Origin of the sequence: Branchiibius hedensis (assembly GCF_900108585.1) — a bacterium.
GTDB lineage: Bacteria > Actinomycetota > Actinomycetes > Actinomycetales > Dermatophilaceae > Branchiibius > Branchiibius hedensis.
The window spans coordinates 3,434,603-3,490,065 of record NZ_UESZ01000001.1 but is presented as its reverse complement, the minus strand read 5'-3'; the positions used below and the strand labels follow the sequence as shown (position 1 = coordinate 3,490,065).

At 67.1% G+C, this 55,463-nt stretch carries 60 protein-coding genes (2 of these 60 running past the window's edge); 27 read left to right on the top strand and 33 right to left on the bottom strand.

Features of this window, described 5'->3' with window-relative positions; genetic code table 11:
• The 4 genes from DR843_RS16970 to DR843_RS16955 all read left to right on the top strand — a co-directional run.
• Nucleotides 1-1,301: the 3' portion of an HNH endonuclease gene (locus tag DR843_RS16970; protein WP_109687722.1), read on the top strand. It extends 43 nt beyond the left edge of the window; the window shows 1,301 of its 1,344 coding nt (coding positions 44-1,344); the start codon falls outside the window, past its left edge; the stop codon is at nucleotides 1,299-1,301.
• 181 nt (nucleotides 1,302-1,482) lie between these two features.
• A complete protein-coding gene (locus DR843_RS16965; RefSeq protein ID WP_146202612.1) occupies nucleotides 1,483-2,022 on the top strand; it encodes a hypothetical protein in 540 nt (179 codons plus the stop codon).
• A gap of 38 nt (nucleotides 2,023-2,060) precedes the next feature.
• A complete protein-coding gene (locus DR843_RS16960) occupies nucleotides 2,061-2,735 on the top strand; it encodes a VIT1/CCC1 transporter family protein (RefSeq protein WP_170119912.1) in 675 nt (224 codons plus the stop codon).
• Between the two features lie 603 nt (nucleotides 2,736-3,338).
• On the top strand, nucleotides 3,339-4,328 hold the full coding sequence (locus DR843_RS16955) for an IS481 family transposase (RefSeq protein WP_109683633.1): 990 nt from the start codon (nucleotides 3,339-3,341) through the stop codon (nucleotides 4,326-4,328).
• Here the strand turns inward: DR843_RS16955 and DR843_RS16950 are convergent.
• On the bottom strand, nucleotides 4,273-4,956 hold the full coding sequence (locus DR843_RS16950; protein ID WP_109687716.1) for a thermonuclease family protein: 684 nt from the start codon (nucleotides 4,954-4,956) through the stop codon (nucleotides 4,273-4,275). The two genes, DR843_RS16955 and DR843_RS16950, sit on opposite strands and share 56 nt — an antisense overlap.
• 126 nt (nucleotides 4,957-5,082) lie before the next feature.
• On the opposite strand from DR843_RS16950, the gene DR843_RS16945 reads away from it, so the two are divergent.
• A complete protein-coding gene (locus DR843_RS16945) occupies nucleotides 5,083-6,381 on the top strand; it encodes a cryptochrome/photolyase family protein (protein ID WP_109687714.1) in 1,299 nt (432 codons plus the stop codon).
• Here the strand turns inward: DR843_RS16945 and DR843_RS16940 are convergent.
• The 4 genes from DR843_RS16940 to DR843_RS16925 are packed head-to-tail and all read right to left on the bottom strand — an operon-like array spanning nucleotide 6,360 to nucleotide 9,323.
• Nucleotides 6,360-6,752, bottom strand: a complete 393-nt coding sequence (locus tag DR843_RS16940) for a Fur family transcriptional regulator (RefSeq protein ID WP_109687713.1) — start codon at nucleotides 6,750-6,752, stop codon at nucleotides 6,360-6,362. The genes DR843_RS16945 and DR843_RS16940 overlap by 22 nt on opposite strands.
• The gene (locus DR843_RS16935; protein WP_109687711.1) at nucleotides 6,749-7,600 is read right to left on the bottom strand and encodes a metal ABC transporter permease; all 852 of its coding nucleotides are present in this window, start codon (nucleotides 7,598-7,600) and stop codon (nucleotides 6,749-6,751) included. Before DR843_RS16935 ends, DR843_RS16940 begins: the two co-directional genes overlap by 4 nt.
• Complete coding sequence (locus DR843_RS16930; RefSeq protein WP_109687709.1) at nucleotides 7,600-8,409, bottom strand: metal ABC transporter ATP-binding protein; 810 nt, start codon at nucleotides 8,407-8,409, stop codon at nucleotides 7,600-7,602. The genes DR843_RS16935 and DR843_RS16930 overlap by 1 nt, the downstream gene beginning before the upstream one ends.
• A complete protein-coding gene (locus DR843_RS16925) occupies nucleotides 8,406-9,323 on the bottom strand; it encodes a metal ABC transporter solute-binding protein, Zn/Mn family (RefSeq protein WP_109687707.1) in 918 nt (305 codons plus the stop codon). Before DR843_RS16925 ends, DR843_RS16930 begins: the two co-directional genes overlap by 4 nt.
• Nucleotides 9,324-9,452: 129 nt before the next feature.
• Between DR843_RS16925 and DR843_RS16920 the strand changes: the two genes are divergently transcribed.
• Nucleotides 9,453-10,064, top strand: coding sequence for an HdeD family acid-resistance protein (locus DR843_RS16920; RefSeq protein WP_109687705.1), 612 nt, complete (start codon nucleotides 9,453-9,455; stop codon nucleotides 10,062-10,064).
• Between the two features lie 26 nt (nucleotides 10,065-10,090).
• On the opposite strand, the gene DR843_RS16915 is transcribed toward DR843_RS16920, so the two are convergent.
• Nucleotides 10,091-10,867, bottom strand: a complete 777-nt coding sequence (locus DR843_RS16915) for an enoyl-CoA hydratase/isomerase family protein (protein WP_109687700.1) — start codon at nucleotides 10,865-10,867, stop codon at nucleotides 10,091-10,093.
• Nucleotides 10,868-10,943: 76 nt separating this feature from the next.
• Between DR843_RS16915 and DR843_RS16910 the strand changes: the two genes are divergently transcribed.
• From DR843_RS16910 to DR843_RS16900, 3 genes are read left to right on the top strand one after another with little or no spacing between them, the layout of a single operon-like run.
• Nucleotides 10,944-12,284: a M20/M25/M40 family metallo-hydrolase gene (locus tag DR843_RS16910; RefSeq protein ID WP_109687696.1), complete on the top strand. Its 1,341-nt coding sequence runs from the start codon at nucleotides 10,944-10,946 to the stop codon at nucleotides 12,282-12,284.
• A gap of 3 nt (nucleotides 12,285-12,287) precedes the next feature.
• A complete protein-coding gene (locus tag DR843_RS16905; protein ID WP_109687688.1) occupies nucleotides 12,288-13,634 on the top strand; it encodes an anaerobic C4-dicarboxylate transporter family protein in 1,347 nt (448 codons plus the stop codon).
• Nucleotides 13,635-13,659: 25 nt separating this feature from the next.
• Nucleotides 13,660-14,256 carry a TetR/AcrR family transcriptional regulator gene (locus DR843_RS16900; protein ID WP_109687686.1) on the top strand — a complete coding sequence of 199 codons (597 nt, stop codon included), beginning with the start codon at nucleotides 13,660-13,662 and terminating at the stop codon, nucleotides 14,254-14,256.
• On the opposite strand, the gene paaI is transcribed toward DR843_RS16900, so the two are convergent.
• Genes paaI through paaA form a run of 8 tightly spaced genes read right to left on the bottom strand, consistent with a single transcriptional unit; the run spans nucleotide 14,246 to nucleotide 19,882 of the window.
• A complete protein-coding gene (gene paaI / locus DR843_RS16895) occupies nucleotides 14,246-14,677 on the bottom strand; it encodes a hydroxyphenylacetyl-CoA thioesterase PaaI (RefSeq protein WP_245934173.1) in 432 nt (143 codons plus the stop codon). The genes DR843_RS16900 and paaI overlap by 11 nt on opposite strands.
• Nucleotides 14,674-15,510, bottom strand: a complete 837-nt coding sequence (locus tag DR843_RS16890; RefSeq protein ID WP_109687684.1) for a 3-hydroxyacyl-CoA dehydrogenase family protein — start codon at nucleotides 15,508-15,510, stop codon at nucleotides 14,674-14,676. Before DR843_RS16890 ends, paaI begins: the two co-directional genes overlap by 4 nt.
• Entirely contained in the window at nucleotides 15,507-16,244 is a 738-nt protein-coding gene (locus DR843_RS16885) for an enoyl-CoA hydratase/isomerase family protein (protein ID WP_109687683.1), read from the bottom strand. Before DR843_RS16885 ends, DR843_RS16890 begins: the two co-directional genes overlap by 4 nt.
• Nucleotides 16,237-17,292 (bottom strand): 1,2-phenylacetyl-CoA epoxidase subunit PaaE, encoded by a 1,056-nt coding sequence (gene paaE / locus DR843_RS16880; RefSeq protein WP_109687681.1) that lies wholly within the window; start codon nucleotides 17,290-17,292, stop codon nucleotides 16,237-16,239. Before paaE ends, DR843_RS16885 begins: the two co-directional genes overlap by 8 nt.
• Complete coding sequence (gene paaD, locus DR843_RS16875; protein WP_109687679.1) at nucleotides 17,292-17,783, bottom strand: 1,2-phenylacetyl-CoA epoxidase subunit PaaD; 492 nt, start codon at nucleotides 17,781-17,783, stop codon at nucleotides 17,292-17,294. Before paaD ends, paaE begins: the two co-directional genes overlap by 1 nt.
• Nucleotides 17,784-17,788: 5 nt before the next feature.
• Nucleotides 17,789-18,673: a 1,2-phenylacetyl-CoA epoxidase subunit PaaC gene (gene paaC / locus DR843_RS16870; RefSeq protein ID WP_109687677.1), complete on the bottom strand. Its 885-nt coding sequence runs from the start codon at nucleotides 18,671-18,673 to the stop codon at nucleotides 17,789-17,791.
• Between the two features lie 10 nt (nucleotides 18,674-18,683).
• Entirely contained in the window at nucleotides 18,684-18,968 is a 285-nt protein-coding gene (gene paaB / locus DR843_RS16865) for a 1,2-phenylacetyl-CoA epoxidase subunit PaaB (RefSeq protein WP_109687675.1), read from the bottom strand.
• A complete protein-coding gene (gene paaA / locus DR843_RS16860) occupies nucleotides 18,965-19,882 on the bottom strand; it encodes a 1,2-phenylacetyl-CoA epoxidase subunit PaaA (protein WP_109689121.1) in 918 nt (305 codons plus the stop codon). Before paaA ends, paaB begins: the two co-directional genes overlap by 4 nt.
• 121 nt (nucleotides 19,883-20,003) lie before the next feature.
• On the opposite strand from paaA, the gene paaZ reads away from it, so the two are divergent.
• From paaZ to DR843_RS20650, 3 genes are read left to right on the top strand one after another with little or no spacing between them, the layout of a single operon-like run.
• Nucleotides 20,004-22,034: a phenylacetic acid degradation bifunctional protein PaaZ gene (paaZ, locus tag DR843_RS16855; protein ID WP_109687673.1), complete on the top strand. Its 2,031-nt coding sequence runs from the start codon at nucleotides 20,004-20,006 to the stop codon at nucleotides 22,032-22,034.
• A gap of 39 nt (nucleotides 22,035-22,073) precedes the next feature.
• Nucleotides 22,074-22,586 carry an OsmC family protein gene (locus DR843_RS16850; RefSeq protein ID WP_109687671.1) on the top strand — a complete coding sequence of 171 codons (513 nt, stop codon included), beginning with the start codon at nucleotides 22,074-22,076 and terminating at the stop codon, nucleotides 22,584-22,586.
• 42 nt (nucleotides 22,587-22,628) lie between these two features.
• Nucleotides 22,629-23,828: a GNAT family N-acetyltransferase gene (locus DR843_RS20650; RefSeq protein WP_245934172.1), complete on the top strand. Its 1,200-nt coding sequence runs from the start codon at nucleotides 22,629-22,631 to the stop codon at nucleotides 23,826-23,828.
• Nucleotides 23,829-23,841: 13 nt separating this feature from the next.
• Here DR843_RS20650 and paaK read toward each other — a convergent pair whose 3' ends face one another.
• The gene (paaK, locus tag DR843_RS16840; protein WP_109687669.1) at nucleotides 23,842-25,149 is read right to left on the bottom strand and encodes a phenylacetate--CoA ligase PaaK; all 1,308 of its coding nucleotides are present in this window, start codon (nucleotides 25,147-25,149) and stop codon (nucleotides 23,842-23,844) included.
• 81 nt (nucleotides 25,150-25,230) lie between these two features.
• Here paaK and DR843_RS16835 point away from each other — a divergent pair, with 81 nt between their 5' ends.
• Entirely contained in the window at nucleotides 25,231-26,448 is a 1,218-nt protein-coding gene (locus DR843_RS16835) for an AGE family epimerase/isomerase (RefSeq protein ID WP_109689117.1), read from the top strand.
• An 11-nt stretch (nucleotides 26,449-26,459) separates the two neighbouring features.
• Entirely contained in the window at nucleotides 26,460-27,020 is a 561-nt protein-coding gene (locus DR843_RS16830; protein ID WP_109687667.1) for a suppressor of fused domain protein, read from the top strand.
• Here DR843_RS16830 and DR843_RS16825 read toward each other — a convergent pair.
• Entirely contained in the window at nucleotides 27,015-27,425 is a 411-nt protein-coding gene (locus tag DR843_RS16825) for a YccF domain-containing protein (RefSeq protein WP_109689114.1), read from the bottom strand. The two genes, DR843_RS16830 and DR843_RS16825, sit on opposite strands and share 6 nt — an antisense overlap.
• Before the next feature lie 59 nt (nucleotides 27,426-27,484).
• Here DR843_RS16825 and DR843_RS16820 point away from each other — a divergent pair, with 59 nt between their 5' ends.
• Nucleotides 27,485-27,937: a hypothetical protein gene (locus DR843_RS16820; RefSeq protein ID WP_109687665.1), complete on the top strand. Its 453-nt coding sequence runs from the start codon at nucleotides 27,485-27,487 to the stop codon at nucleotides 27,935-27,937.
• A gap of 10 nt (nucleotides 27,938-27,947) precedes the next feature.
• Here DR843_RS16820 and DR843_RS16815 read toward each other — a convergent pair whose 3' ends face one another.
• The 6 genes from DR843_RS16815 to DR843_RS16790 all read right to left on the bottom strand — a co-directional run bounded on the left by DR843_RS16815 (nucleotide 27,948) and on the right by DR843_RS16790 (nucleotide 35,100).
• On the bottom strand, nucleotides 27,948-28,586 hold the full coding sequence (locus tag DR843_RS16815) for an NAD(P)H-binding protein (protein ID WP_109687663.1): 639 nt from the start codon (nucleotides 28,584-28,586) through the stop codon (nucleotides 27,948-27,950).
• Entirely contained in the window at nucleotides 28,583-29,536 is a 954-nt protein-coding gene (locus DR843_RS16810; protein ID WP_109687661.1) for a GNAT family N-acetyltransferase, read from the bottom strand. The genes DR843_RS16815 and DR843_RS16810 overlap by 4 nt, the downstream gene beginning before the upstream one ends.
• Nucleotides 29,537-29,548: 12 nt before the next feature.
• Nucleotides 29,549-30,130 carry an ATP-binding cassette domain-containing protein gene (locus tag DR843_RS16805; RefSeq protein WP_109687659.1) on the bottom strand — a complete coding sequence of 194 codons (582 nt, stop codon included), beginning with the start codon at nucleotides 30,128-30,130 and terminating at the stop codon, nucleotides 29,549-29,551.
• On the bottom strand, nucleotides 30,127-30,984 hold the full coding sequence (locus DR843_RS16800; RefSeq protein WP_109687657.1) for an ABC transporter ATP-binding protein: 858 nt from the start codon (nucleotides 30,982-30,984) through the stop codon (nucleotides 30,127-30,129). Before DR843_RS16800 ends, DR843_RS16805 begins: the two co-directional genes overlap by 4 nt.
• Entirely contained in the window at nucleotides 30,981-33,560 is a 2,580-nt protein-coding gene (locus DR843_RS16795; protein ID WP_146202611.1) for an FtsX-like permease family protein, read from the bottom strand. The genes DR843_RS16800 and DR843_RS16795 overlap by 4 nt, the downstream gene beginning before the upstream one ends.
• A gap of 79 nt (nucleotides 33,561-33,639) precedes the next feature.
• Nucleotides 33,640-35,100 carry an MFS transporter gene (locus DR843_RS16790; protein WP_109687653.1) on the bottom strand — a complete coding sequence of 487 codons (1,461 nt, stop codon included), beginning with the start codon at nucleotides 35,098-35,100 and terminating at the stop codon, nucleotides 33,640-33,642.
• Between the two features lie 58 nt (nucleotides 35,101-35,158).
• Between DR843_RS16790 and DR843_RS16785 the strand changes: the two genes are divergently transcribed.
• From DR843_RS16785 to DR843_RS16775, 3 genes are read left to right on the top strand one after another with little or no spacing between them, the layout of a single operon-like run.
• The gene (locus DR843_RS16785; RefSeq protein ID WP_109687651.1) at nucleotides 35,159-35,632 is read left to right on the top strand and encodes a MarR family winged helix-turn-helix transcriptional regulator; all 474 of its coding nucleotides are present in this window, start codon (nucleotides 35,159-35,161) and stop codon (nucleotides 35,630-35,632) included.
• A 50-nt stretch (nucleotides 35,633-35,682) separates the two neighbouring features.
• A complete protein-coding gene (locus DR843_RS16780) occupies nucleotides 35,683-36,330 on the top strand; it encodes a TetR/AcrR family transcriptional regulator (protein WP_109687649.1) in 648 nt (215 codons plus the stop codon).
• Nucleotides 36,327-37,898: an MDR family MFS transporter gene (locus DR843_RS16775; RefSeq protein ID WP_109687647.1), complete on the top strand. Its 1,572-nt coding sequence runs from the start codon at nucleotides 36,327-36,329 to the stop codon at nucleotides 37,896-37,898. Before DR843_RS16780 ends, DR843_RS16775 begins: the two co-directional genes overlap by 4 nt.
• Before the next feature lie 3 nt (nucleotides 37,899-37,901).
• Here the strand turns inward: DR843_RS16775 and DR843_RS20875 are convergent, their stop codons facing one another.
• On the bottom strand, nucleotides 37,902-39,794 hold the full coding sequence (locus tag DR843_RS20875) for a DUF222 domain-containing protein (RefSeq protein ID WP_146202610.1): 1,893 nt from the start codon (nucleotides 39,792-39,794) through the stop codon (nucleotides 37,902-37,904).
• A gap of 156 nt (nucleotides 39,795-39,950) precedes the next feature.
• Here DR843_RS20875 and DR843_RS16765 point away from each other — a divergent pair, with 156 nt between their 5' ends.
• The 7 genes from DR843_RS16765 (at nucleotide 39,951) to DR843_RS16735 (ending at nucleotide 45,610) form a co-directional block, all read left to right on the top strand.
• Nucleotides 39,951-40,358, top strand: coding sequence for a hypothetical protein (locus DR843_RS16765; RefSeq protein ID WP_146202609.1), 408 nt, complete (start codon nucleotides 39,951-39,953; stop codon nucleotides 40,356-40,358).
• Nucleotides 40,359-40,398: 40 nt separating this feature from the next.
• Nucleotides 40,399-40,977, top strand: a complete 579-nt coding sequence (locus DR843_RS16760; protein WP_109687642.1) for a TetR/AcrR family transcriptional regulator — start codon at nucleotides 40,399-40,401, stop codon at nucleotides 40,975-40,977.
• Nucleotides 40,974-42,188: a Cmx/CmrA family chloramphenicol efflux MFS transporter gene (locus DR843_RS16755; protein WP_109687640.1), complete on the top strand. Its 1,215-nt coding sequence runs from the start codon at nucleotides 40,974-40,976 to the stop codon at nucleotides 42,186-42,188. The genes DR843_RS16760 and DR843_RS16755 overlap by 4 nt, the downstream gene beginning before the upstream one ends.
• 42 nt (nucleotides 42,189-42,230) lie before the next feature.
• Entirely contained in the window at nucleotides 42,231-43,160 is a 930-nt protein-coding gene (locus DR843_RS16750; RefSeq protein WP_109687639.1) for an NADP-dependent oxidoreductase, read from the top strand.
• 107 nt (nucleotides 43,161-43,267) lie between these two features.
• On the top strand, nucleotides 43,268-44,404 hold the full coding sequence (locus DR843_RS16745; RefSeq protein ID WP_109687637.1) for an FAD-binding protein: 1,137 nt from the start codon (nucleotides 43,268-43,270) through the stop codon (nucleotides 44,402-44,404).
• 1 nt (nucleotide 44,405) lies between these two features.
• A complete protein-coding gene (locus tag DR843_RS16740; protein ID WP_109687635.1) occupies nucleotides 44,406-45,212 on the top strand; it encodes an SRPBCC family protein in 807 nt (268 codons plus the stop codon).
• Complete coding sequence (locus DR843_RS16735) at nucleotides 45,209-45,610, top strand: ArsR/SmtB family transcription factor (protein WP_146202608.1); 402 nt, start codon at nucleotides 45,209-45,211, stop codon at nucleotides 45,608-45,610. The genes DR843_RS16740 and DR843_RS16735 overlap by 4 nt, the downstream gene beginning before the upstream one ends.
• A gap of 4 nt (nucleotides 45,611-45,614) precedes the next feature.
• Here DR843_RS16735 and DR843_RS16730 read toward each other — a convergent pair whose 3' ends face one another.
• From DR843_RS16730 to DR843_RS16720, 3 genes are all read right to left on the bottom strand, one after another.
• Complete coding sequence (locus DR843_RS16730; protein ID WP_109689112.1) at nucleotides 45,615-45,902, bottom strand: DUF1330 domain-containing protein; 288 nt, start codon at nucleotides 45,900-45,902, stop codon at nucleotides 45,615-45,617.
• Nucleotides 45,903-46,126: 224 nt separating this feature from the next.
• Nucleotides 46,127-46,483 carry a type II toxin-antitoxin system VapC family toxin gene (locus DR843_RS16725; protein WP_245934171.1) on the bottom strand — a complete coding sequence of 119 codons (357 nt, stop codon included), beginning with the start codon at nucleotides 46,481-46,483 and terminating at the stop codon, nucleotides 46,127-46,129.
• A gap of 35 nt (nucleotides 46,484-46,518) precedes the next feature.
• Nucleotides 46,519-46,773, bottom strand: a complete 255-nt coding sequence (locus tag DR843_RS16720) for a type II toxin-antitoxin system Phd/YefM family antitoxin (protein WP_109687629.1) — start codon at nucleotides 46,771-46,773, stop codon at nucleotides 46,519-46,521.
• Nucleotides 46,774-46,872: 99 nt separating this feature from the next.
• On the opposite strand from DR843_RS16720, the gene DR843_RS16715 reads away from it, so the two are divergent.
• Nucleotides 46,873-47,610 carry an AAA family ATPase gene (locus DR843_RS16715; protein WP_245934170.1) on the top strand — a complete coding sequence of 246 codons (738 nt, stop codon included), beginning with the start codon at nucleotides 46,873-46,875 and terminating at the stop codon, nucleotides 47,608-47,610.
• A gap of 67 nt (nucleotides 47,611-47,677) precedes the next feature.
• Here DR843_RS16715 and DR843_RS16710 read toward each other — a convergent pair whose 3' ends face one another.
• From DR843_RS16710 to DR843_RS16690, 5 genes are all read right to left on the bottom strand, one after another.
• Nucleotides 47,678-48,196: a TrmH family RNA methyltransferase gene (locus DR843_RS16710; protein WP_109687625.1), complete on the bottom strand. Its 519-nt coding sequence runs from the start codon at nucleotides 48,194-48,196 to the stop codon at nucleotides 47,678-47,680.
• Nucleotides 48,197-48,309: 113 nt separating this feature from the next.
• On the bottom strand, nucleotides 48,310-48,900 hold the full coding sequence (locus DR843_RS16705) for a class F sortase (RefSeq protein WP_170119910.1): 591 nt from the start codon (nucleotides 48,898-48,900) through the stop codon (nucleotides 48,310-48,312).
• 151 nt (nucleotides 48,901-49,051) lie between these two features.
• Nucleotides 49,052-50,989: a hypothetical protein gene (locus DR843_RS16700; protein ID WP_109687621.1), complete on the bottom strand. Its 1,938-nt coding sequence runs from the start codon at nucleotides 50,987-50,989 to the stop codon at nucleotides 49,052-49,054.
• 230 nt (nucleotides 50,990-51,219) lie between these two features.
• Nucleotides 51,220-51,621 carry a hypothetical protein gene (locus DR843_RS16695; RefSeq protein WP_109687619.1) on the bottom strand — a complete coding sequence of 134 codons (402 nt, stop codon included), beginning with the start codon at nucleotides 51,619-51,621 and terminating at the stop codon, nucleotides 51,220-51,222.
• A 5-nt stretch (nucleotides 51,622-51,626) separates the two neighbouring features.
• On the bottom strand, nucleotides 51,627-52,673 hold the full coding sequence (locus DR843_RS16690; RefSeq protein WP_170119909.1) for an RNA polymerase sigma factor: 1,047 nt from the start codon (nucleotides 52,671-52,673) through the stop codon (nucleotides 51,627-51,629).
• 254 nt (nucleotides 52,674-52,927) lie between these two features.
• Between DR843_RS16690 and DR843_RS16685 the strand changes: the two genes are divergently transcribed.
• Nucleotides 52,928-53,551, top strand: coding sequence for a cysteine hydrolase family protein (locus tag DR843_RS16685; protein ID WP_109687615.1), 624 nt, complete (start codon nucleotides 52,928-52,930; stop codon nucleotides 53,549-53,551).
• Between the two features lie 231 nt (nucleotides 53,552-53,782).
• On the opposite strand, the gene DR843_RS16675 is transcribed toward DR843_RS16685, so the two are convergent.
• Entirely contained in the window at nucleotides 53,783-54,967 is a 1,185-nt protein-coding gene (locus DR843_RS16675; RefSeq protein WP_109687613.1) for a hypothetical protein, read from the bottom strand.
• Between the two features lie 54 nt (nucleotides 54,968-55,021).
• A protein-coding gene (locus tag DR843_RS16670; protein ID WP_109687611.1) for an alpha/beta hydrolase family protein crosses the window boundary here: on the bottom strand, nucleotides 55,022-55,463 show its end. The gene runs 1,130 nt beyond the window's last position; only the last 442 of its 1,572 coding nucleotides appear in the window; its start codon lies beyond the right edge, outside the window; it ends in the stop codon at nucleotides 55,022-55,024.

The window sequence follows — 55,463 nt, the reverse complement described above, 5'->3', positions numbered from 1 at the left end:
TCGCCACTGTGCAACGGTGGCGTGCCGAGGTGAATGCCACTGCTGGACAATTTGATTCGCCCCGGATCCAGCAGGGGCTGGTCCAAGAGCTCGAATACCTCAAGGACGCCATCACCGCTCGACAGATCGAGCTGACCGCAGCATCCTCCGAAGACACCCGGGCTCGCCGACCCGGCATCCCCCACGACCGGTCCGATCGGCATACCGGGACCGGGATCGCGTTCGCCCGCAGACGCCACCCGTTGTCCGGTCAACGCCTGGTTCACCAGGCCCGAGTCCTCGTCAACGAGATGCCGTCGGTGCTTGCCGCGATGCGCGCGGGGCACCTCAACGAGGAGGCGGCTGCTCTCCTCGTTCGCGAGACCGAGGGCCTTGACCCGGCGGCGCGGGCTCAGACTGCGCAGGAGTTGCAGGACCGCTGGCAATTCCTCGGCGAGCGCGGTCTGCGGGAGGCTGCGCGAGGGATCGTCACCCGGCTTGATCCTGATCTGGCCCGGGTGCGCGCGATCGCCGCCGCCCACGACCGGCACGTCACCTGGCGCTCCGCCCCCGACGGGATGCTGCGCCTCAGCGCCCTGATCCCGGCGACGACGGGCCTGGCGTGCGTCCAAGCCCTGCAGGCGGCGGCCGACGCCCTCGTCGCCGAGAAGGCCAACAAGGCCACCCACCAGGACCGGCGGCGCGCCCAGGCCGACGCACTGGTCACCTTGATCACCGGGGCCACGGCCCGGCAACAACCACCGGTCGACGTGCGGGTCAACCTGATGATCCCCATCGACGCCCTCACCGGCGACGCCCCCGGCCACCTGGAGGGATACGGCACGATCAGCGGCCAGCTTGCCCGCGACCTCATCAACGCCTGCCCCGACGATCAGGGCCCAGCCGTCCGACGGATCTTCACCGCGCCGAACCATCAAGAGCTCATCGGCATGGAGAGCACCTCCCGCACCTACAACGGGCTGCTGCGCGAGTTCATCCGGCTACGCGACCAACGTTGCCGTACGCCGTTCTGCGAGTCGCCGGCACAACAGACCGACCACATCACGCCTGTCGCGAAGGGCGGACCGACCACCGCGGCCAATGGCCGAGCCACATGCACCCGGTGTAACCAGGACAAGGAACACCCCGACTACCGCGTGACCGGCACCGCGCAGCACGCCGTTTGCACTGTCGGCGGCCTGAAGATCCCCTCACAACCCCCGCAACCGCCCAGTAGCGCTCCAGCAGAGTCTGTTTCAGGGCTCGAACGCCGATTCATCGACATCATCTGGCACGGCTTCATCACGCCGAGGCGCGAGTGAGGCGGCGGACACCCCTCCGTGCGAATTCCCAGCGAACCCCCAGGGTTCGTGGATAGCAATCGTTCTCCGATCGACGTGGGGGGGCGTCGATGGACCGTTGCCGATACCGGCCGGCCTTGAGGGCCAAGTCAGACAAACGTGGCTGCGCGCCCGCAAGCGCTGGCTCACCACCATGGGCGTCGTGCTGCTCATCTCGCCGCTGGCGGGAGTGATCGGCGCGCACCTGATGGATCACCCTCATCGACATCGCGCCCACGGCCACCGTTCCGCAGTCGTGCTCGCCCTGTTGCTGATCGGGATGGTCGTGTTCTACGCGATCGTGATGACCTTCGTGATCCGCCGACTGCGGCGACGATTCGACGGGCAGTGGATCCCGCTGCCGGCCGGACTGCCTCGTCGGGACCGTCGGCATGTGCAGCGGGCGATCCGTCGCGGCGAACCGAGCGCCGACCGGTTCCTTCGGTACGTCGAGACCACGAGTGCTCGCAAGATCGCCCTGCAGAAGCGACGCGTGCTGTGGGTTCTCCCGGTAGGGCTGGTGGGCTGCGCGGTGATCGCTGTGACTAATTGGTCGCGCAGTCCTGTTCTGGCCTGGGTCTACCTCGGGCTGTTGGTCCTCCTCGTACTCTGCCTGCCAAGGACGATCCGGGTCTACCGGGGAGCAGACCGTTACTTGCGCACGGTCAACATCGATCCAGACGCGCTGCGGAGAGCCGGATAGTCAGGTGAATCCGCTTCTGCCGCACTACGATCTGCGCTGTGACGAAGGTGACCCCGCGGATTCGTGCGCAGATTTGGCGCGAGCGAGTGGTCGACGTCAACGACGGCATCCTCGGCGTCGCGGGCCTGCTGTCCGGTCTGGTCACAGCAGACCTGCGCAGCACGACCATCATCGTCACGGCCGTCGTCGCGATCTCCGCGGGTGCCACCTCCATGGCCGCGATGCGCTACACCGAGGCCTCCTTCAACCGCGACGCGATCATGACCGAGATCGCCGAAACGAAGCGGCGGCTGGCGTTGACCCCGCAGGAGGAGTACGACGAGTTGGTCGACATCTACCTCGATAAGGGCCTGAGCGACCGATTGGCCCACGAAGTCGCCCAGGAACTCAGTGCCCACAACGCTCTCGAGGCTCACATCGACGACGAACTCGACCTAGATGAGCGCGACTTCCAGTCACCGGTGACCGCCGGCCTGACCGCCGCGCTCGCCTTCCTCGTCGGCGCCCTCATGCCGGCCCTGATCGCGCTGCTCGTCCCGCCGTACAACCAACTGATCGTCACCCTCGGAGCCGTCACGCTGTCCCTGGGGATCACCTCGTTCGTCGGCGCAAAATTCGGGCACACCCACCCCGCGCGCACCATCATCCGCGCCGTCTCCTTCGGCCTGCTGACCCTGGCCATCGCCTCCGGCGTCGGTGAACTAGCCGACTAGCCAGACGGCTGCGTCAGCTACTTCTTTCGCGGGCACGGGATCGGCGTCCAGGTCTTTCCACCCGGCGCATACTTGCGACACCCCGTGTAGCCCGACCCTCCGCCGCCTTTGGGTTTCGGCGTCGGCGAGGCCTTCGCCGGCGGCGGGGTCTTGGGCTTGGTCGGCTTCGGGGCCGGCTTGACCGGTGGCGGGGGCGCCGACGGCCTGGTCGGTTTCGGCTTGGGCGTCACGTTCGGCTTAGGGGCAGGCTGACTCGTCTTCGGCGCGGAAGGAGTTGCTTTCGGCGCGGAGGGGCTGGCCTTGGGCGTCGTCTGCGCCGGTGTACTTGGTTTGGCGGCAGCGGCCTTCAGGTTGTTCAGCTGACCCTTCAAGATGCCGACCTTCTGCCGAGCATCCGCGAGCGCTGCCGTTGTGAGGGCCGAGGCCGGGAGGCGGTCGCCAGCGTTCAGCACCGACTCCAAAGCACTGGCGGCTAGCAGGGCGCTAGCTGTACTGCCCCGGGACGTTAGGAACGGTTCTCGGCCTGTCGGCGTGACTTGAGGAAGACCTCCGGGTGAGGTGTGAAGCGACGAAGCAAACACATCCCCAAACCCGGAGGTCCTCATGGTCCACGCTAATGCCCCGCTTTCTGCGACTGGTCGCCTGCGCCTGGCGCGGTGCGTGGTGGACGATGGGTGGCCGTTGCGGCGGGCCGCAGACCGGTTCGGGGTCTCGGTCACCACCGCGCACCGCTGGGCGGCCCGGTACCGCCAGCATGGTGCGGCGGGGATGTGCGATCGTCCCAGCCGGCCCCAGTCATGTCCGCACCGCACCAGTAGGCGCCGGGAACGGCGAGTCCTGGGGTTACGGGTTTCGCGGCGGTGGGGGCCGGCCCGGATCGCCTACCACCTGGGGATGAATCCGGCCACGGTGCACCGCATCCTGACCCGGTACCGGTGTCTTCGGTTGTCCTGGACGGACCCGGCCACTGGTGCCCCGGTACGGGCCGGTCGTCGAAAGGTGGTGCGCTACGAACGCGACGCCCCGGGTGATTTGGTCCACGTGGACATCAAGAAGCTGGGCCGCATCCCCGATGGGGGTGGACACCGGGTCCATGGCCGCGCTGCGGGGAAAGCTAACTCCCGTGCTACCTCCAGCAGTGGGCGGGGGTATGCCTACCTGCACCACGCGGTCGATGACCACTCCCGGTACGCCTACTCAGAGATCCTGGCCGATGAGAAGAAGGAGACCGCGACCGCGTTCATGCAACGGGCGGTGGCGCACTTCGCGCAGGTCGGGATCACCACGGACCGGGTGATGACCGACAACGGGTCCTGTTACCGCTCCCACCTATTCCGGAACATGCTGCAGGACCATGGGATCACCCATAAACGCACCCGCCCCTACACCCCGAAAACCAACGGGAAAGTCGAGCGGTTCAACCGGACCCTGACCGAGGAGTGGGCCTACGCCCGCCCCTACACCAGCGAGACCGAACGCGCCGCCGCGTACGAGGACTTCCTGCACATCTACAATCACCACCGCGCACACACCGCGCTCAAAGGTGGCTCACCCGCAGACCGCGTACCCAACCTGGCGGGGCACTACAGCTAGCCACCGAGGAGACCGTCGTGGTGCTCGTTGGGCTAGCCGCAGCCGCAGACGCCGCCTGCGTTGTCATGGTCTCCAAGGTGGCGACGGCACCCGGTACCGTGCACTGGGCGTCCGGATCGTAGAGCCCGACCTTCGCGTGAATCGCCCCCTGCTGGGCATCCTCGACGGCGGAGTAGAACTTCCCGTTCGGCGAGATCTTCATCGCCACCCCAAAACCGTTGCGGGCGATCTCGGCATTGATCAACCGTCCGTCAAGCCAGATGCCAGCGAGCAGTCGGCCATAGGAGTCGTGTTCCTCGACGTCGGTCTCCACCCGAACCGTCGACCCGATCGGGAGCGTCTCCCGCAAGTAGGCCGACGCCTCATTCGCCATACACTCCACCGGTTTATCCGGATCAACGCTCTCCGGTGTGTTCACGTTGAGCAATCGCACCCGTTGCTTCATACCGTCCAACATGACATCGACGGTGTCTCCATCGACGACATGCGTGACGGTGGCCGTTCGACCCGCCTGATCGATCGACGACATCTGCCGAACAGCTATGCCGGTGCCGGTGGTCGCCACGGCGAGGCCGGTCACCGCGACGCCCACCTTGGCTGCCACCGGCAGAGCCCCGAACCACGACATTGCTTCCCCTCCCCGGGACCACCGTCCTGTCGTCCCGCTCAGCACTTATACAGGATTCTCCCAGCTATACCGGCATTGCCCCCAGGTAGGTGGCCACCTCACCAACCGACCGGCGAAGCTGGGCGCATGAACCAACCGGCCATCCTCTGGCTCCGTCGCGACCTGCGCCGACACGACCATCCGGCGCTGTTGAAGGCGCACGAGGACGCCGGCAGCGCGGGCGTCCTGCCCCTCTTCGTGATCGACCCCGTGTTGTGGAAGTCCGCTGGCCCAGCCCGTCGCGGCTGGCTGGCCGCGACGCTCAAGGCGACCAACTCGGCGTACGCCGATCGGCTGGTTATCCGCCTGGGTGACCCGTCCGTCGTGGTCCCGAAGGTGGCCCGCGAGCTCGGGGCCGCACGGGTGCACGTCACGCGTGAGACCACTCCCTACGGCGCTCGACGGGACGCCAGGATCGCCGCCGCACTCAACGACGCAGAGGTCGAATTGGTCGAGACGGGAACGCCGTACGCCGTCGGTCCCGGTCTGATCAGCAACGGCAGCGGCAAGCCGTACAAAGTCTTCACGCCGTTCTCGAAGGCGTGGCGCGAGCACGGCTGGCCTGCCCCCGCGCAGGTCGACCGGGTGCGCTGGGCGACCGCGGACTCCGACGGTCGCGTGGACGCAATGCTCGACAAGGCCATCCGCGAAGCCCCCGAACTTCCGCCCGCGGGCGAAGACGCGGCCATGCAGCGATGGCACGAATTCCTCGAGGACATAGCCGATTACGGCGACGACCGGGACCGCCCCGACCGTGACGCCACCTCACGGCTGTCGCCCTATCTGAAGTACGGCGTCCTACATCCGCGCACGTTGCTAGCCGAGGCTCCCAAGAGCAAGCGCGCCGACCGCTACGTCACGGAGTTGGCGTGGCGGGAGTTCTACGCGGACGTGCTGCACCACAACCCGAAGTCCGCGTGGCACGATCTCAACCCGCTCGGCATCCCCTATGACGAGCCGGACGAGACCTTCGAAGCCTGGAAAGACGGCCGCACCGGCTTCCCGATCGTCGACGCCGGGATGCGACAGCTGAACGAGACCGGCTGGATGCACAACCGGGTCCGGATGATCACGGCCAGCTTCCTGACCAAGGACCTACATGTGTGGTGGCCGCACGGTGCCCGCTACTTCCTCGACCGCCTCATCGACGGCGACATCGCCTCGAACAACCACGGGTGGCAATGGGTTGCGGGCACCGGGACCGATGCCGCGCCGTACTTCCGGGTCTTCAATCCGACCACGCAGGGCGAGAAGTTCGACCCGCAGGGCGAGTACGTCAAGCGCTGGATCCCCGAGTTGGGCACGGATGAGTATCCCGATCCGATCGTGGACCACAAGGCCGAGCGCGAGGAGACGCTACGGCGTTACGAGCACCGCGGGCACTGACCGAAGATCTCGACGGTGTGGCTGACCTGCGTGTAACCGGCGTCCGCAGCGATCTGCGAGGCCCACTTCTCCACCGCTGAACTGGCCACCTCAACACTGGCGCCGCACTCCCGACAGACCAGATGGTGGTGGTGCGAATCAGCTTCCGACGGTCCGCACAACCGGTACCGGCTCTCCCCGTCCGGGCCCTGCACCACGTCGGCTCGGCCGTCCTCGACGAGCGCGCTCAACTGCCGGTAAACCGTGGCCAACCCGATGCTCTGACCGTCCACGCGCAACCCCGCGTGCAACTCCTGCGCACTGCGGAAGGTCGTGTCGGCGGCCAAGGCTGCCTCCACCGCAGCGCCTTGTTTCGTGGCCCGGCGGCTCATGCGGCGCTCCGAGCGGTCCAGCCCCGCGCACTGCGCCGACGACCAACGGCCCAACAGATCAGGTAGATCAAGAAGGACAGCGTCGTCACGTAGGGGCTGATCGGGATGCTCGCCCCGGTAGCCAGCAAGATTCCGCCGACCATGGCGATGAGCGCGAAAACCGTTGCCAGCACAGGCGCCCACACCGGCGAGGCCGTCACCCGGAAGGCCGCCGCAGCAGGCGTCACCAACAGCGACAACACCAACAGCGCACCCACCACCTGGATCGACAGTGCGACCGCAACGCCCAGCGCGAGCATGAAGGCCAGCGACAGCGCCCGCACCGGCACACCTCTGGCCTGCGCGACCTCGGGGTCGACACTGGCGAAGAGCAACGGTCGCCACATGATCAGCAACGCGACAATGGCAATGGCCGAGCCCACGAGCAGAGCGGCCAGTTGCGTGTCGTCCACAGCCACGATCTGGCCGAGCAACAATCCGAACTTGTTGGCCGAACGACCTTGGTAGAGAGACAAACACAGCACACCGAGGCCGAGACCGAACGGCATGAGTACGCCGATGATCGAGTTGCGATCCCGCGCTCGACTGCCGAGGAAGCCGAGGATGCCGGCCGCGATGAGCGATCCGATGACCGACCCGGCGACCACGTTGATGCCGAAGAGTAGGGCTGCTGACGCCCCCGCGAAGGACAACTCACTGATGCCGTGCACGGCGAAGGGCAGATCCCGCATCATCACGAACGTGCCGAAGAGTCCGCCCAGGAACCCGAGGGCGATGGCTGCGATGAGCGAGTTCTGCACCAGCGGAAGGAGTTCCGCGTAGTCGCTGAAGTTGAAGATCCGATCCATCAGTGCTCCTCCCCCGGGTGACAGTGCTGATGATGGGTGTCACCGGCCGCGACATCCGTGCCGAGCACGACGATGCGATCACCCCGCCGGATGACCTCGATCGGCGCACCGTAGAGGCGGCTCAACGTCTCGTCGTTCATCACCTCATCGACCGTGCCAAGCTGGAAGCTGCCCTCGACCAGATAGAGCACCCGATCGCAATACGGCAGAACCGGATTCAGCTCGTGGGTGATGAAAAGCGTCGCTGTCCCGTTGCGGCCCTGGTCCGAGATCAGTTGCACCACGGCCTGCTGGTGCGGAATGTCCAGGGAGACCAGCGGTTCGTCGCACAGCAAGAGCGCGGGCCGGTTGGCGATGGCCTGGGCGATCCGCAGCCGCTGCTGTTCCCCGCCGGACAGCAGCGACATCGGCACGTCGGCGTACGAGGATGCCCCGACCTGCTCCAACAATTCGTCCACCCGCGACTCGACCGCCGCATTGCGTCGGCCGGGTCCCCAATGGTTCCCGTCGATGCCGAGACGCACCAGGTCACGACCCCGGATCGCGAACGCCGATGCGGACGAACGGTGTTGCGGCACGTAGCCGACGTGCTCGTTGCCCTGATGCACCGGTTCGCCGGCCACCCGAACCGTGCCCGAGATGTGCTGCAACCCAAGGATCGCGCGCAACAGACTGGTCTTGCCCGACCCGTTCGGACCGAGCACCGCAATGAACTCACCCGGCTCGACGCTCAGGTTCAGTCCGCTCCACAGGACCCGATCGCCGTACGCCAGGGCGGCGTCGGTCAGCTCCAGGGCCGGCGCGGTCATGACCGGTCGAGGGCGGTGGATAAGGCGGTCAGCTGGCTCTTCATCCACGTAACGTACGTCGATCCGGCCGGGAGCGTCTCCGTCACCGGCACGACGGGCACGTTCGAGCTCTTCGCGGTGTCCAGCACCTTCTGGGTGACCGGCCCGGTGGTCTGCTCGTTGTAGACCAACGCCTTCACCTGGTGGCCGGTGAACAGCTTCAACGTGTCGTTGAGGATGCCGACCGACACGTCGTTGCCGTCCTCGATCGCCGCACTGAACGCCTCCGGTGTCTTGTTGACCAGGCCGCACGCTTCCAGCAGATAGCCCGGCACCGGCTCGGTGATCGCGACGGGTTGACCGCCATGGGCGGTCTTCACCGAAGCCGCCTGCGCCTCGAGCGCCTTGACCTGCTCGGTGAAGGTCGTGAGGTTCTTCGTGAACGTGTTGGCGTGCGACGGGTCCAAGGTCGCCAACTTGTCCTTGATGGCTCCGGCCACCTTGAGCACGGTCGGGAAGTCGTACCAGACGTGCTCGTTGAGGTCCTCGCCCGCGGCGGCCTTCTTCCCGGAGATGTCGACGGCGTTGAGCACGGTGTTGCTGTCACCGACCGAGGCGACCATCTTGGTCATGAAATCGTCGTAGCCACCGCCGTTTTCGATCACGACGCCGGCGTTCTTGATCGCGAGCTGGTTGCGGACACTTGCCTCGTATTCGTGCGGGTCCTGGCTGGGGTCGTTGATGAACGAGGTGACGTGCACCGCATCACCGCCGATGGTCTTGGCGACGTCACCCCACACGTTGGTCGAAGCAACCACCTGCACGACCCCGTTGCCGCTGGTGGCCGTCGCGTCGGAGCCGCCGCCGCTACATGCGGTCAATCCGCCTGCCAGCGTTGCCAGTCCGAGTGTCATCCCGAGGAGTCGTCGCGTCATACCTAAACGATAACGGTTCTCATTTGCATCAGCAAGCCGACCGGTGAGTAACCGAACAATTCCGCGCGACACGGTGTGGCGCGGCCAGCGAACCTGTGTGTTTCCGCGAAATACCGGAATACTGCTGGTATGAGCCAAACAATGACCTCCGATCCCGACGACTACGGTCTCCGGATCGATGCGAACACCCTGGAGCGCACTGTCGCCCAGCGGTTCAAGCAGTTCCTTCTCGTGACCGGTGCGGTGCTGCTGGTCATCGGTCTGCTGATCCTGATCTGGCCCGGTCACACCGCCAAGGCCATTACGGCACTGCTGGCGATCGGGGTGCTGTTCTCCGCCCTCGCCAACGCCGCCGTCGCCCTCACCCCCGGCCTGCCCGGTCGCGCCCGGATCGTCGCTGCCCTCGTCGCGGTGCTGTTCGCGTGGGCCGGCATCTGGGCGCTGGCGCACCTGGGTTCCGCAACCGTCGGACTCGCCTTCGTGGTGGGCCTGTTCATCGGTATCGCCTGGATCATCGACGGCATCGCCGCCCTGGTGACCCTCGGCGACGCGCCCTCGAAGATCTGGGCCGCCATCTTCGGTGTGATCAGCATCGTCGCCGGTGTCATCCTGCTCATCGGTCCCATCACCGGCGCAGCCATCATCTGGCTGATCGTCGGAATCACCTTCGTGATCATGGGTGTTCTGCAGATCCTGCGTGGTCTGCGGTTCGGCAACCAGACCATCAAAGCCACCCTCTAGTCACCCCGGGAAGCCCCGGTTCACGGTCACTGACCGGTGAACCGGGGTTTTTCCTTCGCCAGGAACGACGTCACCGCGCCCTGATGGTCCTGGGTGAGACCGAGTCGCTGCTGCGCGGGACCCTCCGCGTCCAGCGCCTGGTCCAGCGTCGAGGACGCGGCCTGGTCCAGCAGAGCCTTCGATTCGGCGTACGCCGCGGTCGGGCCGGCCGCCAACCCCACCGCGAGTTTGGTTGCCACAGAGAGCACTTGGCTGGGCTCGACCAACTCCGCCGCCAGTCCCCAGGTGACGGCGTCGGCCGCCGAGAACGGCATCGGCAGCATCACCAGCCGGCGCGCCCGGGACAGACCGACAGCCCGCTGCAGGGTCCACGACAGGCCGGAGTCGCACGTCAGCCCGATGCCGGTGAAGGCCGTGCCGAGCTTGGCCTCGTTGGACAACACGATCAGGTCACACGCGAGCGCGAAGCCGAATCCGGCTCCGACACAGGTGCCGTTGACCGCCGCGATCACCGGCTTGGGCATCGAGGTGATCGATCGGACGATCGGGTTGTAGTGCTCGTCAACGGTGTTCAGGCTCAGCTCCGGCGCGGACGCCAGATTCGCGGCATGCTCCGCGAGGTCCTGCCCGACACAGAAGGTGGACCCGGTCCCGGTGAGGATCACCGCGCGCACGGACTGGTCGGTGGCGACTGCCGCGAGCGCGTCCCGCAACGCCTCCTTCACCGCGATGCTCAGAGCCGGCTGGCCCAGGGTGATGGTCGCCACGGACCCGTCGATCGTCGTACTCACTGGATCGCTCATGCCGTCAGGCTACCCAGGCGACCAACTACATCCTCAGGGGTGGGACAACGTCTACGGGCAGCGGAACCATCCTGTCATGGCCACCGATCAGGAATACCGTGACAAGGTCTCGGCGCTGATGCCGGAGATCATCGACGAACTCAAAGCGATGGTGGCGATCCCTTCGGTCGCCTTCCCCGCCTTCCCGGCTGAGCCGGTCCATCAGATGGCCGACCGGGCGGTCGCCGCCTTCCAGCGCTACGGGGTCCCCGCCCGGTTGCAGGAGATCCCTGACGGCTACCCCGCGGTGTGGGCGGAAATCCCTGGGCCAGAAGGCAGCCCGACGGTGCTGCTCTACGGGCACTACGACGTGCAACCTGCCCCCAAGGAGCAGGGCTGGGACACCGAGCCGTTCACCGCCACGGAGAAGGACGGCCGGATCTACGGCCGGGGCGCCGCCGACGACAAGAGCGGGATCGCGATCCACCTGGCCACCCTGGCCGCCTTCGAGGGCAAACCGCCGGTCGGCGTCAAACTGGTCCTGGAGGGTGAGGAGGAGACGGTCAGCCACCTGGAGGGCTACGTCGCCGACCATCCGGAACTCTTCCAGGCCGACGTCATGGTCGTCGGCGACATGGGCAACCTCACCGTTGGCGAGCCGGTCCTGTCCACCGATCTGCGCGGCCACGTCAAGGCGATCGTCGAGTTGTCGACCCTGCAGGACCCGGTGCACTCGGGTCTGTTCGGCGGCGCGGCACCCGATGCGCTGATGGCGCTGATCAAACTGCTCGCGCAACTGACCGACGACGACGGCACCTGCCTGATCCCGGACATCAAGGCCACCGAGTGGGAGGGCACCGAGTATTCCGAGGAGATGCTGCGCAGCAACGCGGGTGTCCTCGACGGCGTCGACCTGGTCGGGACCGGTTCGATCGCCAGTCGGCTGTGGTCCAAACCCTCGATCAGCGTGCTCGGCATCGACGCTCCCAGCGTCGACGAGGGCGGCAACGTGCTGCAACCGCGGGCCCGGGCGATGGTCGCGATGCGCATCCCACCCGGCCAGAGCGAAGAGGCGGCGATGCAGTCGCTCACCGGCTTCCTGCGCGACAAGGTCACCGGCGGCGTCCACGTCGAAGTCACCGAGAACAAGAAGTCCCCGGCCTTCCACCAGGGCACCGATGGCAGCGCGTTCGCGCAGATGAGGACCGCGCTCAAAACGGCGTACGGCGAAGACGTCGGGTTGGTCGGCTCAGGCGGCTCGATCCCGCTGCTGGACCAGCTGCGCGCCGCCAGCCCGGAGGCTGACTTCGTCCTGATCGGCGCCGAGGATGCGGCGCTGTCCCACATCCACGGACCCAACGAGAGCGTCGATCCCAGCGAGATCGAGAACATGGCGCTGGCCCAGGTGCTTCTGCTGCAGTCCCTCGCCCAGGGGTAGGTCATGCATCACAGCAACCTGATCATGATCCTGGAGGCGCTGGTCGTCGTCGGGGGCATCTACATGGGCGTCCGGACCGGCGGTATCGGGCTGGGGCTGTGGGGTGCGGTCGGGGTCCTGGTCCTGGTGTTCCTCTTCCGGGAGCAGCCCGGGGACATCCCCTCCGACGCCATCCTGGTGATCCTCGCGGTCATCACCGCCGCCTCCGCGATGCAAGCCGCGGGCGGGATCGACTATCTGGTAGCAGTCGCGGAGCGGGTCATCCGCGCCCACCCCCGGGCGATCAACTTCCTTGCGCCACTAGTCACCTTGCTGTTCTGCGCCAGTGCCGGCACCGGCAACATCATCTTCCCGTTGCTGCCGGTCATCTACGAGGTGTCCTACGAGCGGGGTATCCGCCCCGAGCGCACCCTGTCCACGTCGGTGGCCGCCTCGGGTGTGGCGCTGGCCGCAAGCCCGGTGTCGGCGGCGATGGCCGCCTTCGTCGGTCTAACCGGCGACCGCGGTGATGCGCTCTCCCTCGGCCAGATCATCGCGATCACGATGCCGGCGTGCATCGTCGGTGTCCTCGCCGCCGCGCTGTTCACCCTGCACTGGGGCAAGGACCTCGCCGACGACCCGATCTACCAGGACCGGTTGGCCAAGGGCCTGGTCGACCCGCCGGCCTCTGAGACCGGTGAGGACAAGAAGCCACTTGCCCCCCGCGCCAAGCCCGCGGCGATCACCTTCCTCATCGGGGTGCTCGTCGTGGTCATTCTCGGCGCCTTCAAGGACCTCCTGCCGTCGTGGACCGTGGACGGGAAGACCCAGACCCTGTCCCTGACCACCCTGCTGATCATGGTGATGCTGGCGGTCGCCCTGGCCGTCATCTACATCGGCAAGGTCAAACCGAGCGAGGTGCTGGACGCTCCGCTGACCAAGTCCGGTCTCACCGCGATCATCGCCCTGTTGGGTATCGCCTGGCTGGCCAACACCTTCATCGCCGCCAACGAGGACACCGTGATCGGTGGGCTGACCAACATCGCCAAGAGCGCACCGTGGTTCCTGGCGGTCGGCATCTTCCTGGTCGCCGCGATGACCACCAGCCAGTCCGCTGCGGTCAACACGATGATCCCGCTCGGGCTGAGTCTGGGCGTCGGCGTCCCCCAACTGGCCGCCTACCTACCGGCCATGGGCGGCGTGATGACGTTGCCGGCCAACGGTTCCCAGCTGACCGCCGTGGAGATCGACAAGACCGGGACGACCAAGATCGGCAAGTACGTCGTCAACCACTCGTTCCTGTTACCAACCATCGTGATGGTGGTGGTGTCGGTCATCGTCGGAATCCTGCTGGCGTTGGTGATCGGGTAGCACCTGATCGGCTACCTTGCGGGGTATGAGTTCCCCGGCGCGACCCCGTCGTGGCCGCCCGGGTCACGACCAAGCCGACATCCTGCGCTGCGCGATCGATCTGTTCAACCGGCAGGGGTACGACGGCACGAGCGTCGGCGACATCGCCGCCGAGCTCGGTGTGGTCAAGTCCGCGATCTACCACCACGTGCCGAGCAAGGAGCACCTGCTCGCGGCCGCCCTCGACGAGGCCCTCGAGCAGCTCACCGCCACCGTGGAGGCTGCGAGCGTCAGCCCGGGATCGGCGTACGACCGGTTGCGGACGGTCGTGCACGACTCGGTGCTGATCCTGACCGAGCACCTGCCGGCGGTCACCTTGCTCCTGCGGGTGCGCGGCAACAGCCCCGTCGAACAGGAGGCGCTCCGGCGGCGGCGATCGTTGGACGAGCAGCTGGCCGGGCTCTACGCGCAGGCCGCCGCCGAGGGCGCGGTCCGCGACGACATCGACCCGGTCGTGGCCAGCCGTCTGCTGTTCGGCATGGTCAACTCCCTGGTCGAGTGGTACCGCCCGGGTGGCCCGACCGATCCGCAGACCCTGGCCGACGACGTGGTGCGTACGGCGTTCGACGGGCTTACGGCGTAACCGCCGGATTGCGTCGCGAGGTAGCCCGACTGCGCCCGCGCAGGGTCGCGATGACCTCACCATCACGGGTGACGTCGACGTCGTAGATCCCGTTGCGGCCATTGAGGACTCGCTCGCCAGCGGTGGCGACGAGCACGTCACCGAGGCGTGCCGGGGCCAGGAAGGTCACGTCGATGCCGGCTGCCACGGTGACGACACCGCGCGAGTTGCAGGCGACGGCGAAGGCGGAGTCGGCCAGGGCCGTGATGAATCCGCCGTGCGCGATGCCCCAGCCGTTGACCATGTCTTCACGCACGGTCATCGACACGGTTGCTTCACCGGGAGCCACCGCGAGCACCGACATGCCCAGACCCTGGGACGCGGCGTCGGTGCGCCACATCTCCTGCGTGCTCAGTTCGGCGATCTGCTGCGGATCGGTCACCACTGGTAGAAACCCTTGCCGCTCTTGCGACCCAGCTCGCCGGCCGCGACCTTGTCCCGCAGGATCTGTGGGGGCTCGAAGCGGTCGCCCAGTTCGCGGGCCAGGTGCTCAGCAATCGCCAACCGGACGTCGAGACCCACGATGTCGGTGGTGCGCAACGGTCCGGTCGGATGTCTGTAACCCAGCGTCATCGCGGTGTCGACATCAGCGGCACTGGCGACGCCGTCCTGGACCATCCGCATCGCCTCCAGCGCGAGGAAGACCCCGAGGCGGCTACTGGCGAAGCCGGGCGAATCCTGCACGGTGATAGCGGTTTTGCCCAGTTGCTGCACCCAACCCGTGGCCTGCTCGACCAGTTCGGGAGCGGTGTCTTTGCCGACGACGATCTCCACCAATTCACTGGCGGGGACCGGGTTGAAGAAGTGCAGCCCGATCAGCCGCTCTGGCGACGGCAGCGCGGCGGCCAACTCGGTGATCGACAGGGAACTGGTGTTGCTGGCCAGCCAGGCATCGGGTGCTTGCTGCGAACAGGTCTGCAGCACAGTCTTCTTCAAAGCAGCGTCCTCCGGGACCGCCTCGACGATGACCTCGGCGTCGCACAGCACCGCGGGATCGGAGCCGACGGTGAGGTGCGTGAGCAGTTCCTCAGGGGCGGCGCCGCCGGGGATGGCCTGGCGCTGGGCCGCCTTCGCCAGGCTGGTAGCGACCCGGTCCCGCGCGGCCTCCGCTGCGGCCTCCGACGCTTCTGCGATGTCCACCTCGGCTCCCGTCAGCAGGAACGCATGCGCGATCCCGGCGCCCATCCGGCCACCGCCGTAGACCCCTACTTTCATCGGTTCTTCCTCTCCAGGAATGCCGTCATCCGCTCGTGCTTCTCCGGCGTCTCGAACAACACGGCCTGGGCGATGTCGTCGATCAACGGGTGCGCCTCCCGGGGTGCGTGAAAGACCCGTTTGGTCAACTGCACCGCCAGCGGCGCGTTGCGACCGATCCGGTCAGCGAGGCGGTGACCGGCCGCGAGCAGATCGGTGGCGTCGACGACCTCGGTCAACAGTCGCACCGCCAACGCCTCGTCGGCATCCAGCACCCGCCCGGCCAGCAGGATCTCCTTGGCCAGCGGTTCGCCGACCAGTTCCGCCAGCCGCCAGGTGGCCCCGGCGGCGGCGAGGATGCCCAGACCCGTTTCCGGGTTGCCGATCTTCACCTTGGGGGTGCCCACCCGGAAGTCGCAGGCGTAGGCCAGTTCCGCCCCACCACCGAGTGCGTATCCGTCGATCAGCGCAATCGTCGGCATCGGCAAGCGCCGGATCCGGTCGAACAACCCCGAGTTGATCCCGCGCAGCGCGTCGTCCCGGCGCCGCTCGCGCAGCGCCGCGATGTCCGCCCCTGCCGCGAACGTGCTGCCCTCACCGATGATCAACCCGATCCGGGGAGCTGCCTCCAACGCAGTACACACCTCGTGCAGCGCGTCGACCATCTCCTGGTCGATGGCGTTGCGGGCCTGCGGGCGATTGAGGCGCACGACCAACCGATCACCGGCATCCTCCACCAGGACCGGTTCAGGCATCGAAGTCAACGCTGACCTCGTCGCTGACCGGGTAGGTCTGGCAGGTGAGCACGAACCCGGCGTCGACCTCGGCGTCGTCCAACGCGTAGTTGCGCCGCATGTCGACCTCGCCCCCGCGGACCACCGCGCGACAGGTGCCACAGACCCCGCCCTTGCAGGCGAACGGCACATCGCTGCGGGAGGCGGCGGCGCCGTCGAGAATGCTGTGTTCCCGCGACATCGGGATCCGCGTCTCACGCCCGTCCAGGGTCACGGTGACCTGACTGACCGCCCCGTCGAGGGCAGCCTCCGCGCGATGCACCTCCGGTGGCGGCTCGTCGACGTAGAACAGTTCGAAATGCACTCGCTGCGAGGGGAATCCGATCTCCGCGAGCACTTGGCGCGCATCGTTGATCATCCCGAACGGCCCGCACAACCACACGTCGTCGATGTTGTCCATCGGCTGTAGCGCCAGCAACCGGCGCAGCCGATCCGCGTCCAACCGGCCGGAGAAGAGGTCAACCGAGCGCGGCTCCCGGGACAGCACGTGCACCACCTCGAACCGCGCGGGGTAGCGGTCCTTGAGATCCGCGAGCTCCTCGGCGAACATCACCGAGTCCGTGGTCCGGTTGCCGTAGAGCAACGTCACCTGCGCGTCGGGATGCGTCAGCACGGTCGCCGCCACCGACAGCATCGGGGTGATCCCTGAGCCCGCGGCGATGCACAGGTGCCGCCCGCCCGAGGTGGGGTCCGCGCGGAACCGGCCACTCGGCGTACCGACCTCGACCCGGTCACCGACCCGCAGCTCACGGGTCAGCCAGGTGGAGAAGAGCCCGCCGCCGGGGATCTCGCGCACGCCCACCCGGGGTGCGCTGCCCGCGGGGGCGCAGATGGAGTACGAGCGGCGGTGCTCGGCGCCCTCGACGAGGCGCCGCAGCGTCAACGACTGCCCGGCGCCGAAGTCGAAGTGCTCGCGCAGGGCGTCCGGCACTTCGAAGGTCACGGCGACCGCATCATCGGTGAGGCGTTCGACCCGGGCGACGTTCAGTTCGTGGAAGGTGGTGGCCATCAGACTTCCTTCACGTGCTCGAAGGGTTCGAGACAGTCGGTGCAGCGGTAGATCGCCTTGCAGGCGGTCGGTCCGAATTCGGAGGTGACCTGTGTGCGATCAGAACCACACCGTGGGCAGGCCACGCTGCGCCGAGTTGGCAACAACGACAGGGGAATTGGTCCGGTACGTCGCGGGGCTGGCCCGGGGGCGGAGATCCCGTGCTCCTGCAGTGCGGCCCGGCCCTTCTCGGAGATCCACTCGGTGGTCCAGGCCGGTTCGAGACTCACGTTGATCTGAACATCGCGAAATCCGTTGCGCTGCAATGCGGCTGCCAGATCATCGCGCATCGTGGCCATCGCCGGGCACCCCGAGTAGGTGGGCGTGATGGTGACCGTGACACCGCCGTCCTCGCCTTCGGTCACATCCCGCAGTACGCCGAGGTCGGCCAGGGTGAGCATCGGCAGTTCCGGGTCGGTGACCGCCGCTGCCACCTGCAGCGCGCTCACCATCGTTCTCACCATTGCCCGGCCGGGTGCGCCCGGGCGACGGACTGCATCTCGGCCAGCATCAGCGAAAGGGCCTCGGTGTGCCGACCGTCGCGGCCGGTACCGCCGTTGACCGAGCCCACCCGCCGAGCCTCGGGACGAACCAGCTCCGCGGCCGAAAACACCTGGGCCACAATGTCATCCGCTTCGTCTCGCAAGCTGCTGGGGAGTACACCGACACCCTGATCGGCCATCAGCACCTCGATCGGATGATCGTCGAACAACTCCGCCCAATAGGGCAGCACGACCCGCACGGCTGATTCGGTGCGGCGTCGCGACTCGTCGGTCCCCTTGGCCAGGGTCACCAGCCAGCGGGCGGCGTAGTCGCGGTGGTAGGTCACTTCCTTGACGCCCTTGGCCGCGATAGCCGCCAATACCCGATCGCTGCTGAGCCGCAGCCGATCCAGCAGCGCCAACCGATAGGTCGCGAAGAGGAACAACCGCACGATCGTGACCGCGAAGTCCCCGTTGTCGGGTTCGACGAGACGGACGTTGCGGAAGTCGGCGTCATCCCGGAAGAACGCCAGCGCATCGTCCCCCGGGACCGGTGAGCCGTCCGGCAACTGCGGGACCACGCCCGGGTCGGCTAGCGCGGCCCTCGCGAGGAGCAACCGGGCCTGACCCAGCAGATCCAGCGCGGTGTTGGCCAACGCGATGTCCTCCTCGAGATCCGGCGCGTTGCTGGCCCATTCGGACAACCGGTTGGCGTAGACCAGCGCGTCGTCGCCGAGCATCAGACAGTAGGCCGCGAGCGCCCCGGCGTCCGTGCCCGCGGCAATGGTGGTGTCCACCCCGGCCAACGGGTCCTCGAAGTCGGTCCCGAACGCCCAGTTGCCGTCCACTTCATAGGTCATGGCTGCCTTCTCACATGTGCGGGACGTTGTCGGGGATCGCATAGAAGGTCGGGTGCCGATAGACCTTGTCCCCGGACGGCGCGAACAGTGGGTCCTTCTCGTCCGGACTGGACGCGGTGATGTCGGACGAGCGGACGACCCAGATGCTGACGCCTTCGTTGCGACGGGTGTAGACGTCGCGGGCGTGCCGCACCGCCATGTCGTCGTCGGCGGCGTGCAGCGATCCGACGTGGACATGGTTCAGTCCGCGCTTACCCCGCACGAAAACCTCATACAGCGGCCAGTCCTCGGTCATGCGCTGACTCCCTTCTCGGCGTACGCCGTAGCTGCTTCTCGCACCCAGGCACCTTCGTCGTGTGCGCGCTGGCGGTGCGCCAATCGCTCTGCGTTGCAGGGCCCTTCACCTGTGACGACGGCTTTGAACTCGGCCCAGTCGGGCGAGCCGAAGTCGTAGTGGCCGCGCTCGGCGTTCCACGCCAAGTGCGGGTCGGGCAGGGTCACGCCCAGCGCCTCTGCCTGCGGCACGGTCATGTCGACGAACTTCTGCCGCAACTCGTCGTTGGTGTCGCGCTTGATTCCCCAGGCCATCGACTGGGCGGTGTTGGGCGAGTCGTCGTCGGGCGGGCCGAACATCATCAGCGCCGGCCACCAGAACCGGTCCACCGACTCCTGCACCATGGCGCGTTGCTCGTCGGTGCCGCGCATCATCGTCGACAGCAACTCGAAACCCTGGCGCTGGTGGAAGGACTCCTCCTTGCAGATCCGGATCATCGCCCGGCCGTAGGGGCCGAAGGAGGTGCGGCACAGCGGGACCTGGTTGCAGATGGCCGCACCGTCGACCAGCCAGCCGATGGTGCCGACGTCCGTGTAGGACAGCGTCGGGTAGTTGAAGATCGAGGAGTACTTCTGCTTGCCGGCCAGCAGCAGCTCGGTCAGCTCCAGCCGGGAGACGCCGAGGGTCTCGCAGGCGGAGTAGAGGTAGAGCCCGTGGCCGGCTTCGTCCTGGACCTTGGCCAGCAGGATCGCCTTGCGCCGCAACGAGGGTGCCCGGGTGATCCAGTTGCCCTCCGGTTGCATCCCGATGATCTCCGAGTGCGCGTGCTGGGCGATCTGGCGGACCAGCGTGGCGCGGTACTTCTCCGGCATCCAGTCCCGCGGTTCGATGCGGTCGTTCGCCTCGATGACGGCGTTGAAGTGCCCTTCGAGCATGGTGTCTTCGACAAGCGTCACGGGACCTCCTGGTGTATTTACAGACCGTTCGTTCAGTAATAATATGTCAGCTGCGTCACACCCACGCAACCCGTCTTTCGATCACCCGAGAGGTTTCCTCGTGTCCGAACTGCTCAGCAGCTATCTCGCCGGCTCCTGGTTCACCGCAACCGACGAGGGCCGACCGGTCCTGGATGCCGTCACCGGGCAGGAGGTGTGCCGGGTTTCAGCGGCCGGCGCCGACCTCGCGGGTGCCGTTGACTACGCCCGGTCCGTGGGCGCGCCCGCGATCCAGGCGCTGACCTTCCACGAGCGCGCCGCGATCCTGAAGGGTGTCGCCAAACACCTGACCGCCGCCAAGGACGGGTTCTACGAGTTGTCCACCCGCACCGGCGCGACCCGGCGGGATTCGGCGGTCGACATCGACGGCGGCATCGGCACGGTGTTCTCGTTCGCGTCCAAGGCCACCCGCGAACTGCCCAACGACACGATCGTCCTGGACGGCAAACCCGAGCCCCTCGGCAAGGGCGGCACCTTCGTCGGGCAGCACCTCTACACCTCGCGTCCGGGTGTCGCCGTGCAGATCAACGCCTTCAACTTCCCGGTGTGGGGGATGTTGGAGAAGTTCGCACCGGCCTTCCTCGCCGGTCGCCCCACCATCGTGAAGCCGGCCACGCAGACCGCCTACCTCACCCACGCCGCCGTGGCATCGATGCTCGACAGTGGCCTGCTGCCGGACGGTGCCCTGCAACTGCTCTGCGGTAGCGCGGACGGCCTGCTCGAGCTGCTCGGCACCCAGGACCAGGTTGCCTTCACCGGCTCGGCCGCCACTGCAGCCACGCTGCGCCAGCACCCCAGCGTGGTGCACGGCGGACTGGAACTCGGCGTGGAAGCCGACTCGCTGAACTGCTCCATCCTGGGCCCGGACGTCAGCGTCGACGACCCGGAATTCGAGCTGTTCGTCAAGGGCGTGGTCACCGAGATGACCGTCAAGGCCGGGCAGAAATGTACGGCGATCCGCCGGGTCATCGTGCCCGCCGAACGGACCGATGAGGTGATTGCCGCTCTCTCGGGGCGGTTGTCGAAGATCACCGTCGGCAACCCGGCCGACGACACCGTGCGGATGGGTGCGCTGGTCAGCCTCGACCAGCGTGACGAGGTGCGCAAGAGCGTGCAGGCGCTGCGGGCGTCGGCGGACCTAGTCTTCGGCGACCCCGACCATGTGACCGTCGTGGGGGCATCGGCAGCGAACGGCGCGTTCATGGGGCCGGTGCTGCTGCGCGCCCATGACGGTGCCGTCGAGCCGCATGAGGTCGAGCCCTTCGGCCCGGTCGCGACCGTCATCTCGTATTCCTCCGTGGCAGAAGCTGTTTCGCTGGCTGCTCGAGGCGGCGGCAGCCTCGCGGGCTCCCTGGTGACCCACGATCCCGCTGTGGCGCGACAGGTCGTTCTGGGCCTGGCTCCCTGGCACGGCCGCATCCTGGTGCTCGATCGCACTGACGCCGCCGAGTCCACCGGCCACGGGTCACCGTTGCCGACCCTGGTGCACGGCGGTCCCGGCCGAGCCGGTGGGGGCGAGGAACTGGGCGGCATCCGGGCCGTGCTGCACCACATGCAGCGGACCGCGATCCAGGCCTCCCCGGATGCGCTGACCGCGATCACCGGCTCCTGGTTCAGCGGGGCCGAGCGCACGGTGTCGCCTGAGCACCCGTTCCGCAAGTCCTTGGCCACGCTCCGGGTCGGGGACGCGATCGTCTCCGATCGACGTACGGTGACGGGTGAGGACATCGCGCACTTCGCGGAGTTCACCGGCGACACGTTCTACGCGCACACCGACCCCGAGGCGGCGGCCGCCAATCCGCTCTTCGGCGGGATCGTGGCGCACGGCTACCTGGTGGTCTCGTTGGCCGCGGGTCTGTTCGTCGAACCCAACCCGGGGCCGGTCCTGGCCAACTTCGGCGTCGACAACCTGCGCTTCCTCACCCCGGTGAAGGTGGACGACGACATCGCGGTGACGCTGACGGTCAAGGCGATCACCCCGCGGTCGAGCGCCGACTACGGCGAGGTGCGCTGGGATGCCGTCGTCACCAACCAGCGCGATGAGCCGGTCGCGACGTACGACGTCCTGACCCTGGTCGCCAAGGACCACTAAGGAGCACGAGGACCCGCGCGGGCGTGCTAAGTCTGTGGGATGACCACAGTCGATGAGCTCCGCGCCCTGCAAGCTCCGTTAAAGGAGAAGTACCGGTCCGACCCAACCTCCGCGTTGACTCCGATCCACGCGACAGGTGACTTCCGCGATCCCGGGATCACCTGCACGGTGGACGGATTCGCTGGCCCGGTGCGGGCCGGTCTCCATCGGGCCACGGGCGGTGACGGCTCCGACGCCTGCTCGGGCGATCTGCTCCTGGAGGCTCTGGTGGCTTGTGCCGGGGTCACCTGCCGCAGTGTCGCGACCGCGATGCGGATCGACTACGCCGGTGCTGCCATCGAGGCATCATCCGATTTCGACGCCCGCGGAACCCTTGGCCTGGACCGTTCGGTGGATGTCGGGGTCGGCCCGATTCGGCTGACGATCAGCCTGGACACCGACGCCGACGATGCGACGTTGGCAAAGCTGGCCGAGCTGACCGAGCGCTACTGCGTCGTCGGGCAAAGCCTCAAGAGCCCGCCCCAGGTCATTGTCGTCCGTTCGCGAGGATGACTTGAGCCGGTGGCGAGGTCGACGAGCAGTAGCCTCACTGCAGTGATCACCAGTTCGGAGTTCGTGGCCTACACCAAAGAGCAAGAGGTCGGATATCCGCTGGATGCTGCCGGCACGCCAGACCGCATCATCGAGATCGGTCCCGGCTGCGGCACCGGCACCCTGGAGCTGATGGCCCATTTTCCGGGCACCGAAATCATCTGCTTGGAGCCTGACGCGGCTGCCCGTAACGCAGTGTTGTGGCGCCTCTTCGATCACCCGGACCGGGAGCAGGTCTCAGTGCTGCCGCTCACCGTGGAAGCTGCCCGATCCGTCATCGCACCTGCGGACCTCGTTGTGGCGCACCATGTCATCTGCCAGGTGCCCATCGTGCAGCGGGATCGCTTCTGGTCGGCGGTCCGGGATCTCCTGGCGCCCGACGGTGTAGCCCTGATCGACAGCCACCTCGGTGCGAGTGACGGGCCCGACGTTCCCCGACGGCTGAGCGCCGAGGGACGTAGCGGACAGTTCACGGTCCAGCGCTGGTTCAGCGCCACGCATCAAGACTCATGCCTCCAGGTGAGTAACGAATACACCTTCGCTGACGGGAACGGCCGAATCCTTTTCTCCCACAGGCAGGTGAGCAAGACAGAGCACACTGACACCGTGGCCGAACGTGCACGCATCACCGGCGCTGGGCTTCACCTCACCGATCTCGACGACGGATGGCTGAGCCTGACTCCGGGACCGGTGACACCGACTCACATGGAGCGACAAGGCGGCATCCGTTCCTTGCAAATCAACGACGCGGCTGACGTTCTGACCGCGTTCGATTCCAGCACGGACATGGCGCGCCAGGGCACCGTGACCACGATGGACCAGGCCCGGGAGTACGTCGAGCGACTGGTCACAGAGGATCGCCACGCGGCGTACGCCATCACTGACGGGGATCGGCTGGTCGGCCTCGTTGCGATGACCATCGATCAGCCGAATCGCAGCGGCTGGTTCTGGTACTGGATGAACGCATCCCATCGCGGTCGCGGCTGGATGAGTGTCGCCGCAGCCGAAGTGGCTGATATTGCTCTGACCCAGTTGGGTTTAGAGCGACTTGAACTGGGGCATCGCGCCAACAACCCGGCATCGGGGGCGGTGGCACGCGCGGCCGGGTTCCGTTACGAAGGCACCGAGCGCGGCAAGTTCCTCATCGACGGGCAGAGAGTCGATGTCGCCATCTACGGCCGCCTCCGCGACGACGGGCGGTAACCCACAACGACGGCTACCGCTTCGGGCGATGATCGACAATGCGGCGCATCTTGCCCACCGACCGCTCGACGGAGTCCGGAGCGACCACGTCCACTGCGACCGAAACGCCGATGGTGCTCTTCACCAGGTGCCGCAGCTCCTGGCCGGCCGCGAGACCGTCTGCCAGAGAGGCGCTTTCGCGGTGCTCAACCAGCACGGTCATCGCATCCAGGGTGTCGGTGCGGGACAGCACGCACTGGAAGTGCGGCGACAGCGCCGGCGTGCGCAAGATGAGTTCCTCGATCTGTGTCGGGAAGAGATTGACCCCCCGCAGGATGATCATGTCGTCGGTGCGACCGGTGATCTTCTCCATCCGGCGCATCGTGCGAGCCGTGCCGGGCAGCAACCGGGTCAGGTCACGCGTGCGGTACCGGATGATCGGCATGGCTTCCTTGGTGAGGCTGGTGAAGACCAACTCGCCTTCCTGCCCGTCGGGCAGCACCTCACCGGTGATCGGGTCGATGACCTCGGGATAGAAGTGGTCCTCCCAGATGTGCAAACCGTCCTTGGTCTCGACGCACTCGTTGGCGACACCCGGACCCATGACCTCGGACAGGCCGTAGATGTCGACCGCGTGCATGTCGAGGCGCTGCTCCATCTCCTGGCGCATGTCGTTGGTCCACGGTTCCGCCCCGAAGATGCCGACCTTGAGCGACGTGGCTCGCGGGTCGACGCCCTGGCGCTCCATCTCATCGATGATCGCCAGCATGTAGGACGGCGTGACCATGATCAGGTCGGGCCGGAAGTCCTGGATGAGCTGCACCTGCCGCTCGGTCATCCCACCGGACACCGGCACGACGGTGCACCCCAGCTTCTCGGCGCCGTAGTGCGCGCCGAGGCCACCGGTGAACAGGCCGTACCCGTAGGCGTTGTGCATGATGTCGCCGGCGCGCCCACCGGCCGCTCGGATGCTGCGCGCCATGACCGTGGCCCAGGTGTCGATGTCCTTGGCCGTGTAGCCCACGACCGTCGGTTTGCCGGTCGTGCCCGACGACGCGTGCACCCGGGAGACCTGGGTGCGGGGCACCGCGAACATCCCGAACGGGTAGTTGTCCCGCAGATCGGCCTTCGCCGTGAACGGCAGTTTGGCCAGGTCACTCAGTTCTTTGATGTCGTCGGGGTGGACCCCCGCGGTGTCGAAGCTGTTGCGGTAGTGCGGCACGTTCTCGTAGGCGTGCCGCACCGACCAGCGCAGCCGTTCGGTCTGCAACGCGCGCAACTCGTCGGTCGAAGCCCGTTCGATGGGCTCGAGGTCCTCGGGTCGCGGAGTTCGGTCTTCCATGCAGCTGCCCTTTCCTGAACGATCGGTCAGTATCTTATGTGTCGCGGCTCACATGTGGCAACCGGTGGGATGATCGCTGCCATGACCGCCCCGTGGCCCGACCTGCCGACCCATCGCGAGTGGCTCCACGACCAGGCGCGATCCCTGCTGACCTTCGGGCGTCGTACGCCGAGCGCGGACGGCGGCGCCTACTGGCTGGACGATCAGGGAAAACCCCTGCCGCAGAACGGGATCCACACGTGGATCACCGCCCGCACGGTGCACGTCTACTCCCTGGGTCACCTGATGGGGATCCCCGGGTGCACCCCCGTCGCGCAATCGGCCCTCGATGGACTGACCGGCCGGTTGCACGACTCGGCGTTCGACGGTTGGCTGGCCAGCGTGCAACCTGACGACGGCACGAAGGCGGCCTACGCACACGCCTTCGTCCTGTTGGCGGCCACGTCGGGCGTCACGGCCGGACTCGACGGCGCCGAGGAACTCCTGCAGGACGCGCAACAGGTACTGCTGGAGCGGTTCTGGGACGAGGACGCCGGCCTGGCCGTCGACGCGTGGGATCGCAGCTTCAGCACGCTGGACCCTTACCGCGGCATCAACGCCAACATGCACCTGGTCGAGGCCTGTCTGGCGGCGGCCGATGTCACCGGTGACCACGCCTGGCTGGAAAGGGCCCGCCGGATATCGCAATTCGTCATCGCTCAAGCGCGCACCAATGACTGGCGGATCCCCGAGCATTTCGACGCGCAATGGCAACCACAACTCGAACTCAACCGGGACAAACCCGGCGACCAGTTCAAGCCGTACGGCGCAACCGTCGGCCACGCACTGGAGTGGTCCCGGCTGCTCCTGCACCTGGAGGCAGCCCTCGGGGAGGCCGACCGCACCGACTGGCTGACGCCGGCGAAGGCGCTCTTCGAGAGGGCGGTCATCGACGGCTGGGCCGCGGACGGCGCCGACGGCTTCGTCTACACCACGGACTGGTCAGGCCGCCCCGTCGTGCGGGAGCGGATGCACTGGGTCGTCGCAGAGGCGCTCGGCGCGGCGGTGACGCTGTGGCACCGGACCGGCGACTCGGCGTACGCCGATCGGTATGCGCAGTGGTGGGACTACACGCAGCGCTACGTGATCGATCACGAAAACGGTTCCTGGCACCACGAACTCGACGCCACGAACAGGCCGGCGGCCACGGTGTGGGCCGGCAAACCCGATCTCTACCACGCGTTGCAGGCAACCCTGCTGCCGTTGCTGCCACTCACTCCGAGCTTTGCCACCGCGATCGCCCAGGGTCACCTCGCGTAGCGTTGACGCCCATGACCAGGGTCGAGGACTTCGTCAGCCATTTCGACGCGCTCGCCGGCAAGATCCCGGCGAACATCTACTACCAGGATCGGCCCGACGGCAACCGGATCAGTGCGCTGGTCTACCCCGACGTCCCCGAGAACGGGATGCTCGTCGGCGTCACCTACGGGTTGTCGCTGCTGGACAACCCGGCGTGGACCCGCGGCCGGCCCGAGTTGCTGATCGGGGTGAAGTCGACTGATCACCGCTGGGCCCGGGCCGCCGGTCTGCTGGCGGCGAACATCACCGGCTGCCCGTTCAGCTACGGAACCGTGCTGAACTTCGGCCAGCCGATCACCGATGAATCCACCATGGACCATTTCGTGGTCTTCGCACCGACCCTGCTGGACGAGGCCGACTTCCTCAACGTCCTGAACGCGCCCGAGGGCGCACCGGCGCAGGACGTCATCCATGTCGCTGGCATCTACCCGATCCACGCCTCCGAGGCGGCCGCGATCAGCGACGGCAAGCTCGAGGAGTTCTGGAAGTCCGGCGCCGACCTCTACGACGTGACCCGCCCCGCGGTCCTATAGCTCGATGAGCGGTTGCTGACCCGCACGCAGCGACGAGGTCGGCACGATGTCCTTGCCCAGCGGCACCAGGGCGATCGGCACCATCTTGAAGTTCGCGATGCCGAAGGGGATCCCGATGATCGTGATGCACAGCGCGATACCGGTGGTGATGTGGCCCAGGGCCAGCCACCAGCCGGCGAAGATGATCCAGATGACGTTGCCGATCACGCTGCCGGTGCCGGCGTTGGGTTTGCTGACGATCGTCCGCCCGAACGGCCACAGCGCGTAGGCGCCGATCCGGAACGAGGCGATACCCCACGGGATCGTGATGATGAAGATGCACAGGATGACTCCGGCGACCAGGTAACCCAGGAACATCCAGAATCCGCAGAGCACCAGCCAGATGATGTTCAGGATCGTCTTCACGGACACCATTCTCCCGCATGACTCAGCTGGTTCACGAACTCCGCGGCTAGGGTTCGCGAATGAGGCTGCGACGCCATGCGACCCTCCTGGCGGCGATCGCTGCCGTGGCTGGCCTGGCCGCGTGCAGTGGCGCTTCCGATGCAGGTACGCCGAGCGCACCAGCCACGTCGATGACGACCCCACCCCCGGCGAACGACAGCAAAGTCGCCAGTCCGAGCGCGGCGTTGGAGTCGGCGGTCCGCTCCTACTCCGGGTTCTACACCGGCGGCAATGGCTCGGCCGCCTACGCGATGCTGTCGGCCCGCTGCCAGACGCTCAGCAGCGAGGCGACGTTCAGCGCCGCGGTCCAGCGGGTGCACCAGGGTTACGGCACGACACCCATCGCCACCCTGAGCGTCGTGGTCAACGGCGACTCCGGCTTTGCGACCTACACCTACGCCAAGAGCGGTCTGAACCAGAGCCGTCAACCGTGGGTGCTGGAGAGCGGCGCCTGGAAGAACGACGACTGCTAGACGGCGCCCGCTAGAGGACCTGGTCGATCGGGGTATCGCCGTCGTTGAAGGCGATCGTGCGACCCGCAGCCGCATCGCCTGCTGCCACGACGGCCGCGATCACCCGGGCGACGTTGCCGCGGGACACCTGGGTACCCTCGGTCGCATCGGCGTCGATGCGACCGGTGGGCTCTGCCAGCGTGAGCGAACTAGGCTGCAGCAGAGTCCAGTTCAGCCCGGACGCGGTCAGGTGCTGATCGGCGGCGGCTTTCGCCTCGGCGTACGCGAAGAAGGAGTTGTCCGGCGGCACCCCATGGTCCGGTCCGGCGCCGAAGTAGCTGACCATCACATAACGGGCGCCATCGCGCTGCGCGGCATCGATCGAGCGGATCGCCGCGTCCCGATCCACGGCGTAGGTACGCTCCGGTGATCCGCCGCCGGCGCCGGCCGACCAGACGACCACGTCGTACCCCTTGAACGCCTCGGCCAATGCGTCAACGTCAGCGCTCTCGACGTCCAGCAGCAACGGCTCCGCGCCGGTTGCGCGCACGTCAGCGAACTGCTCCTGCTTGCGAACGACGCTGGTGACCTCATCGCCCTGCGCCACCAACAGCGGTGCCGCCAACAGGGCGACCTTGCCGTGTCCACCGATGATCAGCACCTTGGTCATGACAACTCACTTTCGTAGTGCACGAATCCGGTATCTGTCGCCACCTTGTCATAGAGCGACCGGGCGCGTGAATTGCCCTGTTGGGTGAGCCAATAGACCTTCGCGGCGCCTGCCTCGCGGGCCGCGTGCATCACGTGCGCGATCAAGCCGGCACCCGTGCCGTGCGCCCGGGAGTCCGGTGCGACGAAGAGATCCTCCAGGTAGCAGTAGCCCTGCGGCGTCCAGGTCGAGGCGTGGAAGAGCCAGTGCACGAAGCCGATCGCCGTCCCGTCGGCGTCCCGGGCCAGGACGCCGTGCAACTCCTGGTCGGCGACCAGTCGCGCGAACGTGTCGTCAGTGATCGCGTCGGGCAACTGCTCCTCGTAGAACCTCAGGTAGCCCTGCCACAGCGGCTCCCACGCGTCCCGGTCCTCCGCCGTGATCGGGGTCAGGTTCGGTCCGAGCCGCTTGGTGAGCACCGCGAACTTCAGGTCCGGCTGGCTGGCACCGACGAGGAACTCCTCGGGCATCGGGATGACCTCGTCGGTCCTCTGGTAGCCGCGGCGGTGATACCAGTCGATCAGCTCCGTGCGCAGGTCGATGACCATCATCCGCATGGTGTCGGCGTGCCAGGTCTGCTGGGCGAACTGCTCTGCAGCGGTGAGTAGTTGCCGTCCGACTCCCGCGTTCTGCTGGTCCGGGTCCACTGCGAACATCCCGAAGTACGCCGTGTGGTCATCGAACCGTCGAAGCTCGGCACACGCGATGATGCGCTCCCCGTCCTGCCCGACCAGGACCGCACTATCGGTCCCGTCGATGATCGCCCGGACCTCGTCCGCACCGATCCGCTGGTTGTCGAGCAGGTCGGACTCGGTGGTCCAACCGCGCCGGCCGGAGTCGCCCCGGTAGGCGCTCTGCACAAGGTCAGCGATGACGGCCGCTTCGTCGCGGCGGGCTACACGGATCTGCATGGCGGCATCGTGTCACGCCAGGGTGGTCACCTGATCCGCCCAGTCCGCCAACTCGACGTCGTTGGTGGTCATCAGCACCGCCGCCCCGGCGTCGGCGGCCACCCGCACCGCGCGCAAGACCAGGCCGCGACTGGCGCGGTCGAGCGCGCTGGTGGGTTCGTCGAGCAGCAAGGTCTTGGGCCGCGCCGCCAGGGCCCGGGCCACCGCCAGTCGCTGTCGCTGCCCACCGGAGAGTTCATCCGGCATGTTGCGATCGACGCCGTCGAGGCCGAGCGCGACCAGCAACTCCTGACCGGCCCTCTCCGCCTCGGCGGCCGGAACGCCACGAATCAATCCCTGCAACACCAACTGCTCCAGGGCGGTGAGGCTACTGGGCAATTGGTAGCTCTGCGTGACGACCGCGATCGGCTCGTCGACGCTGATGCTGCCGGAGTCCGGGGTCACCACGCCGCGGCACACGTCGATCAGGGTGGACTTGCCGCTGCCGGCGTGGCCGGTGACCAGGGCAATCGTGCGATCCGGCACGTGCAGACTCAGCTCCTGCAGCGCGGTCGTGTCACCGAATCGCACACTGGCCGAATCGATCTGGATCATCGCAGCTCCTCGACCCTGGTCAGGATGATCGCGCCGTTCGCCGGATCCCGCTCGATCCGCAACCGGGTGCCCGGTGGGAAGTCCTCGTCGAACTCTGCGCCCAACACGACCGTGCCACCTTCTCCGACAACGATTTCCGTCGTCTCGAAGCTGGTGCTGTCGTTGCCGACCCGGCCGTCCCGGATGGTCACGATCCGGCCACCCAGCCCGACGGCCACGTCGACGTCGTGCGTGACGGCCACGATCGTCGTACCTCGTTCGTGGTTGACGGTCCGCAACGCCTCGGTGATCCGCCGCGCTTCGTCGCCGGTCAGGCTGGACGTGGGCTCGTCGGCCAACAACAACTGCGGATCGGGGGCGACACTGGAAGCCAGCGCCGTCAACTGCCGCACCGTCGGGGACACCGCGTCGATCGGCGAGTTCCAGTCCTCCTCGGGAACGCCCACCATCTCCAGAGCGTCCGCCGGACGGATCGCGGTGCGCAGGCGAGGAGGTGCGGTGAGGGCGACGTTTTCGCGAACCGTCAAGTAGGGCAACAGGTTCCGGTCGATGTCCTGCACCATGACCGCCACCTTGTCGCCGCGTAACGCGTCGACTTGCTCGGTGCTGGCCCGGGCCAGATCGAGATCACCCAGGAATACCCGGCCCGCGCTCGGCGGCACGAGACCAGACAGCACGCTCAGCAGCGTGGACTTGCCGGCTCCCGACGGCCCGACCAGGGCAACGACCGAACCGGCGGGGACCGAAAGGCTGACTCCCGACAGGGCCGCGACGTCCTGTCCGTCGACGGTGTAGATCTGCACCAGCCGGTCCACCTGGACGGCCAGCCCCTGACGCGGCTCGAAGTCGGTCATCGCGCACCTCCCGCTGCTCGCAGCGCCCGGCGACTGACCCACACGGCGATCACCGCCAGGACCACGAAGAGAACAACGACCGCGCCGACTCCGGCTGGCCACGCGAATCCCGTTCTGGTCACGGGATAGTCAGGTGGCGTCGACCACCAGGGCAGCGAATCGCCGACGATCGAGGCGCCGACCGGTGCGGCAACGAGCCCGAGCACGGCAGCGACGACCGCGACCAGCAGGAACTCCATCGTCGTGGCCCGGGAGACCATCCGGCGCGGGACGCCAGCAGCGGCCAGCGAACGTACGTCGACCGCCCGTTGGCGCCTGGTCGCCGTGACCATCGTGGCGAGGGAGAGCAACGCGACCAAGACGGCTGCCGCGCCCAGTAGCAGGCTCAGGTGCATCGACCACGCGGTGGCCGTGGCGTCGTACTCCGCCCGCTGTTTGGCGATGGTGTTGACGTTGATGAGGTCGAATCCGGCGGCGCTCAGGTTGTCCGTCAACCGTTGCAGCAGAGCGGGATCGGTCGAGGAGGACCAGACGCTCTCGAGTACCTGGTCGGTCCGCGAACCGCCGGCCAACATGGTCTTCAGGTCCACCACCACCGCCCGCAACGGCACACCGGGGATGTAGGCGGTGGTGCCAACGACGTTCACCTGACCGTCCCGGTCGGCCATGCTGGGCGCCGTCAATTGCACCCCGGTCCTCGTGGCCACTGCGTCAGGGACGATCGCCGAGAGTGCAGTCGGCGAACCCGGCTGTTTCAGCGCGTCCCACGGGATGTTGGACGACAACCCGTCGGTGGCGGCGATCCGCTGCATGTCCGAGGGGATGACTCCCACCGTGGCCAGCGCATTGTCGGAGGCGGCACTGATTTCGACCACCGGGGTCAGCTGGGTGTGACCCGGGTCGGTCTTGTCGACCGCCTCCAGCAGCGCCGACGGGTCGACCGCCCCGGTCACACTGGAACTGGCTCCAACGACCACGGCAGCGCCGACATCGGCGCTCGCCCGGGCTTGCCGGTTCTCATCGCCGCGCATCAGCAGGCTGGCGCTGAAACTGACCAGCGTGGTGGCGATGATCAGTGTGGTCAGAACCGTCACCACACCGGGCCGGCGGATGGTCTGGGCCAGCCCCAGCGCACCGGTCGCGCGCCCGGTACTGAACAGTCGGCGTACCAGCGCTGCACCCACCACCCCGAGCCCGGCGGCGAGCAACGTGGCCAGCACGATCGCCGCGAGCGTCGGGACGAGCAGGCTCGGTGCCCCGGTCAGGTTGCCGGTCGCCGCGAGGATGACGCCCGCGAACGCCAAGGCGCCGGCCACGATCAGGGCCACCGGCACCCCGCGGACCCGCCGCGGCGCCGCCCGCATCAGGTCGATGATCGGGGTGCGGGTCATCCGCGCCCAGATCAGGGCCAAGAGCGCGATCGCGACGAGTACGGCGAGCACGCCCCACACCAGCGCCCACCAGTTCCACGCGGGCATCGTGCCGGTCGGCAGGATGAACGCTCCGATGGCGGCGGCCGCGAGGTAGGCGACCAGCAGACCGAGCGGCAGCCCTAGCAGCACCGCCCCGGCGAATTCACCCACCGCGAAACGCAACAGACTGCGGCGGTCGTGTCCGCGCATCTTCAGCACGGCCGCGTCCGAGCGGCGCAGATTGGTGAGCAGACTGAACACCTGGTAGGCGAGGATCAGCACCAGGATCAGCAGTTGCACGAACAGCAACGGCACGAGTTGCTTGACCTGGTCGAGGTCGGTCGCGATGTCCTGTTGGATCTGGGTGAGCGGCTCGGTGACCGTCACCCCGTCTGGCATGGCGCTGCTGGTTTTGGCCGCCCCTGCCACCGCGGTAGCGAGGGTGTTCGCGGTGATCGCGTCGTTCTTGAGGGGGAACCGCACCGACAGGTTCGGGGAGAACCAGCCTTGTGCCGCTTCGAACGTCGCCGGCCCGGTCAGCCACACCTGGTTCGGCGCCGAGTGGGCGGGGTTGGGCGGGGCATACCGGGCGGGATTGACCCCACCCCAGTACGACGTGGGGGCCGCCGTGAACGACCCGACCACGGTCAGGGCTTTCTTCGGTAACTGCGCCGGCAGGGCCGAGCCGTTGATCTGACCGACTGTGAGCCGTGCTCCGATCGTCAGCCCGGAGACCTTCTGGGCTGCGAGCGCCGCATCGGACACCAGGATCTCGTTGGCCGCTTCGGGGCATCGTCCGGTGGTGATGGTGATCTGCTGGCACTGCCCGACGGTGCTCTGCACGAGGACCAGGACGTTCTGATCGGCCCACATCCCGGTGACCTGCGTGGTCTCCACGGGCGCCTGAGTCACCGCGCGAAGCCGCGGATCGACGTACGACGCCATGTGTTGGTAGTCCTGGCCGTAGCGTTGCGGCGCATCGACCTCGACCTGGGCGCTGACCGGCGGCAGTTGCTGGACGCGGTAGTCCACGAGGGCCGAGGAGAACGACCGCTCGACCAACGGGATCAGCGCGACGGTCGCCACGATCAGCGCAACCACCACGGTCACGACAACGTGTTGCCCGCGCCGGCTGCTGCGGGCGCGGGCAACGAGGGAAGTCACCCGATTACCCTGCCAGGAACCTCGGGTCAGCTGGGCCCGCTCCCCCTCACGATTCGGTTACACCTGGCACCTCGGGCGGTCAGCCAGCGGCCAGACCCACTTCGGTGCCGTCCTCGTGCAGTTCGATGGGCTCCTCACTGGTCACAGCCGAACGCCGCGGGATGAGCAGCGTGACCGCTGAACCGGCGAGCGCCGCAACCGCACCGACGATGAAGCAAAGCTGGAACGCGCTCTTGGCCGGAATCTCCACGCTCCCGGCGAACTTCACCGTGTCGCTGGTCAGGATGGCGGCCATCACAGCGCCGGCGATCGTCGTACCCACCGAACGCATCAGGGCGTTCACGCCCACTCCGGAGCCGGCTTCGGACAGCGGCACGTTGTCCATGATCAGGGTCGGCATCGCGGCGTAGCCGATACCGACACCGGCGCACACGATGCACGAGGCGACCATCAGCTGCCACGGGGCGCCCATCAGAGCCAGCGCCACGACGTACCCGACGCCGATGACCAACGCACCCAGCGCCAGGGTGATCCGCGCCCCGGAGCGGGTGATCAGGGCGGAGGAGACCGGCGCGAACGCCATCATCATCAGACCACCGGGTGCCATCCACAGACCGGCGTGCAGGATGGATTGGCCCAGCCCGTAACCGGTTTCGGTGGGCATCTCCAGCAGTTGGGGTACGACGATCGACTGGGCCATCATGCCGAAGCCGATCAGCACGGCGGCCAGGTTGGTGAAGAGCACCGGGCGGCGCGAGGTGGTGCGCAGGTCGATCAACGGGTCGTGGTGACGCAGCTCGTACCAACCCCAGGCCACCAGCACGACGAGGCCACCGACGATCGCACCGATCGTGGACGTGGCGCTCCAGCCCCACTCCGAACCCTTGGAGACACCGACCAGGACCGCAACCAGCCCGACCGCCAGGCCAATGATGCCGACGATGTCCAGGTGCGCCGGGTGGGCGTCATGGATATCGGGTACGACGATCGCGGTGGCCACGAGGATGAGCGCGGCGAGGACCGTGGAGAGCCAGAAGAGTCCGTGCCAGGAGTAGTCCTGCGCGATCCATGCCGACAGCGGCAGGCCGAGGGCACCGCCGACGCCGAGCGTGGCGCTGACCGCGGCGACCGCACCTGCCCGGCGTTCGGGCGGCGCGATCTCGCGGACCATGCTGATGGCGACCGGGATGTAGCCCATCGCGATACCCTGCAGCGCACGCCCGACCAGGAACGGCGGCAGCGTGGTGGAGATCGCCGCCAGCGCGGAGCCGACCACCAGGATGCCGGCGGAGACGACCATGACCGGCTTCTTGCCGAACATGTCCGCGAGGCGACCGGTGACAGGCATCGTCACAGCGGCCGCGAGCAAGGTGGCCGTGATCGCCCACGAGGCGCTACCGGCGTCGGTCGACAGCAGGTGCGGCAGTTCGCTCTGGATGGGGATGACCAGGGACTGCATCAACGCGCCGCACAGGCTGCCGAGACACAGGACGACGATCACCGCGAGGGCGGGGAATCGTGGTGAGCGGGAGGAAGGCATCACATCTCCGGGGTTATGTAACGTACACATTCGGGCAACTTGTGTAGGTTACACACTCATGGCGCAGACCCCTAAACCGGCCGCCCTCCCCCAGGACCGCGAGGTGGCCTCCCTCCTCAGTTCACTGCAGCGGATCCGGCGGGTGACCGAGCAACACGCCTCGCTGAATGCCGCTGATGGCCGGCTCATGTGGCTGTTCAGCGACCGCCAGCCGCGCACCATGCGACAGATCGCCGAAAGCCTCGACCTTGAGCAGTCGACGGTGAACCGGCAGGTCAACGCGGCGCTCGCCGCCGGGCTGCTGTCCCGGGACCGCGAATCCGGCCGCGCAGCATGGCTTTTCGAGGCGACCGACTCGGGGATCGAGCGATTCGAACGCGACCTGGCCGTGCACCTTGAGTTGCTCGACCAGGCCCTGGGCCATCTGCCAGCCGCCGAGCGGGAGCACTTCCTCGAACTGCTCGGCACCTTCGTCGATGGCTACGGCGATGCGGTGCGCCGGCAGACCTGGTCCCGCCTCGGCTCCCCTTAGCTACACTAACGCAATTTTGCACTAATGCAACTTTGCGTTAGTGTAGCTATATGTCCACTTCCAAGACGCCCGGTCTGCGCGACCGCAAGCGCACCGAAACGGCGGCCCGCATCCATGCGGCCGCCCTTTCGTTGGTTCTCTCGGGCGGGCTGGAAGCCGCCACGATCGAAGCGATCAGCGAACAGGCCGACGTGTCGGCGCGCACCTTCTTCAACTACTACGAAGGCAAGGACGCGGCGATCCTCGGCATCCAACCGGATGTGTCCGACGTTGCAGCCTTCGAGGACGTGCTCGCCGAGGCCCAGGACGGTTCGGTCGAACCGCTGAGGCTGGTGATCCGTCTGGTGCTGGCCACCATGGGCACCAGTAGCCACGTGCACACCCCGGCCCGACAGGCCGACCGGATGACCGTCATCCAGCGCCACCCCGAACTGATCACCGGTCAGTTCGCGCAACTGGCCGCGCGGCGTACCCGCACCGTCGAGTACGCCGCGCGCATCCTGGCCGCACACCCCACCTGGGCTGCCGACCCGGACAGCGCCCCGTCGACTCCGCTGGTCATCGCCCTGTGCGGTGCCGCGGTCAAAACCGCGATCGAGGACTGGGCGGCAACGACGCCGGACCAGCCGCTCGACGAAACCAACCTCGAGGAGCGTGCACTCACGCTCGTCCATCACACCATCAGGAGCCTTCAATGACATCCGCTGCTGTTGACAACGCAGCCGAACCCGACGCCACTGCCTCGCAGCGCCGCGGCGTCCTGCTCGTCTTCGCCGGTCTGATGATCGCGATGCTGCTGGCATCGCTGGACCAGACCATTTTCAGCACCGCGCTGCCGACCATCGTCGGTGAGCTCAACGGTGTCGACCACATGCTGTGGGTGACCACGGCCTACATCCTGGCCTCGACGATCATGATGCCGGTCTACGGCAAACTCGGTGATCTGATCGGCCGCAAGAACATCTTCATCGCCGCGATCACCCTCTTCATGGCCGGTTCGGTCATCGGTGGCCTGGCCGGGACCATGACCTGGCTGATCATCGGTCGCGCCGTCCAGGGCCTCGGCGGTGGTGGACTGATGATCCTGGCGATGGCGATCATCGCCGACGTCGTGCCCGCCCGGCAGCGCGGTCGCTACATGGGCATCATGGGCGGGGTCTTCGCGTTCGCCTCGGTCGCCGGCCCCCTCCTGGGCGGCTACTTCACCGAGGGTCCCGGTTGGCGCTGGGCGTTCTGGATGAACATCCCGCTCGGCCTGCTGGCTATCGCGGCCGCAGTCTTCTTCCTGCACCCGCACACCGCCACGGCCGACCGTCCGAAGCTGGACGTTGCGGGCACCACGCTGCTTGCTGTTGCGTCCGCGTCGCTGGTGCTCACCTCGGTGTGGGGCGGTACGACGTACGCCTGGGATTCTGCTCAGATCATCGGTCTGATCGCCGTAACCATCGCTGCCGCAGTTGGTTTCGTCTTTGTCGAGCGCCGCGTGGACGAGCCCGTCATGCCGTTGCACCTGTTCCGGGAGCGCAACTTCGTGCTCACCACCGTTGCTGGTCTCTTGATCGGGATTGCGATGTTCGGCGCCATGGCCTACCTACCGACGTACCTGCAGATGGTCACCGGCTCCAGCGCCACCAAGGCGGGGCTGTTGATGATCCCGATGATGGCCGGCGTCCTGATCACCTCGACCGTCGTCGGTCAGGTGGTCAGCCGCACGGGTCGCTACAAGGTCTACCCGATCGTCGGCGCCATCGTCGTCGGCGTCGCGCTCTGGCTGATGTCCACGATGACCGCGGACACTTCGATCGTCGTGATCTGCAGCTACTTGGCCGTCATGGGCATCGGGCTGGGTCTGTCGATGCAGATCCTGGTACTCATCGTGCAGAACACCTTCCCGGCTCGCGAGGTCGGCACGGCGACCGCGTCGAACAACTACTTCCGCCAGATCGGTGCCTCCCTCGGATCCGCCATCGTCGGAACGGTCTTCGCCAACCGGCTCGCCGAACTGCTCTCCGGTCTGTCCTCCACCGGCAGCGGCGCCTCGGCCAACTCGCTGACGCCGGATCTGGTCAAGACGCTCCCGGAGTCGGTGCAGCACGTGATCGTGTCGGCCTACAGCGACGCCCTCACACCGGTGTTCTTCTACCTGGTGCCGCTGATGGTGCTGGCCGCCGCCCTTCTCGGATTCGTCCACGAGAAGCCGCTGGCCACCACGATCGAGCACGAAGCAGCCGAACCCCTCGAGGTAGCCGCCGTCATGGCCGACTAGCCGTCAGGGCACGTCGGTGAAGTGCTCGACCACCGGGAACGGGTCGTAGAAGTGGTGCAGCAGTTCTTTCCACTGCAGATACTCCGGTGACCGGCGAAATCCCTCGGTGTGCGCCTCAACGCTCTCCCACTCCACGAGCAACACGTAGTGGGAGGGCGTTTCGGCGCTCCGGGCCAGTCGCAGTGAGACGAAACCCGGCTGGCCGCTGATCAACGGCCGGGCCTGTTCGAAGGCCACCTCAAAGGCCGCCTCCTGACCGGGCACGACGGGAAGAAGGGCGTGTTCGAGGATCACTCGGCGCACGCTAGCGCAGCCGCGGCCTTCCCACCGACGGGGTCCAGGCGGCGGTCCCCGCGCAGGACGCCACCGTCCGGCACCGCCACCACGATCCGCGCCGGACCCAGCCGCCACTCTCAAACAGCCGGCCCGCACCATCTCGAGTGCCGGAGCGCGGCCCGTGAGGTCGTCTGCGCCGTCGAAGACGTCGAAGACGTCGAAGACGTCGGCCACCCGCACCGTGACTGAACGCTCGCCTCGCTTGGCACACGCCGAGGTCCTACCCGACGCAAACCGGCCGTCCTCCGACGGATCTCCCGCAGCCGCGCCCGCCCGATCACCAGGCCGGTATCGCTCATTAACCAACCAGTCGCTGGCACCCGGTTTGCGGTACTCGACGCGCCCGCCCCGCACCCGCAACTCCCAGCCCTGCGTGTCGATCAGGTGGTGATGGACCGGGCAGACCAACGCGCCGTTATCCACGTCCGTACGCCCGCCCCGCGCCCACGCGTTGATGTGATGCACCTCGGTCCACCCCGGCGGCCGATCGCAGGTGGGGAACGTGCAACCGCCGTCCCGGGCCGCCAACGCCAGCCGCTGCGCTTTGCTGAACAACCGCTGGCCACGGCCCAGATCCAACGGGGCCGACGAACCACCGAGGACAACCGGAAGGATGGTCGCGCCGCACGCCATCAATCGGATCTGGCTGGCCGACAGCGGAGTTGCGGATCCCAGCAGGCTGCCTGAGCGCCGCAGTTCGCCGGTCAACGATTCCAGATCGATCATCACCGCGACCGTGGAGGCAGCGCCGCCGTGCTGAGGCAGCCGATCGGTGGGGATCCGGGACAGCAGATCCGTGAGAGCGACACCGTCACGATGCTCGGGAGTGAATGGCAGGCCGCTACCCACCGTCGTCGATGACTTCAGGTGCTTGCGCCTCGGCGCCGAAAACCCCTGCAGGACAGCCCGAAGCATGTCCGCTTGCGCCTTCGGGATGGTGAACCTGCCGTGACAGACGACGCCATCCGGGTCGTCCCACAGCCTCAACGACGCCCGCTCCCGGGCCGTGCGCTCCCGTCGCTCCAGTTGCTCGTCGAACTCCGCGTCGGCCTGCTCCTGACTGCGCATCGTGTCGGCCAGTCGCTCACCCCGGCGCCGCAGGTCGGGCAACCGGAGCCGACCAGCCGCCTCCAACATCACCTTCTCGGCGCGGCGCCGATCGGTGTCGGTCGCCTCCTGTGGCAGCGCCACCAACGACCGGGCGATCACCTCCGCCTGGGCCGTGGTCAGTTCCGCGGCGGCCAAGAGCGACTCGGTCTCCGCCGCACCCGACCGGGTCAAGGATTGGGCCAACCGCACGAAGCGCTCCTGCCCGGCCCGGTCACCACCGTGACTGCGAGCCAACAGGGCACCTGTCGAGGTCGCACCCTCGGTGCGGGCGATATCCAACTCGTCCAATCGGCGTACGGCGGCCAATCGCACTGCGGCCAGGCGGGATTCGACGCGGAGAAGCTGCACGTTGAGGTCCCGCACGACGGCCCCGTCAAAAGCTGACCAATCCGAGGGCACCGCGATGACGGCAGCTTCGAGCGCCGAAATCGCCTCAACCAGACCGACCATCACACCCCCTCAAGTGCCAGTGGAATCAACCTATGGGAGACCACCGACAAGCGGGGATCACGGCAGAAAGGTGTGGAAAACCCACCGTCAAGCGGAAAGCGAATCAGACCTGTGGACAACGGATTTCGACCCTTCGCAAGGATCACACTGATGCGCATGACACTCACCCGACCAGAAGAAACGTTCGTTCGCAGCGACGCCGATCTCCTGAGGACCTGGCGCAATCTGATGGGACCGTTCGGCTTCAGCAAACGGTCTCTCTGGCTGATCTTCATCGACGAGGACAGCAGCGTCTTACCAACGATCCTGCCCATCGACGGCATCCCCGTCGAGCCGGACGAGCGCATGGTGCGCAACCTGGCGATGATCGTCCGCGAGTCTATTCGGCAGACCTCTCCGACCTGCGTGGCCCTCCTCCTCTCGCGCCCGGGCAAGGGCGTGGTCCTGAAGAACGACCGCCGTTGGGCGGCGCACCTGAAGGCCACCTTCGATGAAACGCTGATGCCCTGGTCGATCCATCTCGCCACGAACGACGGCATTCAACGGTTGGCCGTGGACGAGTAGTTCTGGACAGTACTGTCCAGAAAGGTCTAGGGTCGGCCACATGGCCCGCCCCTGCTCCTTCGACCGCGCCGCCGTGCTTGACGCCACCGTCGATCAGTTCTGGACGACCGGCTACACCGCGACCTCGACCGACGACCTGTGCGCGTGCGCCGACCTGTCCCGCAGCAGTCTCTACAACAGCTTCGGCGGCAAACGTGACGTCTACCTGGCGTCCCTGCAGCGCTACATCGACGAGCGCGTGGCCGACCGCGAGCGGACTCTCCAGCGCCCCGAGAGTGGCCGTGACCTCTTGCGCGCCACCTTGCGCAAGGTGATCGGGATCCAGTACGCCGACCCAAGCCATCGGGTGTGTTTCGGCATCCATGCGTGTGTGGAGTTGGGTACCTCGGACCCGCAGATCGGCAAGGTGCTGGCCGACAATGCGACCGCGTTCGACAGGACGATCGAGCAGATCCTGACCCGCGGCATCGATGACGGCTCGATCGCCCCCACCGACGCCCACGCCCTCGCCCGCGTCATCCACGCTGCGCTTGACGGCCTCCAGGTCAGGGCCCGAATCACCAAGTCCCGCAAGCACATCGAAGCTGACATCGACACCCTGATGAGGTTGATCCCATGACCCGCGAGCGCCTACCCCTGGGTGTCTACGCACTGACCCTGACGATCTTCTGCCTCGGGACCTCCGAGTTCATGATCGCCGGCCTACTCCCCCAGATGGCCGCGGACCTGCACACCAGCATCCCGGCGGTCGGCAACCTGATCAGCGCCTTCGCCATCGGCATGCTCGTCGGTGCGCCGGTCATGACACTGCTGACCCTGCGTCTGCCGCGCCGAGTGACGCTGCTGGCTGCATCCACCGTGTTCGGTCTCGCCCATCTCATCCCGGTGTTCAGCCACTCCTACCCGGTGATCCTCGGCTCGCGCGTCCTGGCCGCAGTCGCCGCCGCCACCTTCTGGGCGGTCAGCGCCGTGACCGTCGTGACCCTGGTCCGCAGCGACCAGATCGCCCGCGGGATGGCGGCCCTGCTGGGTGGCATGACCCTGGCCAACATCGCCGGCGTACCCCTCGGCACCTTCCTTGGCAACCAATTCGGCTGGCGCGCAACCTTTTTGTGCATCGGCATCGCCGCCCTACTCGCGACGATCGTCACCCGCATCGCCGTCCCCGAGACCGGCGAGCACACCACCGACTCGCTGGCCACCGTCGCGAAGAGGGAACTGCGGGTCATCCGCAAACCCCGCCTCCTGCTCGCCCTGGCGACCATCGCTGCCTTCCAGGCCGCCGTGTTCTGCACGTTCTCCTACCTGGCACCGCTGCTCACCGATGTCTCCGGCCTGCCCGAATCCGTCGTCCCCGCAGTACTTCTCGGCTTCGGTGTCGGTTCGTTCATCGGCTTGAACCTGGGCGGCCGGTACGCCGATCGCAACCTCCTCGCCAACGTCCTGATCTCCCTGGTCGCCCTGGCCGTGTCCCTGCTGGTGCTGCGAGCCAGCGCCAGTCACAGCACCCTGGTCGTGGCGGCGGTGGTCCTCTTCGGGATCACCGGCTTCTCGATCGCCTCCGCGATCAACGCGCGCGTCTTCGTGCATGCAGCCGAGGCACCGACCATGGCCTCGGCGTTCAACGTCACGGCCTTCAACGTCGGGAACGCCGTGGGCCCGTGGCTCGGCGGCCTGGTGATCACCGCGGGACTGGGCCTGACCGCGCCCATCTACGCATCGGTCGGCCTCTCCGTGCTGGCCTTCGCACTGGCCTTGTGCTCGTGGCGGCTGGAGCGCGAACCCACCCCGGCCATCGAGTGTGTGCCGGTGACTTGCGACCTGGCCTGAGCCCGGCGGAATAGCCGCTGCCCACGCCGCCTTGTCCTCTACATGCGCGCGGTTGCTTACGACGAATACGGACGTCTCGACGTACTCACCACTCGGGAGCTGCCCGACCCCAAAGTCGGGCCGGGTGAGCTGTTGGTCGAGGTGCGCACCGCGGGGGTGAACCCGGTCGACTGGAAGCTGATGTCCGGCGGTCTGGACGCGATGATGGAGGCGACCTTCCCGATCGTGCCCGGCTGGGACGTCGCGGGCGTCGTGCGCGCCACCGGCCCGGACACCCCGGAGTTCGAGGTGGGCGATGAGATCCTGGCGTACGCGCGCAAGGACTGGGTGCACGGCGGGACGTTCGCTGAGTTGGTCACCGTCCCCGTTCGCGCCGCCGCGCGCAAACCCACGGACCTGCCGTGGAACGTGGCCGGGGCGCTACCGCTCACCGGCCTGACCGCGTTGCGGACGTTGCGCGCGCTGCGCGTCGGCGAAGGTGACACCCTCCTCATCCACGGCGCGGCGGGTGGCGTCGGCCGGATCGCCGTACAACTGGCCCGACTCCTGGGCGCCACCGTGATCGGCACCGCGTCGACCACCAACCACGACCGCTTGCTCGGCCTTGGAGCCACCCCCGTCACGTACGGCGAGGGGTTGGCTGACCGAGTCCGCGAGCTCGCGCCGGACGGAGTGAGCGCCGTCGCCGACTTCGTCGGCGGGAATCTCGACGACACATTGGCGGTCCTGGCCGACGGTGGCCGGCACGCATCGGTCGCTGACCCCTCGGTCGAGCAGCACGGCGGTCACTGGATCTGGGTGCGCCCGGACGCGGCCGAGTTGCAGTGGCTGGCCGATCTCGCCGGACACGGCGAACTAACCGTCGACATCGCCGGCACCTACGAATTGGACCAGGTGGCAGAGGCTTTCGCCCGCAGCCAGGAAGGTCACGTCGCCGGCAAACTGGTGATCGTGGTCAGCGAAGACAGCTAGTTCGCCGGTGCTCCGGCATGTGATCAGCACCACGTGCAATCGCAGTGCAACCTCGGCGCTGAGGAGTAGCGTCAGTTATAGCTGAACTGCTATACGAGGAGTTTGTGATGATCCACGACGCCGTTGTCGTTGGTGCCGGTAGCGCCGGCCTGAGTTGTGCGCACACGCTTCAGGAGGGCGGGGCCGACTACGCCCTCGTCTCCGAGAACCTGGGCGGGCGCATCTGCTACAGCCAGAAGGAGGGGGTGAATTTTGGCGCCTACTTCGTGATGGCGAACTATCACCACGCGGAGAAGTTGGTCACTCGCCGTACCTGGATCAATCCGTTGTCCTGTCGGTTCCACGACGGCAACGGTCACTCGTTCGCGACCCTGAGCGGCCACACGTTCCTTCGCCAGCCCGGTCTGGCGGTGTTCGCTGCGGTGATGACGCGCTTCATCCGGCACTACGACCGGTTCAAGAAGAACTGCGAGTTCATGTCGCAGCGCGAAGCGATGGCCGTCGATCCCTACATCGCCGAACTGTTCGCGCAGCCGGCCGCCGAGTTCATCGCCGAACACCACCTGGGGAAGGTCGCCGAGGACTACGTCTCGAAGTTCTCCTACGCCTGCACGGGAGTTGACCTGGACTCGATCACCGCCCTGGACTTCTTGAACGTCTGCCAAGGGTTGGTCGTGCCGATCCACCGGTTCGAATTCGATGAAGTGGTCGAGGCCGCCCGCCTGGGTGAGCACTTCCACCGCGGCACCGTCGTGACGCACTCACTCGACGCCGGTGTCCACACAGTCACCCTGGCCGACGGCAGCACCCTCCAGGCCCGCAACGTCGTCTTCGCCACACCGGCCGCGGTGACGGCGAAGTTCCTGGATCTGGGCGAGTTGCGCCAGACCTGCCAGCTGTACGTGGAGCACGTCTCCGGCACGCTCAAGCCGGGCCTGGACACCGAAGAGATGAACCTGTTCCCGCCGACGTCCCCGGTGATCTTCACCGCCCGGCAGGACGATGGCAGCTACCTGGTCTACAGCCGCGAACCGAAGATCGACCTGCCGGCGCTGTTCGCCGACTTCGAGGTGATCGGCCGCAAGGCGTGGGACAAGGCGATGTACGTCACCGGCCGTGCATACGTCGAGCAGCAGTACGGCGACAGCACCTACGTCGCTGGTGACCACAACGGGCTGGGCCTGGAGCCTGCCGCCATCTCCGGGGTCTACGCGGCCCACCAGATTCTCAAGAAGAAGGCCTGACATGGGACTGATCAAGACTCTCGCCAAACATCCGGCACTGACGGCCGGAGCCGTCGCTGCTGTCCCCGTGGGCATCTTCAGCTACTTCTGGGCCTACGGGCGCGGCGCCTGGAGCCCGAAGGAGAAGCTGGACGAATCGTTGCCCGGGGATGACCTGCTGCTACCTGCTGACAAACCGCTGCGGTTGCAGGAGGAGATCACCATCGACGCCCCCATCGACGTCGTGTGGCCGGTGATCGCCCAGCTCGGTTCTCGGAAGGGCGGTTTCTACGCGCTGGCCTGGTTGGAGCGCCTCTTCACCTTCCACATCTTCAACACCTACGAGCAGGTCGACGACTGGCAAGAGGTCACGCCGGGCGACTTCCTCTTCTATCACCAGGCCGGCGTCGGCTCCCAGGTCATGGACGTCGAGCCGGGGCACTACTTCACGTCGCTGTCCGACACCCGCCGTCCGCCCACGGCCCAGGGTGGGATGGCGTTGCTGCCGGTCGGTCTGAAGAACTTCGCCTGGACCTGGAACTTCGTGCTCCAGGAACTGCCCGACGGCCGGACGCGCTTCGTCAACCGTTGCGACACCGTGCTGGAGCCCGCGGGCAAGGTACCCACGGCCCTGGTCGTGGTGCTGCTGGGCTGCCCGTCAGTGTTCATGGTCCGCAAGATGCTGGAGAAGGTGAAGAAGGTCGCCGAGGGACGGCAGCGGCCGTCCTTGGTGAACGCGGCGGTCCGGTCGATGGGCGTGTTCTCCAACGAGGCCCGCCCCCGTCCGCTCGGCGCGGACAGGGCACACGCGCCTACAGTCGTGTCGTGACATCGACCCCGGCCAGCGCTCCCCGGGTGCTGGCCGTCCGGCCCCGGTCGCGCGGACTGGTGGAGCGTTGCTGCGAACTCCAGGCCGCGCTGGGCTTTCCTGCGCGCATGAAGATGATCAAAGTCCTCGGCTCGCACCAGGACTCACCGCTGTCGGTCAGCGAGGTCGCCGCGGCGTTGCGGATCAGTCAGCCGACCGCCACCAAGCACCTGAAGATCCTGCACCGGGCCGGCTGGGTGCATCGCGACGAAGCCGGCCCGCGGGTGCACTACACGCTGAATCTGGAGACCGTGGAGGAGTATCACCGGCTCATCGAGTTGGCGTTCAAGCACGCATTGACCCCGTGTGTGAACTCCTTCGATTGCGACACGTGCCCGTTCGAGGCGACCTGTCACTGACCCTTTAGACGCCCGGGATGATTCGCAGGTCGCGCACGACGCCGCCGTCGAGAGCAGCGAGCGCCTCCTGGTAGGCGGGGCTGTCATGGGCAGCAATGGCTGCCTCCACACTGTCGAACTCGATCACCACCGATCGCATCGGCTTACCCGCCTCCCAGGCGGCAGCCGCCTCACCTCGGGCGAGGAACGTGCCGCCCGCCGCGGTGATAGCGGGGCCGGCGAGTGCTGCGTACGCCGCCATCTTGCTCTCGTCGAGGACTTCGAGGTAGGTGCTGATCCAATAAGCGCTCACACCGACATCCTCGTCCATCGCGGCACTCGCGCGCGATAGTCGTCCGGTGACGATGACGACCTCACTCAGCCTGGACCGCCCTCCCCGCAACTGGTGGCGGTTTCGTCACTAGTCGCGGCCCATCCACCGTGTGACCCCTCAACTCGTGGCGGTTTCGTCACTAGTCGCTCGGCACGACGGGCTCTCGCTGGTCCCGCCCGGTCAGTGTTCGATCGCTCACGGGCTCACCGCGGAGCGACGACGCGGATCCCAACCTCGGAAGCAGAAGCCGCCAGCCGGTCGTGGTACGTGCACACCGCGTCGACATCGAGCGTGGTGGCGGCCGCAAGGTGCAGCGCGTCGAGTGACCGCAGGTGGACTCCGGGCAGCAGTCCCGCGGTCCGGTGGAGCGATGGCGGGACGTCGTACAGATCAATGGTGCGCAGGAAGTCCGAGACCATCTCCTGGGAAAGCGACCCCAAGCGGATAGCCGCGCGCCGCATCTCCGTCTCCAGCAGACGGCAGGCTTCGAGTCGAACGCGCCGATCGGCGATTTCCCCCGCCAACACGGTCGATTCCGCTTCCTCGACCAGCAGCTTCAATGCAGCGGAAGTGTCCAGGTACCAACGGATTTGGGTCATCGCTCATCACGAAGTTCCGCAAGGACGTTCGCCGTGTCGGTCGCGGTCTTCACCCGTGGCCATGACCGGTAGTCGGCCGGCTCACCAGCGCGTGCCAGCGGTAGCCCTGCCATCACCTCGGCGTCAGAGATCGGGCGAACGACAGCAATGGTCGTGCCGTTGCGAGTGACCACGAAAGACTCGCCGGCCTCCACAGCACGCATTATCTCCGCGTTGTCGTTGCGCAGTTCGCGCTGAGAGATGGTCCGCATAGCCTCAGCATATCCCGCATGTAGCACTCTCGTAGCACAATCGAGCACCGCCCTGGGCTGAGCCCCTGCATGTCGGTGCGTCGTCGTACCGTCGATGATGTGAACCAGGCGTGGCTGGATCCGCTACCCATCCGGCGCATCGAAGCGGACCCCGAAGCCATTCCGGACCAGCACTGGCTCCTGCACCTTGCCCCTGTCCGGCAGTTGCTGTCCGACGGCTTGGATCTACCCAAGACCACCGTGCTCGTCGGCGAGAACGGCACGGGCAAATCCACCATCCTCGAGGCCGTTGCCATGGCCTACGGCCTGAACGGCGAAGGCGGCTCGATCCACGCCACCCACACGACCTGGTCCAGCGAGTCGCCGCTGCACTCCTGGTTGCGGCTCATCCGCGGCGCCGGAGCACCCAAGTGGGGCTACTTCGTCCGCGCCGAGACGACGCACGGTCTGTTCACCTTCCTGGACTCGACCCGAGCCGGGAGCGGCACTCTGGATCCGGACTTCCCTCCCCTCAGCCACGGCCAGTCGTTCGGGGCGTTGTTGGACACCAAGCGATTCAGCGGTGGCGGGTTCTACGTGCTCGACGAACCGGAGGCCGGGCTGTCCTTCACCGCTCAACTGCGTTTGCTCGGTCAATTCATGGAGATGGCCGGTCGGCCCAACACCCAGTTGCTGGTGGCCACTCACTCGCCGATCCTCGCGGCCCTCCCCGATGCCCACCTGATCGAGCTCACCGACGACGGCATGCATGAATCCGCCTGGGAGGACTTGGAATCCGTGCATCACTACCGCAACTTCTGCCACGGACCGGAGCGCTACCTACGCCATCTGCGGTAGCCAGGTGTCCCTTCAGGTTGCACCGTCGGCCGGTCTCACCGCATACGTAGTCGATGACCCCACGTGCTCACGAAAGGCCGGCCAGCCGGTACGCCACCAGACTGCCGGCGACCGCAACGTTGAGACTGGCGCCCCAACCGATCATCGGGATCTCGACGCACTCGTCGACCTGCGCGAGCACCGCGTCGGGAATGCCGTGATGCTCGTGCCCGAGCAGCAGCACCGTGCTGTCGCGGGCAGGTTCAAGTCGAGGCAGCGGCGTCGCGCCTTCTGCGAGTTCCACTGCGACTAAACGCTTTCCGGCGGCACGCTGCTCGTCGAGCCATACTTCTTTGCTCGGTGCGACCCAGTGAATGCACGGGCGACGGCCCTTGAGCGTGTCCCCTTTGGCCAGCGCCTGTCGGTAGTGAGGTGTGCGCGGAACGGCAAGGCAACCACCCACCGCGTCGCAGGTACGCAACAGGGTGCCCAGGTTCGCGTCGTACGCCACCCAGAGCGGCGCGACGATGAGGTGGTCCCAACAGCGGTGCCGGCCACGTCGTCGTTGTTCGCGTAGTTCGGGCCGCTTGGTCTTGGCGCCGCTCACTGCAGCGACCGGCGGGCTCCTTGACGGGAGAGAGAACTGATGATCATTCAGGGGACGCCATTACGCGGCGGCGCCGGTCCATCGACGAAGGAACTCCCAGCGTAACGCCGAGGTCAGGTCAACGTCGCCCACACCACGTAGTTGTTGACGTGGTGGCCCTGCACCACCTTGCTGGCGATATCGCAGGTGATCAGCGTGACGACCGGCGTGCTGCTGGCACCCCAGACGCGCTGATCGGTGGTCAGCGCGGTTTTGGAGATCGACGCCTGCCGGCGCACCGTGACGTTCAGCGTCCGGCCGCTGTCGCACCCGATCTGGATCTGGGCGCCATCCTTGACCGTGTTCAAACGGTAGAAGTTGTCCGGCCCGTCATACGTGACGTGCCCTGCAATGACAGCGATCCCGTCCTGCCCGGGTCGCACGGACCTGTCGTACCAGATAGTGGTGTGCGGCGGCGGGTAGATCTGGCCCTGGCTATTGGTTCCCATCGCTGCCACGCTCTCGTCGATTCCGATCGAGGGCACGACCAATCGCACAGGCAGGCACGATTGCGACGTCGCGGCTCGCACCGCCGAGCGTGTGCTGAATCCCGTCGGGGCCGGCACGGCGGCCGAGTCGACTGTCCCGGCCGACCCGCTGCTGCCGACATTCGCCGCCGGAGCCGAGCAGCCCGAAACCGACACCGCCAGGCCGCCAAGTGCCATAGCTACCAGGGCAGTACGTCGCGCCAGGCAGCCTGGGCGGTAGACGGTCATACACGGATCTCCGTTAACGGGGTGGGGTCGGGCAGGTGTGGCCGGTATGGACTGAAGCGCGGGGGTGGCGGACGGTCCGCATCCGCCACCCCGCGCTGGATCAGTGGCGCAGACGTAGCGTCAGCAGACCCACGGCGGCACCCAGCAGGAGGGTCGCGGAGACCCAGACCCATGGATCGCGACCGGTGTTGCCCCCCGACACACTGCTGCCGTCGGTGATGATGACCGGTCCCGTGGTCGTCACCGTCCCGGGCGGAGTCGTGCTGGACGAAGAGGGCGGGACAGTCGTGGAGGTCGAGCTGGTCGACGACGGGCTCGTCGGCGAAGTCGAGGACGAAGTAGTCGACGAAGTTGTCGACGACGGGCTGGTCGGCGAAGTCGTGGTCGAAGTGGTCGACCTCGGACTGGTCGGCGACGAAGACGTCGAGGTCGAAGTGGTCGACGACGGGCTCGTCGGCGACGAAGACGTCGAGGTCGAAGTGGTCGAAGTGGTCGAAGTGGTCGACGACGGGCTCGTCGGTGACGAAGACGTCGTGGTCGAGCTGGTCGACGACGGGCTCGTCGGTGACGAAGTAGTCGAGGACGACGTAGTCGACGACGGGCTGGTCGGCGAGGTCGACGGCGACGTAGTCGAGGACGACGTAGTCGACGACGGGCTGGTCGGCGAGGTCGACGGCGACGTAGTCGAGGACGACGTAGTCGACGACGGGCTGGTCGGCGAGCTGGAGGGCGGGGTCGTCACCGCGTTGTAGGTGTCGGAGGAGTTCAACGGGGTACCCGCATCACCCTTCGCGGTGACGGTGGCCCGGTCCTCGTGGGCTCCGCTGACCCCGCTGAGCTGCGCCGTACAGGTGAAGTTGCTGTTAGTGGCGAACGGTCCGGCCCAGGTGGTGCCGGTGCTGCCGTCGGGGAACGTGCAGTTCAGGTCGCTGACGGTGCCGCTTCCAGCGATGACTTCGTCACTGACCTCGATATCGGTCAGGGCCTGGGTGCCGTTGTTCTGGATCGAGAAGACCAGGCCCGTGCTGCCGGAGTCCAACGAGACCGGGGAGGACGGATCCGGTGCGTGGTTGCCCGCGGCGTCGGTCTTCTTGAGGTAGATGCCGGCGCCGTCGGCGGAGCCGCCGACATAGGTGGATTGGATGGAAGCGCTGACCTGTTCGCTGCCTTGGTCATTGCTGATGGTTGCGTCGTTGGCGTAGGTCACCAGGCCGCTGCCGCCGGGCGCAACGGCGTTGAGGGTGTAGATCACGGTGAAGGACGTTTCCGACTGCTTCGATCCGGCGGTGTCGACGGTCGCGACGACTGAGGTCGGGGAGCAGGAGATGAGTTTGAATCGCGACTGGTCCCAGGACTGGGTCACTCCGCCCGAGCCGTCGTAGGTGTCGGTGACCAGGCTGGGAGTCGCGGAGCAGTCGAAGGTCCAGTTCGGCTGCGACTTCTCGGTGATGGTCACAACGCCCCGGTCGCCGCCCGCGAGCCAGACGCCGGCGGTGATGCAGTCGGCAGTGGTGGTCCGGCATTGATCGCTCGGGTCGTTGAACCCAAGCCACTTCCCGTCGTCCTCGGGCGGGTAGGAGCCGCCCGTCGGTCCGGTCGTCACCTCGATCGTCCCGGTCGTGGAGGTGACACCGCCGTGGACGGTGGTGGTGAGAGTCTGCTGACCGGCCGTCACCGAGTCCTTGAGCGTCCCGCCGAACTGGGACCGGAAGCACAGGTTGCTCTGTGCGGCACCGGACTCGGTCAGGGTGAAGGTGGCGACGCCGTCGGTGATGCTGACCTTGATCCAGGTGTCGTTGCTGTCGTTGGGGTTGGTGATGTTGAAACCCGCCGGCCACGAGGTCAGCTGCGAGGGCAGCGTGACCGACCAGCTGTCGCCGGACTGAGCCGACGAGGGCAGGCAGGCATTGAACGACATGTCGTAGGCCTGGCCGCTGTGTTCGGTGGTCGACGCCGGGCCGCTGACGAGGGTGGTCGTGACGTTGGTCAGACCAGCGCCGATGTCGGCGGCGGACGCCCGACCGACGGGCAGGATCACCAATCCAACCGCACACAGGATCGCCAGAATGGCTCCCCACGTGGTTATCGGGCCACGCGACAGGGCACGGTTGCGTGCTCGTCGCCCATGCGATCGGTTGTGTTTCCTGTTCACGGCTCTCCTTCGCTGCGCGGCCGGTTGGGCCGCCGGTGGCAATTTGCGTCACCAGTTAGGGGAGAGCGGTTGCGGCGGAGAACATGACGCGCGGCAGCCGAACGGGTCGGAAAATCTCAGGATTCGGACCCGGGGGTTTCAGACCGGAGCGGCACCTCCTCGGTCACGCCGCGCCCGTCAACGACGTACGTGATGGTCGCGCTGGATGCCGCGGGGTCGTCGCCGGGCGGGGAGGTCACCGTGATCTGGCCCGACCAGCTGGCCGCCTCGCGGGCCGCCGGCGTACAGGTGATCGTGGATGTGCCGGTCTCGCAGGACGTCCATGCCCCACCGCCGGAGACGGCGGTCGCCGGCCGGTTCAGGTTCAAGGTGATGGTCTTCAACGTCACGGGAGAACTGCTGGAGGTCAGGAGGAACCAGGTTTGGCTGGTGTCCGTGTGACCGGTGGCCATCACCGCCACCGAGACCGCAGCCTCACTGCGCGGGTGGCCGGTGCCTGCCCAGTAGCCAGCGCCCACTGCGGCTACCGCCGCGACCGCGGCCGCAGCAGCCAGCGCGGTGCCGCGCCGCGCGCTCCGCGCTGCCGAGGCTGAGGCGACACCCGTACCGGCAGCTCCGGCAGTCGCTCCCGCGCCGCCCGCAACACCCGCGCCGCCCGCAAGACCGGCGCCACCCGCAAGACCGGCGGCGCCCGCCAGCCCCCGGGCGCCGCCAGGATCAGCGGGGCGATGAACGCGCCGAGTTGTCGATCAACGGAGATCAACTCCATCAACCGCTCCTGACACGTGTCGCAGTCGCGCACGTGGTCGGAGACGTCACGCGGCGTACTGCCGACACCACCCCCGGGCAGCAACAGCGACGCCAGCCGGGGCACGAACGGTTGGCACGCTTCGGAGACAGCGCCGGTCGAGGCATGCGCCTGCACGTACGCCGTGCGGAACGCCAGCCGCGCCCGCCGCGCCAGCGCCGCCACACTGTTGGGCTGCAACCCCAGATCCTCGCCGATGACCGCGTGACTGTCGTGATCCACGGCGGTCCGCCAGAGCACCACCTGCCATCGGGAGGGCAACGAATTGAAGGCTTCCCGCACGAGGAGTCGGTCACCGGAGACGGCGACCGGATCGGCGAGATCCCCGTCGGGGTTCTCGAATACGGCGTCGTCGTCGGTGAGCACCTCACCGGTGCGTGCCGTGGCGCGTCGCCCGGCCAGGTTGCGCACGGAGGTGGCTAGATACGACCGGATCGAGGAGGTGGGCCCGGCTCCGTTGCGCAGGGCTCTCAGCAGCGACGCGAACACTTCGGCCGTCACTTCTTCGGCGTCCGATGACTGGAATGTGTACCGGCGGGCCACCGCGAGCGTCATCGGGTAGTAGCGGCACCACAGGATGCTCAGGGCTGCCTGGTCGCCGCCGCGGATCTGCTGCAGCAGCAATGCGTCCTCATCATCAACCGGTGTCAGCGTGGCAGCGGACCCACCCGATGTGCGCCGCGGCGGCATGCCACGGACGTGCGCGTGGGCTGCAGATGCCGGGCCCCGGCGCAGAATTCGGCGTACTTGAGGAACGGACACCCAAGTCCTCCTTCTGGTTCGGCGCACCATGGGGGGTTCACAGCGCGTCAGGACTCCGCGACCGTTCGCCGCGGGTCTGTGGAGCCCTTCTTAGCAGACCGCGCTCGTAGGCCCTCATCGGCTTGTGGACCGCTGACCCGGTTCCGCCCCTGCATTCCAGGGCCGGATCCCACATTCGCCGAACCGCTTGTCGCGCGGCGCGGCGCGGGGTTCCATGGAGTGACCCAGTTCACGTTTGCGAGCCAGGAGGCCCCATGTCCGAGGAACAGCTGACCCTTGATCCCGAGCGTACGGCGGTGGTGCTCATCGAGTTCCAGAACGAGTTCACCTCCCCGGGCGGCGTCCTGCACGACGCGGTGGCGCCGGTCATGGAGAAGACCGGAATGCTCGCGAATACCGTTGCGCTCGTTGACAAAGCGCGCGCCGCCGGGGTCACGATCATGCACGCACCGATCACGTTCGCACCCGGGTACGGCGAGTTGTCCCGTCACCCGTACGGCATCCTCGCCGGCGTGGTCGCCGGCAATGCCTTCGTGAAGGACACCTGGGGGGCCACGATCGTCGATGACCTCGCGCCCCAGGACGGCGACATCCTGATCGAGGGCAAGCGTGGTCTGGACACCTTCGCCAGCACCAACCTCGACTTCATCCTGCGCAGCAAAGGCATCGACACCGTCATCCTGGGCGGGTTCCTGACCAACTGTTGTGTCGAGTCGACCATGCGATCGGCGTACGAGAACGGCTACCGCGTGATCACCCTCACCGACTGCACCGCCGCAACCTCGGTCGAGGAGCACGACAACGCGATCAGCTACGACTACCCGATGTTCTCGTTGCCGACGGAGTCAACCGCCGTCGCGGCAGCGCTACCTGCCTAAGGCTCAGGACAATTCACCTGCGCATACTCGGCGGAGCGAGGTTCACCACTCAACGCCGGGTGTCGATGATCGGGCCGAGGCTCGCACCCTGGATGATCGCGTCGCTCGTTGCGATCGTCAGCCCTCTGCGCACAGCCTGAGCAACGATCACTCGGTCGAAGGCAGGATCTGCGTCACGCCGTCGCGGTATCAATTTCGGACTATTCGAACTAGTCCGAAAGGTCCGAACGTCTACAGCGTGAGGTCGCCGCTGTCCGACCACTGCGACGTGTAATGCCGCAACGCCTCGAGTTGATCGGCGTGCTGCTCGTACTCGCTGAGCAGGATGCCGCTGAGCGCACGCATCGCGTTGTCGATGGAGACTTCGGCGTTCTGAGCGGGCGTGAATCCGTCGTCGCCGTTCCGCGTGCGGGCGTCGGGAGGCAGATGCTGCAACACGGCGTACGTGCCGCGGATCGCCTCGGCCGCGCGCTCGGCGCGCACTTGCAGCTCCGGCGACAGGTGACCCCACCGGTCCGCCAGGGAGCGGACCAGCGCCGCGTCGTCGACGCGGTCGCCTTCCTCCAGGGCGGTTGCGGCCGCCGCGACCGCGCCGACCGGCTGGGGGATCGGCCGCCGGTTCCCCTTCGCCGTCAGCTCGCCGCGCCCGACCTGCAGGGTGGCGTTGATCAACGCGATCACCCACTGAGGGTCATAGGCCACGAAGTAGCCCTCGGTGAACGGCTCCAACACGACGGCGTCGCGATAAGGCACTGCTCGACGTACGGCGATCAGCGGCATTTCGCGCGCACCCAGGACCAGTCGGTGGTTGGTGAGGATCAACCGACTCGTGATGGACCGGCTCTGGTCGGCGAAGGTGTGCAGCGCGACCGGCGCGTCCAGGTAGCAGACCTCGCCGGTGGTGAGCGGGAAACTCGTGGGGACCAGCGGCAGGTATCCGTGTTGCAGGTCGAGGAACCATTTGGCCCGGATTAGCCGATTGCGTTGTGTCGCAATGGTTTCCTGCGAGACGGGCAGGAGAGCCGCTGACGCTTCGAACTGGGTCACGTCATCCCCGTCGACCTCGCCGGTGGCGATCGCCAGATCAACCGAACTGGCCAGCCACCGTCCTGCGAACTCGTTGTCGTTGCCCGCGATCTCCTTGAGCCCGAAACCCTGGCTGGTGACCCAGCGATGCAGTTCCAACCAGTGCTGCATGGTCACCGACCCGGCCGAACTGCGTTGCGCTGCAGCGATCCGGTAGTCACGGCGGACCACCGTTCGTTGCGCGGCGCAGGCAGCGCACAACGACTTCAGCGTGCCCGCAGGCGCGCCGCACCGGCGGCAGATCCCAGCCCGTAACCGTTGCCAGTCGTCAGCCAGTTCGCGAGCGCGCTGGACCCCCTGGGTCACCACGTCCCGATCCTCCGAGGGCACTCATCCTCCTGGGTCCTGAACCCCCAGTTTCGCACGCCCGCCCGCAGGCCCCGCTCAGTGTCCGGCGACCGGCAACGTGACGGAGACCTTGGAGAACGTCACCGAACCACCGCTGGGGCGCACGTTGATCTGGCTGCTGTTGGCGACCAGTTGCAGCGTGAAGCTCTGACCCGCGGTCGCACTGGCTGCGATGTACTCCATCGGGACACTCACGCGGTGCGTGCGCCCGTCCAGCGTCACCGGGAACGGCGTCAACTGGCTGCCGAGCACGACGCCCGTACTGTTGTCGACGATCTGGGCGAGGACCCGGTTGGTGCTGCCGGGCGCCGTACCGGAATAGGTCACCGAAAGGCGAGGTGCACCGAGAACCTTTGTGGCGCGGTTGAATTGGATGGGGACGTTGACCGCGTTCGGCGCTTTCGTCGCGATGAGGGACGCGATCGGTCCCAACTGGGAGGCACCCGGTCCGGTGTAGGGACCCGACCCACCGGTGGGC

Coding starts and splice junctions, on each gene's coding strand:
- paaE (WP_109687681.1), bottom strand. CDS start 17,292: ATGGCCACCACCTTCCACGAACTGAACGTCGCCCGGGTCGAACGCCTC.
- DR843_RS16915 (WP_109687700.1), bottom strand. CDS start 10,867: ATGAGCGATCCAGTGAGTACGACGATCGACGGGTCCGTGGCGACCATC.
- DR843_RS16815 (WP_109687663.1), bottom strand. CDS start 28,586: ATGACCAAGGTGCTGATCATCGGTGGACACGGCAAGGTCGCCCTGTTG.
- DR843_RS16810 (WP_109687661.1), bottom strand. CDS start 29,536: ATGCAGATCCGTGTAGCCCGCCGCGACGAAGCGGCCGTCATCGCTGAC.
- DR843_RS16935 (WP_109687711.1), bottom strand. CDS start 7,600: ATGGATCGGATCTTCAACTTCAGCGACTACGCGGAACTCCTTCCGCTG.
- DR843_RS16830 (WP_109687667.1), top strand. CDS start 26,460: ATGACCAGGGTCGAGGACTTCGTCAGCCATTTCGACGCGCTCGCCGGC.
- DR843_RS16930 (WP_109687709.1), bottom strand. CDS start 8,409: ATGACCGCGCCGGCCCTGGAGCTGACCGACGCCGCCCTGGCGTACGGC.
- DR843_RS16745 (WP_109687637.1), top strand. CDS start 43,268: ATGATCCACGACGCCGTTGTCGTTGGTGCCGGTAGCGCCGGCCTGAGT.
- DR843_RS16955 (WP_109683633.1), top strand. CDS start 3,339: ATGGTCCACGCTAATGCCCCGCTTTCTGCGACTGGTCGCCTGCGCCTG.
- DR843_RS16705 (WP_170119910.1), bottom strand. CDS start 48,900: ATGGCACTTGGCGGCCTGGCGGTGTCGGTTTCGGGCTGCTCGGCTCCG.
- DR843_RS16925 (WP_109687707.1), bottom strand. CDS start 9,323: ATGACGCGACGACTCCTCGGGATGACACTCGGACTGGCAACGCTGGCA.
- DR843_RS16720 (WP_109687629.1), bottom strand. CDS start 46,773: ATGCGGACCATCTCTCAGCGCGAACTGCGCAACGACAACGCGGAGATA.
- paaK (WP_109687669.1), bottom strand. CDS start 25,149: ATGGAAGACCGAACTCCGCGACCCGAGGACCTCGAGCCCATCGAACGG.
- DR843_RS16780 (WP_109687649.1), top strand. CDS start 35,683: ATGTCCACTTCCAAGACGCCCGGTCTGCGCGACCGCAAGCGCACCGAA.
- DR843_RS16820 (WP_109687665.1), top strand. CDS start 27,485: ATGAGGCTGCGACGCCATGCGACCCTCCTGGCGGCGATCGCTGCCGTG.
- DR843_RS16750 (WP_109687639.1), top strand. CDS start 42,231: ATGCGCGCGGTTGCTTACGACGAATACGGACGTCTCGACGTACTCACC.
- DR843_RS20875 (WP_146202610.1), bottom strand. CDS start 39,794: ATGGTCGGTCTGGTTGAGGCGATTTCGGCGCTCGAAGCTGCCGTCATC.
- paaC (WP_109687677.1), bottom strand. CDS start 18,673: ATGACCTATGAAGTGGACGGCAACTGGGCGTTCGGGACCGACTTCGAG.
- DR843_RS16765 (WP_146202609.1), top strand. CDS start 39,951: ATGACACTCACCCGACCAGAAGAAACGTTCGTTCGCAGCGACGCCGAT.
- DR843_RS16835 (WP_109689117.1), top strand. CDS start 25,231: ATGACCGCCCCGTGGCCCGACCTGCCGACCCATCGCGAGTGGCTCCAC.
- paaA (WP_109689121.1), bottom strand. CDS start 19,882: ATGCTCGAAGGGCACTTCAACGCCGTCATCGAGGCGAACGACCGCATC.
- DR843_RS16685 (WP_109687615.1), top strand. CDS start 52,928: ATGTCCGAGGAACAGCTGACCCTTGATCCCGAGCGTACGGCGGTGGTG.
- DR843_RS16905 (WP_109687688.1), top strand. CDS start 12,288: ATGCATCACAGCAACCTGATCATGATCCTGGAGGCGCTGGTCGTCGTC.
- DR843_RS16900 (WP_109687686.1), top strand. CDS start 13,660: ATGAGTTCCCCGGCGCGACCCCGTCGTGGCCGCCCGGGTCACGACCAA.
- DR843_RS16910 (WP_109687696.1), top strand. CDS start 10,944: ATGGCCACCGATCAGGAATACCGTGACAAGGTCTCGGCGCTGATGCCG.
- DR843_RS16775 (WP_109687647.1), top strand. CDS start 36,327: ATGACATCCGCTGCTGTTGACAACGCAGCCGAACCCGACGCCACTGCC.
- DR843_RS16890 (WP_109687684.1), bottom strand. CDS start 15,510: ATGAAAGTAGGGGTCTACGGCGGTGGCCGGATGGGCGCCGGGATCGCG.
- DR843_RS16740 (WP_109687635.1), top strand. CDS start 44,406: ATGGGACTGATCAAGACTCTCGCCAAACATCCGGCACTGACGGCCGGA.
- DR843_RS16755 (WP_109687640.1), top strand. CDS start 40,974: ATGACCCGCGAGCGCCTACCCCTGGGTGTCTACGCACTGACCCTGACG.
- DR843_RS16850 (WP_109687671.1), top strand. CDS start 22,074: ATGACCACAGTCGATGAGCTCCGCGCCCTGCAAGCTCCGTTAAAGGAG.
- DR843_RS16760 (WP_109687642.1), top strand. CDS start 40,399: ATGGCCCGCCCCTGCTCCTTCGACCGCGCCGCCGTGCTTGACGCCACC.
- DR843_RS16785 (WP_109687651.1), top strand. CDS start 35,159: ATGGCGCAGACCCCTAAACCGGCCGCCCTCCCCCAGGACCGCGAGGTG.
- DR843_RS16945 (WP_109687714.1), top strand. CDS start 5,083: ATGAACCAACCGGCCATCCTCTGGCTCCGTCGCGACCTGCGCCGACAC.
- DR843_RS16805 (WP_109687659.1), bottom strand. CDS start 30,130: ATGATCCAGATCGATTCGGCCAGTGTGCGATTCGGTGACACGACCGCG.
- DR843_RS16790 (WP_109687653.1), bottom strand. CDS start 35,100: ATGCCTTCCTCCCGCTCACCACGATTCCCCGCCCTCGCGGTGATCGTC.
- DR843_RS16920 (WP_109687705.1), top strand. CDS start 9,453: ATGAGCCAAACAATGACCTCCGATCCCGACGACTACGGTCTCCGGATC.
- DR843_RS16885 (WP_109687683.1), bottom strand. CDS start 16,244: ATGCCTGAACCGGTCCTGGTGGAGGATGCCGGTGATCGGTTGGTCGTG.
- paaD (WP_109687679.1), bottom strand. CDS start 17,783: ATGGTGAGCGCGCTGCAGGTGGCAGCGGCGGTCACCGACCCGGAACTG.
- paaB (WP_109687675.1), bottom strand. CDS start 18,968: ATGACCGAGGACTGGCCGCTGTATGAGGTTTTCGTGCGGGGTAAGCGC.
- DR843_RS16950 (WP_109687716.1), bottom strand. CDS start 4,956: ATGTCGTGGTTCGGGGCTCTGCCGGTGGCAGCCAAGGTGGGCGTCGCG.
- DR843_RS16940 (WP_109687713.1), bottom strand. CDS start 6,752: ATGAGCCGCCGGGCCACGAAACAAGGCGCTGCGGTGGAGGCAGCCTTG.
- DR843_RS16800 (WP_109687657.1), bottom strand. CDS start 30,984: ATGACCGACTTCGAGCCGCGTCAGGGGCTGGCCGTCCAGGTGGACCGG.